This window comes from Alkalihalobacillus sp. NPDC127517, from assembly GCF_050276055.1.
GTDB lineage: Bacteria > Bacillota > Bacilli > Bacillales > Bacillaceae_D > Alkalicoccobacillus.
The window spans coordinates 1-45,982 of the sequence record NZ_JBNNQX010000019.1 but is presented as its reverse complement, the minus strand read 5'-3'; the positions used below and the strand labels follow the sequence as shown (position 1 = coordinate 45,982).

Here is a 45,982-nt window from a genome sequence, read left to right as displayed (position 1 = left end):
GGCACGCCGCCAGCGTTCGTCCTGAGCCAGGATCAAACTCTCCATAAAAGTGGTGAGTTGATTGCTCAACTGCTGGCGTTGATGTCTCCATCAACATTCCAATTGCGTAGTTTACACTACGACTTTTTATACTTATGAGATATCGTGTATCTCTTCGTACGCTTGGCTTTTGTTCAGTTTTCAAAGAACTTGTTTGTCGTTATCAGCGACTTTTAAATAATAACATTTCGTTATCAGGAAGTCAATAACTTTTTTAAAAAGTTTTTCTTGTCCGCTGCAAGATTCCTCCGCAGCGACAAGTAATAATTTATCATGCCACAAGAAATGAGTCAACACTTTTCTCAAAGAAAATCATTTATTTTATATTTTGTTTGAAATATAGCTTTCGCAGGTGTTTCTTTCTTTACTATTGTAACAAATTCTTTCTCTATTAAAACATTTAAAATCAGTTCTAGATCAATTCGATATTCTTGAACCTCTGGAATAGCTAAAAGTTCAGAGATCGAAACTTCTCCTTCAATAGAGCGCAGAACATCCAAAAAATGATTTGATCCGAGTTCCAGTTTAGAAATGATAGCTACCTCTAGTGCTAAGATCAACAATTCAATTCTTTTGTTAAGCGGTTCTTCACTATTTAAAGCCTCTTGATACAGCTTATGAATTTCAGGTTCAATTTTTTTTACTTGCTCCCAAACCGTCACTTCTGGATAAAAACCATCTTTAATGACCGCGATTCTAGCTAAATGATGAAGCGCGTGAAATAGATTACTGAATCCATCTAGAATATACCCACGACTAAAAAGTGCCTTGCCCTCTTCAAACCTACGGAGTAGTTTCGCAAACTGAATCGTTAATTTTTTGGTACGGTCTCCTGGTGGAAATGTATCAATGCGCTGCTTTACTTCCTGCATAAACTCATTACGATCATAAACAATCTTTCCATTCACAAGCCAATCAATTAACCGGCGTTGATTTCCTGTTATTAATGAATGGTGCATCATATCTTGACTCATTGTATGAAAGGCAATTCTTTTACCTGATGCTTCATAATGTTTGCTAACCCAATCTATGACGCCATCAGAGATCAGCAAAATAATCGCATCAAATCCGTCTGTACTTAAAAAGGATGAATCGTCCTTCTTTAAAACGAGAATGGCACATGTGTGCTCTTTACTCGCTTGATCCTGATAGAGTTGTCTTAATAAAATATCCATGATGTTCCTCCCCGTAGAAAAACTGCTCTCAAAGTTCAACGTCTATTTCTTTCAATTCAACAAAAATGATAAACTTCCTTCTTTACCTTTATAGAAATGACTGTTTGGATGCGCTTTCTATGTTATACTTTTGCTAAGGAGGCGGAGAATGGCTATTAAATATTCAAACAAGATTAATAAGATAAGAACCTTTGCTCTTTCCTTAGTCTTTATCGGAATCCTCATTATGTACATAGGCATCTTCTTTAAGGGCAATGCGATTATTATGACGATTGCCATGTTAATTGGCTTTCTCGCTGTTATATCAAGTACAGTTGTCTACTTTTTTATTGGCATGCTTTCAACGAGAGCTGTTCCTGTACAATGTCCTAACTGCGAAGGACACACTAAGGTCTTAGGTAGAGTTGATGCATGTATGCACTGTAATCAGCCACTGACTGTAGACAAAACGCTTGAAGGCCTAGATTTTGATGAAAACTATAACCGAAAATCAAGTAAATCATAACAACCTAAAAAAATAAAGCCCATCGGTCTAAGCTGATGGGCTTTGTATTTGTTCTGTTTAATGTTCAACCTTGCCTTTACAATCTGCACAAGTACCATGAATCTCCATTCGATGGCCACTTACGTCAAAACCAGTAACATGCTCTGCCAACGACTCCACTTCATTTAGTCCAGGATAATGGAAATCAACGATCTTGCCACACACATTACAAATAGCATGATAATGATCTGTTGTCACACTGTCGAATCGACTGGACGAATCTCCATACGTCAATTCTTTTACAATCCCTACTTCTTTAAATACACGTAGGTTATTATACACAGTTGCAACACTCATATTAGGAAATCTACCTTCAAGCGCTTTATAAATATCATCTGCAGTAGGATGAATCAATGATTCATATAGATACTCCAAAATGGCGTGGCGTTGAGGAGTCATACGGACACGAGTGCTTTTAAGAGCCTCAACTGCTTCATGCAGGCGATGATTTGTTGACATCGTCACGCACCTCGCTTTCGAAACCTATTCTTACTTTATAATAATTATAAGGCAAGAATAAACTCCCTGTCAATTAGACGAATTACTGATTGGCGAGCAGAGCAGACAAATCGCCTGACTTCATTAGAAATGACGTGTAACGATGAGGTCGTTTGTCCTTGCGTTGTTTTTTCTTTTCTACATTTAAGCATGCCTCTTTTAATGAGTCACGTAATCCAGGTAAGTCATCTTCGTTTGCTCCAAATAAAAACGTAGTACTTCCTTTACGCAAGAAACCTCCTGAGCTCGCAAGCTCCGTCATCCGGTACCCTTTTTCTCTTAATTCTTTTTCCACTTGTTCCTTATAAAAGTCATCTAAAATACAGACAAGTAATTTCATAAGAGCCTCCCTTTTTTAAAAGCCTACTCTTCATTTAATTCTTTTAGAAAAGCGAGCACTTCATTGGCATGTTCTTTTACACTTACTTTACGCCATTCTTTCACTAAGTTAAAGTCTTTATCAATGATAAAGGTTGAGCGAACAATCCCCATATATTCTTTCCCAAAGTTCTTCTTTAACTGCCATACTCCATAGGCTTCTGCTGCTTTTGCTTCTTCATCAGAGAAAAGTGGAAATGGCAGTGAAAATTTTTCGGTAAAGTTCTGATGTTTCTTAATCGAGTCTGGACTAACACCAAGTACAACTGCACCTTGATCTTTTAAAGGTGTTGTTAAATCTCTAAAGTCACACGCTTCGGTTGTACATCCAGGTGTATTATCTTTCGGATAAAAGTAAAGAACGATGTACTGTCCTTTGTAATCTGAAAGAGATTTCGTTTCCCCTGTTGTAATTGGTAGTGTAAAGTCTGGTGCCTGTTTGCCAACTTCTGCGGTCATCTAATCATTCCTTTTCTTCATATTATAATAAATCGTAATCGATTCTTTCTTCATTATCAATGTTTTAGGTCTTTCCATGTATTTTTACCCTATCCTATGTTTCTTTAATCACCTTGCTCCCTCAAAAAAACTTGCCTACCCCTTACCTGTATGGTTGAATGGCTAAGAGAGACTTAGATTGCTGGAGGGTATTTTTTTATGGAAAGAGTTAGATCAGAACATTTATATACTGAAGCGAAAGAACATATTTTAGGTGGAGTGAATAGTCCTTCACGTGCGTTCAAGGGAGTTGGCGGAGGTACGCCTGTTTTTATGAAACGTGGCTCCGGTGCATACTTCTGGGATGAAGATGATAACAAATACATTGATTTCTTAGGCGCATACGGTCCTATTATTGCCGGGCACGCCCATCCGACGATTACAAAAGCCATTCAAACAGCTGCTGAGAACGGCGTATTGTATGGTACACCAACAAAGCTTGAGAATGAGTTTGCTGCCAAATTAAAAGGTGCGATTCCATCACTCGAAAAGGTACGCTTTGTTAACTCAGGAACTGAGGCTGTCATGACAACTATTCGTGTTGCTCGTGCCTATACAGGGCGAGATAAGATTGTTAAGTTTGCGGGATGTTACCACGGACACTCTGACTTAGTTCTTGTTGCAGCGGGATCTGGACCAGCTACACTCGGTACACCGGATTCTGCAGGGGTAACTAAAAACATTGCAAAAGAAGTTATTACCGTTCCGTTTAATGACATTGATGCATATCGCGAGACATTAGAAAAATGGGGTGCGGAAATTGCCGCTGTTTTAGTCGAACCGATTGTTGGGAACTTTGGAATGGTTGAGCCTGCTCCTGGGTTTCTGCAGCAAGTGAACGAGTTAACCCATCAGCATGGCGGACTCGTTATATACGATGAGGTTATCACTGCATTCCGCTTTATGTACGGCGGGGCGCAAGACTATTTAGATGTCTACCCTGATATGACGGCTCTTGGCAAAATCATTGGTGGCGGACTGCCAATCGGAGCTTACGGTGGTCGCGCAGACATTATGGAGAAGGTTGCTCCACTTGGACCTGCTTATCAAGCTGGAACTATGGCAGGAAACCCTGCTTCTATGTCCGCTGGGATTGCTTGTCTAGATGTGTTAGCCGAAGAAGGAGTATACGAACACCTAAACCAATTAGGAGAGCGCCTTGAGACAGGATTATTACAGCTTGCGCGGAAACATCATGTTAAATGTACGGTGAATCGCGTAAAAGGAGCATTAACACTGTATTTCGGAACTGAGACGATTACGAACTATGATCAAGCTGATGCTACCAACAGTGATCAATTCGCTATATTCTTTAAAGCAATGCTTGATCAAGGAATTAACCTAGCTCCTTCTAAATTTGAGGCTTGGTTCTTAACGATTGCACATACAGAAGCAGACATTGATCAAACGCTTAAGGCGGCCGACGTTGCCTTTGCAGAGGTTGCTGCCACGTTCGAATAATCATTGTTTCATTTATTAACCTGGAAAGGATTCATCCAAGATGAAATTAGGAGCTAGGATATTTAAAACGGGGCTTGCGATTATTCTTGCTTTGTATCTTGCTGAATGGGTTGGGTTAGAACCCCCAACCTTTGCAGCGATCGCGGCTGCATTTGCTATTCAGCCATCGATTTATCGAACATTTAAAACCTTACTTGACCAGTCCCAAGCAAACGTAATTGGAGCCGTCCTCGGTGTAGTGTTTGTCATTACATTCGGGAATGAGCCCTTTGTTGTTGGTGTGGTGGTTGCCTTATCCATTGCCATCATTTTAAAGCTAAATCTTCAAGCTGCAACGATTCCAATCTCAATCGTAACCATTATCATTATTATGGAAACACCTAGTGATAACTTCCTTCAATTCGCTGCAGGCAGGTTCTTTTTAATCATACTAGGGATTTTAGCAGCATTTATCGTGAATTTGATTTTCATTCCACCTCGATATGAATTGAAGTTATATGAACGAATGACTAAAGCGGTGAACGAAACGATTCAGTGGCTCATGCTATTTGTTCACAGAGATGCCGATTTGAAAATGTTAAAGCAGGATATCGATCGTCTTTACTCTGAGATGGAAAAGCTTGATACATTGTTTGATCTCTTTAAGGAAGAACGAACGTATTTCTTAAAACGAAGCTTTGGAAAGGCTAGACGTGTAGTCGTGTTTAGACAGATGGTGCATACATCTAAAAAAGCTCTTGATGTGCTAAGTAGCTTTGATAAACGTTTAAACGAAATAGACGAACTGCCACCGCGAGTGAGAGAGATTATTCAAAGTCAGCTTGAACATTTAACAACGTATCATAACCGAATTATGATGAGATACGCTGGTAAGGTGAGTAGCAACCCTTCCGATGAATTAGTCAGTGATATTGATAAAGGTCAAGCGAAGTTAACGAATTTGTTTGTTACACTTTATGAAGAGCCTGAATTTGATTTGGCACAATGGCATCACTTTTTGCCCGCCATTTCAGAGGTCATTGAATATCATGAAGAACTAGAGTATCTGGATCAACTAGTTGAAAACGTAACTTCTCATAATGAATCATCATAGGAAAAGCCGTGAACTGTTAGAGTTCACGGCTTTTTATTAATTTAGTTGCTGGACTTGAAACAGTTTGTGATAACTGCCTTCCTTCTTCATCAGTTCATCATGAGAACCAACTTCACTGATTTGTCCATTTTTAATCACAACAATCCGATCAGCTGATGTGATTGTTGACAAGCGGTGAGCTACAATGAAGGTTGTGCGATCTTTAGCCAGTGTACCAAGCGCCTCTTGAATATAATGCTCACTTTCAAGATCCAAGGCTGATGTTGCTTCGTCAAATATGAGGATTGGTGGATTCTTTAAGAAAACTCGTGCGATCGCAATTCTCTGTTTCTGTCCACCTGATAGTTTCACACCTCGCTCCCCCACCTGTGTATCATATCCGTGGGCGAGTCCAAGAATAAATTCGTGTGCGTTTGCGAGTTTCGCTGCCTGAATGACATCCTCATCTGTCGCATCAGGATTCCCCATCTTAATATTCATCTTAATGGAATCGCTAAATAAAATATTGTCCTGCAGAACCATTCCAATCTTGTCTCGGAGCGTCCGCACCCGAAAGGAGCGAATGTCATGATTATCAACAAGAATGCGTCCTTCTGTCACGTCATAAAACCTTGGAATAAGACTAATGAGGGTACTCTTTCCGCCACCACTCATGCCTACAAACGCAATGGTTTCGCCGCTTGTAACATCTAGATTAATGTCCATTAACACGGGTTCACTTTCTGGTTCATACGAAAAAGATACGTGCTGGAATGATACATCCCCGTTCACTTTGTCTAGATCAGATGCCTGATCGGAATCCTTAATATCATACTTCTCATCAACAAATTCAAACACCCTATCCATTGATGCAATCGATTGAGTAAGCGTTGTTGATGAGTTAATTAGCCTTCTAAGCGGACTATACAATCTCTCCATATAAAGAACAAAGGCCGTCATTGCCCCTATCTCAAGGCTGTCTGTAATAACAAAATAACCTGAAACCAATAACACCAGTAATGGTGCAAAGTCCGTAATGGTATTCACCACTGCAAATGTTTTAGCATTCCAGCTTGTATGATCAAGAGCCTTATCTAAGAAATGATTATTCCGTTTGGCAAATGCCTTCTGCTCATGATCCTCAAGAGCGAAGCTTCGGATAATGTTCATTCCTTGCACTCGTTCATGCAGGTGCCCCTGAACTTCAGCTAATGCTTGAGACCGGTCTCTCGTTAAACCTCGGAGCCTTGCATAGAAATATTTAATGGATAGCCCGTACAAAGGAAACATGGATATGGCTACAATCGTTAGCCAAAAATGTAGATTCATCATAATGACAATAGCAATAACGATCGTAAAAAGGTCGAGCCAAATGTTCATTAATCCTGTAATCACAAAGTTCTTTGTCTGTTCCACATCATGAATGACTCGAGAGATGATCTCTCCTACTTTACGATTGGAGTAAAAACGTAAACTCAGCTTTTGAATATGTCCAAACAGCTGATCTCTTATATCAAACAATACCTTGTTCCCAATCCATTGTGCGAAATACTGCCTGTAATATTCAACCGGTGGCCGAATAACGACAAAAAGAAAAAACATTCCTCCCATCATCCAAAACAGGGTGGAAAGCTTATCTGCTTGACTCAAGGCATCATTTAGAATGAGATCATCAATGATGTACATCATCACGAGTGGAAGGAGCAACGGTATGCCGAATTTTAAAATACCAATTACAATTGTAGCTGCGATTTGTTTCCAGTATGGCTTAACAAACACCATATACCTACGGATACTACTCAAATTACGTACACCTTCTTCTGAATAAAGAAAGCCTGGAATCCAGGCTTCTTAGCTTATCGATATTGCAGATACCGCTCGTACCAGCTTTCTACAAATTGCGGAGCGAATGGACCTTTTCGTTGGTGAATCCATGAGATTAATTCATCTACACTTCTTCTTAAAATGCCATCAAGCTCCGGAGGATAATTCATCGCTTTACTGTGAAGCTCATATTCATCTTCATCCAAAAGCTTAAAGGTCATGTCCGGAAACACCTTTATGTCGAGATCGTAATCGATATACTTTACTGCCTCGTCATCCCATGTAAAGGGTGTGCCAAGGTTACAGTAATAGTAAATACCGTCAGAACGAATCATACCGATTGTGTTAAACCACGTCTCTGAATCAAAATAACAGATTGCCGGCTCTCGTGTCCGCCAATTTCGACCATCTGATTCTTTCACGATAATTCGATCATTCCCACCAATTACGACTTTTGACGTCCCTTTAAGCACGATTGTATCTTCCCAAATGCGATGAAGTGATCCATTGTGTTTATAACTATGGATTTGAATGTTGCTTCCTACTTTGGGAAAGTTCATAAATGGCTCCTTTCTATTGATTCGGACGCCATAAACAGGCTAAATCCTGTTTACTGCAAAAATTAACGTACTAACCATCTTTTTATCCACTTTCATTATACAGTTTTCCATATCGTTTTGAAACGGTAAGCGCCTGAAATGATAAAACAAGCATAAGATTTAATATGTATACATGTAAAAACGCCCTCTAAACCGATTGGTCAGAGGACGTTTGCTCTGTCATAAAAACAGAGTGTTACTGTTGTGTTTTTTTAGACTGAGACTGAGCGTTTTGTTTCTTCACTTGTTGTACATCTGTTTCAGATGCAAATTCAGTGTTGTAGCTCCCTTGTTTAGAAGCTTGGTTTTGCTTTTGAACAGTCTTAGCGTTTGTATTTGTTTTGTTTTCCATGGTTTATCACCTCCACAACAATTAAGATGTCCTGGAGGCGCAAAACTTATGCAAACATTTTTAAGTTAATAACGATATCCCGCCATCAACGATTAATGTTTGTCCGCGAACCATATTTGCTTCATCAGATAATAAGAAAATGGCTGCATTCGCCAAATCAGACGGCTCTACCACACGTCCAGCCGGAGTCCGTTTGGCTGCATCTGCAAGTAGTTCTTCACGGTTTGGAAAATGAGTAAGAGCATCTGTATCAACCGCTCCACCAGATACAGCATTTACAGCAATATTCATTGGTGCAAGCTCAACAGCCAAGTAGCGAGTTAAGGCTTCAACTGCCGCTTTTGATACTCCAACTGTCGTATAGTTAGGTAAGTATCGAATGGAACCAAGTGAACTTAAGCTAACCATTCGTCCCCCACCGCTTTTAGCCATAAGCTTTGCTGCTTCTTGAGCACCAAAGAGAAGCGCCTTTGCATTAATGTCCATTGTCCAATCCCAATGATTCTCTTCTAACTCCATTAAAGGGCGAAGAACACCTGAGGCTGCATTGTTTACAAATACATCAAGGCGACCATATTCTTCTTCTACAGTCTGGAACAATTCTTTTAATTTCTCTGGCTTCCCAACGTTTGCTTTAACGACAATCGCCTTTTGACCCATTGCTTCTATTTCAGCAGCTGTATCAAGTGCCGGCTGCTTACTTCTTGCATAGTTGATAACCAAGTCATATCCAAGACCAGCTAAACGTAAGGCAATTTGCTTACCAATTCCTCTACTGCTTCCTGTTACAACTGCTACTTTTTGACTCATTTTTATTTCCTCCATTCAAATCTGCCCACTTATTATAGCGCATAGCCATCAACCATGAAAGCCACACTAAACGTAAATAAACAAATGAGGAGGACTGTAAATGTATGTAGGACGTGATATGACGGAGCTTTCAATGATGGGCAAGGACAAATGGACAGATAAAGAACTTGCTTATTTCCACCATAGCTTAGGACAAATTGCTCCTTATTTAAATCAGGAAGGTGCATCCATTCATACTCAGATTATAAAAGAAATTGAATCAAGAGGTGGCATGCATCATAGTGCAACCTATACACAAGGGACGGAAATTCATTATGACTAACGAGGAAGACAAGCAGCTTTATTATGTGAACCTCAATCCAATCAGCATGGATACAATCAGTCCCGTTCGTGTCAATGATGGCCAGCTTATTGAGTATGAAATAGAAGCGACGCTAAGTGAACGTGAGGATCTTGAACACTTACTGCACGAGGTTCAAGCCCATGATGTTGAGCTTGGTAATCTCATTAGCTTTAGGCATTTTGATGACATGGAAGGCGATGCAGATAAAAACGAGTATCAGCGAGGGTTAAATGACATTTTCGATGAGTTGTATAAGTTAGGTACAGAAGAAACTAAGGCTAAGATTAAAGAGATTCATTTGATTAATAATGAGATGTGAGTAAGCATTCGCGTCAAAAACGAGAGACTGAAACAAAATTAAAGTAGATCTTAAAACATGAATATAGCATGATATCCGCTGCAGGAGAATCCCCCACCCGCGTAGTACGGCCTCAGCCTACCCGCTGTAAACCCACAGCTACAGAGTCTTCACCGCTTATTTATCCACAGGAGATTCGGGTTCTCCTTTCGCTCGATTCATAATAAAAAATGCGAATGGCGAATGATTTGATTGATGAACCATTCGCCATTTTCATATTAATCTTTAGTCGAGTCCACACGTCTTTTTATTGCAATATCTACACTCCCATCACTGCGAAATAGTTCTCTTCGTAATCTGAAAAGTTAAATACTCTTCCTGCTCTCATATCAACGATCTCTCCAACTATAATGCCTTTGTCCTTCATCGATTGATACAGTTCATCCAATTGACTAGCGTAAAACATTAAGGACGGCGTTCCCAATGATAATTCCGGTGACATTTCAGCAATTTTGGTTTTGTTATGCAACACGATATGGCTGCCTTCACCATTTTTCGGAGCCAGTTCAATCCAACGCATTCCATGTCCAGTTTGATCTGATATCACCTGAAATTCTAATACCTCTGTCCAGAATGCGACTGATTGATCTTGATTCTCTACATAAAGCATGACTTGTCCTAGTTTTTGAATCATAGAAACCCCTCCCAAATGTTAAAATATCAGATTATTTCCCTAAAATGAAATCTACAATGTATTCAATGATATTTTAACACAAAGGATTCTAGTTAAAGCAGCTACATTAAAATAAAAGCCTGGGTCCACATACAGTTGAACACCAGGCAGGCATTGTTTAAAAATTTGATTTTGATTGTCCCCCATCAACGTTTAAGGTTGCCCCAATAACCCAGCTTGCTTTTTGCGAGGCTAAAAACACAACAGTGTGAGCGACCTCTTCAGCCGAACCAAATCGTCCAGCCGGAATTTCCGCTTCGACAAATGCCCTCATCTTCTCAGGGTTTTCATCCACTCTTTTTTGCCAGTTACCGGACGGGTGTAAAATAGATCCTGGAGCAACACCATTTACACGAACTCCATATTGAATTGCTTCATCCGCAAAGGCTTTAGTGAAGCTAATTAAGGCAGCCTTAGCACCATTGTAAGTCGGCTTCCCCCCTGATTCACGACCAAACACAGATGAGATATTAACAATTGCTCCATTTTGGTTTTGCTTCATCTGTTGAAACGCTAATTTACTAAAATGAACCGCTGAGAAGTAATTTAAATCAAAGGCTTCTTGAAATGTATTCATTTCTGTTTCATCCACTGTAGAACCATTACTTCCACCTACATTATTGATCAGGATATCTACGGTACCTAGTGTTTCTGTTACCTCTTGGAAAGCACGTTCGCGTTCACTCTCAACCGAAAGATCAGCTTGTACTGTAAAGACCTTCAGTTCCTTTGCACATAGCTGTAATTCATTTTTACCTCGAGCTGCAATGGCAACTGTCGCTCCTTCTTCTAAAAAAGCTTCGGCAATGGCCCGTCCAATGCCTTTTGAACCACCTGTAACAAAAACTACCTTACCGTTTAATTGCAAGTCCATGCTTATTCACCTCGAATGGATTGAGTAATGATCTTTTGATGAGACACCGGAAAAGCAAATGATTCCAATTCAGCTTCCGTTACCCAACGTAAGGACGTTTCTTTTGTTGAGATTGCTTCTTCTGCCTCTGCTTCAAATACAGAAATGTTCCATATGATGTGCGAAAACACATGCTCAATGGTCTGAACAGGCTCTGAATACGTATACGCGTGAATTCCATATTCCGTTTTTAGTCCTTCCTCTAATTCCTGATTAAAACCAGATTGAATGACTTCAAAATTAGGGAACTGCCATAAGCCTGCAAGTAACCCCTTCTCAGAACGTTTTTCAATGAGTAACTGCCCTTTTTTATTTCGCACAATAAATGCAGCCATTTGCTTAGGAACAGCCTTCTTCTTTTTTGATTTCACCGGAAGCTCATTTTGTAAACCTTGTTTGTATGCCCCACACTCACTTTGCACTGGACATAACAGGCAACCAGGTGAGGTAGGTGTACAGACAAGTGCACCAAGCTCCATTAAACCTTGATTAAAGGCGGAGGGATCGTCCGGATCAATTAGTTCGTAAAGTTCTTGTTCAAAGGTTTTTCTTGTTTTTGCTTTTGCAATATCTTCATCTATAAGTAGTACCCTTGATAGCACTCTCATTACATTTCCATCTACAGCGGGTTCAGCTTTGTTATAAGCAATACTTAAAATAGCTCCTGCGGTATAAGGTCCTACCCCTTTTAATGTAGAAATTTCTTCCCTTGTATTTGGAACAATTCCACTGTATTCTGCAACAACTTCACGGACTGCCGTTTGTAAATTTCGTACGCGGGAATAATAACCTAAGCCTTCCCACGCTTTTAAAATCTCATCTTCTGTCGCATCAGCTAATGCAGTAAGTGTTGGAAACTGGCGCATGAAATTTAAGTAAAAAGGAATAACGGTATCTACTCTTGTTTGTTGGAGCATAATCTCCGAAACCCAAACACGATATGGGTCCCTATTTTCGCGCCACGGAAGGTCGCGTTGGTTATGGTAAAACCAGCTTATAAGCTGGGATCTAAAAGCCTTAATATCTATTTTTTCTGTACAGCGTAATTCCAAACATGCTCACTCCTTACGTCTTTTTAGCAAAGGCCCAGCAATGCATCTTAATAAGGCCACCATCAATTGAATGATCTAGTTCTCCAAAAACGGTATGGGTTTTGATTTGACGAAGCTCTTTTAAACGCTGATAATGGGATAACGATGATGCGTCAAACATTTCAACGTACAACAAAGGTTGATCACATGCCTCAAACCATTCAATGTTTGTTGCTCCTTCTTGAGCCAACTCGCTTAAGATGGTAGGCATATGTGTTTCATAGGAAACCTTCGCATCAGCTTGAATTTTATATTCAATAAACACACGTATTGATTGATTCATAAACCACTCATCCTTATCACCTGATTTGGGTTGGAACCATTAAAGGAGGCTCCCCTGTTTCATGGATACAACAACACATATTGTGATGGGTATTAGCCTTGGCGGACTAGCAACGATAGACCCTGCAGTCGCATCTAATCCTGTGATGCCTGGTGCTGTTATGGCTTGCGCAATTATTGGTTCACAGGCACCCGATTTTGACACCGTTCTAAAATTAAGAAATAACGCCGTATATATTCGAAACCATCGCGGCCTCACACATTCCATTCCGGCAGTATTAATCTGGACACTTCTTATTTCTGGAGTTGTATCTCTTTTAGTTAGTGGATCAGATTGGCTACATTTACTGCTGTGGACATTTATTGCTGTTTTCCTACATGTATTTGTAGATATCTTTAATGCTTATGGAACTCAAGCACTCCGTCCCTTTTCAAATAGGTGGATTGCCCTTGGAGTCATAAATATCTTTGACCCATTCATTTTCACAGCACACTTAGTTGCCATTCTTTTATGGTGGAGTAATTTACTATCAGCTGGACCTGTGTTCTTAACTCTATACGGACTTTTATTTGTGTATTATGGTTGGAGAATCCTTGAGAAAAAACAAGTAGTCCAAAATGCAAGACAGCTGCACCCTGATGCCACACATATTTTTGTTTCACCGTCCATTCGTTGGAATCAATGGCATCTTGTCATTCGAACACCTACTATGCTTCATGTAGCAGAATCAAGACAGCGTGAAATCAACTTTTTTGAACGATATAAGTTCGTACCCATTCCAGAGACAGATATTATTAATGCAGCAAGAAAAGATCCAAACTTGTCCGCATTTCTATCCTTCTCGCCAACATATCGATGGGAAGTTGATGAGAGTAAGGAAGGCATGCAAGAGGTTCGTTTTTACGATTTGCGCTACCGAAGTAAAGGACATTATCCCTTTGTAGCCATTGTTCAAATGGACCAAGATTATACCATTGTTTCTTCCTATACAGGCTGGGTATTTAGTGAAGAAACACTTCAAAAGAAATTAAAGGTTGTTACGTAATGAAAAAGGAGGGTGACCAAAGGGTCTCCTCCTTTTTGTCTAACTTATTCGTTCAAGTGACTGAATTTCTTTTGACCTGGCTCATATCGATGTAGGTATGGACCATACTGCTCAATCCATTTAATTACAATCGCTTCAGTTGTTTCAGGTCCTCTATACGGACGACCTGCCTTTGCCCGAGTTGCTTCAAAGTCCTCCCATAGACTCTCCACCCAAGTTCGTGCTTGGTCACGAGTCATCTCAGCGTTCTTTTCAAGAAGTCGTTCAGCTAGCTCTTCAAATCGTTTTTCCATTTATCATTCTCCTTTACAATAATTACGTCTTATAGTTCTTCGCTTCTAACACACAATAGAAGTAGGCCACCAGGAGAGGAGGCTGCAGCATGAGAAACAAAGCATCTCATTTTCCAGGTAGGATCTCCTTATCGGGAGAGCCTAAAGCAAAACCTGAATTCTCTTCAAAACGTGCTGATGGTACGATTGCGGATCGACCTCAAGAGCGGATGTTTCGCTCAAACACCAATCATTCAAGCAAATGACGGAGGTGCAGATGTAATGAGTCATAAACAACGTTTTAGCTCTCACTACAAAGATCCCTTTCAATCGCCACGGGCTAATGCTAAAAAGTCCTTTAACCAAGTGAATGGCGAAACCGAACAAAGTCAGCACAACATTATTTTAGAGAAACAAATGAGAACCCGTACGTAATGTTCACCTGAAGCAGGGAATTCACTTCCCTGCTTTTTTTCATTGTTCAATTAGTGAAATCGGAATTCCCTCTAGATTCGTTTCATTATTACGATAACCCCAAGCAAAATGCCCATTCATATAGGAAACCGAGAAAGTGGACTCTCCATCTTTTAACGGATACGTTTGTCCAGGCTTAATATCTTCTGGATTTAGTAAATACGCTTTCGCTAACAGAACACGACGCTCATACACCGCAAATTCGTTAACCATTCCCATCTGCTCTGCTTTTTTCGCTTTTTCATTTAACGCAACAATCTCTTGTCTTAATTCAGGTGCCGTCATTTCACTAAAACGCTTTTCACTCATCCCCGTCATCCCCTCTTTCTGTTTTCTCTAGATAGGATTCAATCATCCCAATTGAAAACCCCTTTTGATACAAGGCTTGTTTCATTTTAAAACGTAATTCATTTCCTGTAACCTTTTTTGCAAGTTTTCTTTCAAGCTTTTCAGCCTGGTACGTTAATGCATCCAGCTCGTCTGTGTCTTCTTGCGGCTCTAAGTGTTCAAGTACTTCTTGAATCGAGCCTGAGCGGAACCCTTTGCCACGCAGCTGCTGAAACAGCTTCTGTTTTTGGGCACTAGTTGATTCCTTTGCTGACTTTCTCTTTTGCTTCTCAACCCACTTTTCAATAAGTGCTCGCTCATCATCTGCATTGAACTGATCAAGCGCTTCTTCGGTCACAGTCTGATGAACTCCTTTTTGCTTAAGCTCTTGACTGAGCTTCATCGGTCCCTTTATTTGAGAAACGGATTTTGACCGAATATAGGATGTGGCAAAGGTTTTATCATCTAAGTATCCATGTTGTTCAAATGTAGCAATAGCCGCTTTAATATGTTCAGGTTGTCGTTCTTTTTTCTCCAGATAATCAATCATTTCTTGAACCGTTCGCATGCGGTAAGACAAATAATGAAGCCCGAGATTAATGGTCTTTTTCTTTTCATCTTCATCAATTAACTCTTTTATAGCTTCTTCGTCAATCTCTAACCCTTTACGTAAGTTATATTTTACAAAAACATTCTGGTCAACAGCAAAACCAAATGTTTCCTTCCCCTCCGTTGTAAGGTATATATTCAATCGTTCCTTATTGCGCTTTTGCATTGTAACTCGACTAATCACAGCCATACGTATCCTCCTTCTTAGCAAAAGAAGTCTTGAACCTGCAGACATTCGGGTATACTCACTGTAACATCATACACTTTAGGAGGCTAAATATGAAGATCGCAATCACAGGAGGCAGTGGATTTATTGGACAAAAGCTAACTTCAAAGCTAACTTCTGCCGGACATGAAGTCCTCATTCTTACACGTAATTTAGAAGGCAAACAATCAAAGGACCATGTTTCCTATGTGAAATGGATGAGCCAGGATGCCAAGCCTGAAGTCGAGCTTGAAGAAATCGATGCAATCGTTAACTTAGCTGGTGAATCCATTATGGGACGCTGGACAAAAGAAAAAAAGGAAAAGATTTTAAACAGTCGTATGGAGGCTACCCAAGCTGTGCTCTCCATCATTCAAAAGCTCAAACAAAAACCAACCGTTTTACTTAATGCTTCAGCCATCGGCTATTATGGTGTATCTGATTCAAAAGACTTTGTCGAAGGCTCTAAGCCAGATAAACAGAACTTTCTCTCAGAGGTCACTCAGAAATGGGAAGCTTGCGCAAAGAAAGCTGAAGATCTTGGGCTAAGAGTAGTCTTTGGACGAATCGGCATTGTATTGGATTCAAAAGAAGGTGCCCTTCCTATGATGGTTTTACCTTATAAGCTTTTTGCTGGGGGCACGCTCGGGACAGGAAAACAGTGGATGTCTTGGATTCATATCGATGATCTAGTGTCACTTTATCAGTTTGCCATTGAAAACGACGAAGTTCACGGACCATTAAACATTACAGCTCCAAACCCGATGCAGATGATTGAATTTGGTAAAACCATATCAAAGGTCATTGGAAAACCTCACTGGTTACCTGCACCTAGAATCGCTATGACAACCCTTTTAGGAGAAATGAGTACACTGATCGTTGATGGTCAAAAGGTATTCCCAAGGAAAGCAAAGGAACTTGGATATACATTCAACTACAGTGAGCTGAAGCCCGCTCTTACTGATCTAATCGGTTAAATAACCAAATAAGCTAACATTTAAAAAGTTCAAATAATTGTGGTTTAAGCTTCGGTTCATGGGGTACCTATATACAGGAAACAAATAGATGATGGGGGCTACGTCTGCTCAGTCGTAGTTAGGGAGTTTCATGCGGACTTATGGCTTCATAGGTCGTTTGCCTCTCCCCCTGCTTATCGTTAACATGGTGAGTGGAGTTTGTTTCCAATTAAAAAATATAGCAGTTTAAAAAGGGGTGAAGACAATGAGCAAACAAACAGCAACAATCGTTCCAGTTACATTCGAAAAAGCAAAAAAAGAAGACAGTAAAGCAATGTGGGAACTCGTAAACAATACGACTCTCGATCAGAATTCACCTTACAAGTATATGATGATGGCTGATTTCTTTACCGATACATGTGTCGTAGCTAAGCAAGATGATGCACTAGTTGGGTTCGTGACGGCTTTTATTCAACCAGACCGCCCTGACACTCTATTTGTTTGGCAGGTTGGTGTTGATTCCTCTCAAAGAGGGAAAGGACTCGCTTCCAGAATGATTAAGGAATTAGCGCAATGGAATGCGGATCAAGTCCACTTTATTGAAGCCACAGTTACTCCTTCTAATGAAGCATCAAGAGCGTTATTCCACAAGCTTGGAAGAGAGTTCAACACACAATGTGAAGTAACAGATCACTTTTCAGCTTCCCTTTTCCCAGATAACAGCCATGAAAAAGAACAACTATTTAGAATTGGTCCATTCCATGTATAAACAAGATACAGGTATATATCTAAAGGAGGAGTACTTTAAAACATGACTCAAAAAACGGATATGAACATATTTGCTCAGTTGGAATCAGAGGTTAGAAGTTACTGCCGCAGTTTCCCCACCGTTTTTACAAAGGCAAAAGGATCAAAAATGTGGGATGAAGATGGAAAGGAATACATTGACTTCTTCTCAGGTGCAGGTGCACTTAACTACGGTCACAACGACCCTGTGATGAAGGAAAAACTCGTAGACTATATTATGAATGATGGAATCACTCATTCGCTTGATATGGGGACAACGGAGAAAGCGACTTTCCTTAAAGAATTCAACGACACAATCTTAAAACCACGCGATTTGAATTACAAGGTTATGTTTCCTGGCCCAACAGGTACTAATACAGTAGAAAGTGCACTAAAGCTTGCTAGAAAGGTAACGGGTCGAACAGACGTCATCAGTTTTACAAACGGTTTTCATGGTATGACGATTGGGGCTCTTTCAGTCACAGGAAACTCTTTTAAACGAAAAGGTGCTGGCATTCCACTTACACACACTGTAACAATGCCCTATGACAACTTTGTCAGCGATGAGCTCGACACTCTGGAGTATCTCGAGCGCTTCCTAGAAGATGGAGGCAGCGGTGTTGCCATACCGGCAGCCATTATTCTCGAGACAGTCCAAGGTGAAGGCGGTATTAACGCCGCACGATACGAGTGGCTTAAAAAAGTGGAGGAAATATGCAGGCGCTGGGACATTCTTTTAATTGTTGATGATGTACAAGCGGGAATCGGAAGAACAGGTACGTTCTTTAGCTTTGAGAAAGCTGGAATTAAGCCTGACATTGTTTGTCTTTCCAAGTCAATTAGTGGTTATGGTCTACCACTCGCTTTGACGTTAATTAAACCGGAACTCGACATCTGGGAGCCAGGTGAGCACAATGGTACGTTCCGTGGAAATAATCATGCCTTTGTCACTGCAACGGCAGCGCTTACGTATTGGAAGGATGACCAATTTGAGCAGAAGATTGCGAAACAATCTGAACGCCTGTATTCATTCTTAGAAGATCTTGTAGCAAGTTATCCAGAACTAGAAGGTCAAGTAAGAGGACGAGGGTTTATGGTTGGTGTGTGCTCTGCGAAAGAAGGTCTTTCTGAGAAAATCGCCGCCGAAGCGTTTGAAAGAGGTCTAATTATGGAAACGGCAGGACCAAAAGATGAGGTCTTTAAGCTCTTCCCTGCTCTAACAATCTCTGATGAAGAGCTTGAAAAAGGACTTCACATGATTAAAGAATCAGTAGAAGCAACAGTGAATCCAAAAGAATTAGTGACAAATGGGTAAGTCATTTTGAACTGGAGGAATATGAGATGAAAGTAGTATCACTGAACGATGTAATTGGAACAGATCGAGAAGTTGAAGCAGAAAACGGAAACTGGGTAAGTCGACGCTTGCTTTTTAAAAAAGACGGTATGGGCTACTCTGTAAATGATACCATTATCCGAGCTGGCACAGAAACTCACATCTGGTATCAAAATCACTTGGAGGCAGTGTACTGCATTGAAGGCTCTGGTGAAGTAGAAACCATTAAGGATGGTAAAGTCTGGCCAATCAAGGCTGGTGACATTTATGCATTAGATGAGCACGATGAGCACCTGTTGCGTGCCCATGAAGGCGGAGATATGCGTATGGTATGTGTATTCAATCCACCACTCACGGGTAGAGAGCATCATGATGAAAATGGTGTGTATCCAGTTGATAACGAAGAATAAATAAAAAGATGCGAGTATCCAATTGGATACTCGCATCTTTTCATTCCCGCTCACAATTTAATGAACAATCACCTGTTCAAACTCAATCTCCTTTGGATCAATGCCTATCTTGCTTAGAAATTCAATAACCTCTTCCATTGTATCTAATGGGTATTGTGTATGGCATAGGTGACTCGTGCGCTTTAAACTCTCTTGGAATGATTCGTTTTGCGCCAAGTCACTTTTCACCAAATAAATAGCTTTTAAGACCTTCTCATCTCGTTCAAAACTAACGAATCCATCACTTTGATTAAAGTAAACAATTAACGGGACATGTGTATGTGGATGTATAATATGTGCTTTAAATAAATTCACGTTGTCCTCCTTCCCATTAAGGTGATGACTCACTGATCTCTTTTCCTGTTAGCATAGAAACAGTTTAGTTTACTTTTGGGATTATGTGCATCGATTTAGCTTAATCAACCAAAAACCCTTAAAGACCTAATACCTTCTAACCATGCGATATAAACATGTTCTACTATAATAGATAGCTTATTGGGATAGCAACTATCTGCCTCTATCTTAATTAGAAAGAGCCCGAACGAATCCAGACGCATTCATTCGGGCTCTACCATCTTTATGAAAAGAAGAAACTAAGTCCAAAAACAGTCGCAAATCCGACAAGTCCAATAATCGTTTCCATCACAGTCCATGATTTTAAAGTGTCCTTCTCAGTCATATCTAAAAATTGTTTAACAAGCCAAAATCCAGTGTCATTTACGTGAGATAATACTGTGGCTCCACAAGCGATTGAGATGGCAATAAGCGCCAAGGACGGCTGAGATAAGTCTGCCATATCCAATATTGGTGAAACAAGCCCTGCTGCTGTGATCATCGCCACAGTCGCTGAGCCTTGTGCTACACGGACAAAGGTTGAGATTAAGAAAGCTAACAATACAAGTGGAAAACCTGAAGCTGAAAGCAAGTCTCCCATCGCATCACCGACTCCACTCTGAATGAGCACTTCCTTGAACACTCCTCCTGCTCCAGTTATTAAAATAACAATACCTGCAGGCTCGAGTGCTTTTGTCGCCATGTTCTGCAGTTCTTGCTTAGAAACCCCTCTACGAGTTCCCAAGAGATACATAGCTAAAAGAGTAGCTATGATTAAAGCAACAAACGGATGTCCAACAAAGGTGACTACAGCCTTAATTTGCCCTTCAGGTAACCAAATATCTCCACCCGTGTTTAGCAAAATTAAAAATAATGGGATTAAAATAATAAAACAGATTAACCCAAAACTAGGTAGCTTTTTATTTGATGTACTAGCTTCTTCGGCCGCACGTACCACGTGATCAGGTACACCTACAAACACCTTATTCCCAATATACCGGCCAAAAATTGGTCCAGCAACGATTAAGGCGGGGATCCCTGCAATCACTCCAAACAGCATCATCCACCCTAGATCAACACCCAACACTTGAGCAACCGCAATGGGTCCCGGTGTCGGAGGAATAAAGCTGTGCGCAACAGCCAGGCCAGCAAGCAGTGGGATCGCATAATACAGCAATGACTTTCCGGTACGTAATGCTAAGCTATATACAATAGGTAACAAGATGACAAGCGCAACATCCAAAAACACTGGTATAGCAATTAGAAACCCTGTTAATCCTAAGGCCCATTGAGCTCGGTTTTCCCCGAATTTGTCTACTAGCGTAAAGGCTAACCTCTCCGCTCCCCCTGAGCTTCTTAATACTTCACCGAACATCGCACCAAGTCCAACGACAATGGCAATAAAACCAAGTGCTCCTCCCATTCCGTCTTCTATCGTTTCAAGAAGCGATCCAGGACTCATTCCTGTAGCAAGTCCAATTAAGATACTCACGATTAGTAATGCGAGAAAGGCCTGCATTTTTGAGTACATGATTAAAAATAATAAAACAGCTACACCAATTACGGTGATTAAAATTAAACCTGTTGTGGACATCTTACACACTCCTTACCATTCAGCTACACTTTGATCCTTATGTCTCCAGATTGGATTGCGCCAATTGTGACTCGTTTCAGCCATTTTGCGGACATGCTCTTCATTAACTTCAATACCAAGTCCAGGCTTATCCGGGATATCTACATATCCGTCTTTATATTTGAACACGCTACCATCCGTTAAATAATCAAGTAAGTCAGAGCCTTCATTGTAGTGAATACCAAGACTTTGTTCTTGAATAAACGCATTGTGGCATGTGGCATCTACTTGAAGACATGCTGCTAATGCAATGGGGCCGAGTGGACAATGGGGAGCAGCCGCTACATCAAATGCTTCTGCCATTGAAAGGATTTTTTTGTTTTCTGTGATACCACCTGCGTGAGATAAATCAGGCTGGATAATGTCTACATAGCCATCTTTTAATAAATTCTTAAAGTCCCACTTTGAATACATACGTTCACCTGTTGCAATAGGAATTACTGTATGACTTGCTATCTCTCGTAGGGCCTCATTGTTCTCCGGTAATACAGGTTCTTCAATAAACATTGGTCTAAATGGCTCAAGCTCTTTGGCGAGTATTTTGGCCATTGGTTTATGAACACGCCCATGAAAGTCTATTCCAATTCCGACATAAGGACCGACAGCTTCTCGAATAGCCGACACATTTGCAAGTACCCGGTCAATCTTCTCATATGAATCGATGTATTGGAGCTCGTCCGTGGCATTCATCTTAATGGCTTGGAATCCTTTATCAACTACCGCTTTTGCCTGTGCAGCCACATCAGACGGTCGATCTCCACCAACCCATGAATACACCTTGATGGATTCCCTTGCCTTTCCACCTAATAGCTGATGAATTGGCGTGTTATAGTACTTCCCTTTTATATCCCACAGTGCTTGATCAATGCCTGAAATAGCGCTCATGAGAATGGGACCTCCCCGGTAAAATCCTCCGCGATACATGACATTCCAATGATCCTCAATCTGAAGTGGGTCTTTTCCAATTAAATATTCCATCAGTTCGTCAACGGCTGCTTTAACAGTTGAAGCTCGCCCTTCAATAACTGGCTCTCCCCAACCGATTAACCCTTCATCCGTCTCAATTTTCAGAAACAACCATCTAGGCTGTACTTGAAACAATTCGTAAGCTGTAATTTTCATCTTTACGCACCCTTTCTCTCTTCACATTGTTAAAGTGATTGTGTGTATAATAGGCTAAATTACGATCACATCTACAAACAAAGAGAACGGTTACATTTCTAACTGTAAACGACTCATTTGCAATAGACAGGTTACGGGTTGAAGTCTATCATTCATTCTAGTAAAAAACAACAGATTCACTCTTAATGTGATAACGTTCTCATGCAAATGAAAGAAGAGCCCGGACATAACTAAAATACAATTGGAAAATGGCGAATGAATCAACAATTGAATCATTCGCCATTCGTATTTTAAATTATAGAACAAGCGAAAGCAGAACCCTAGGCTCCTATGGAATAGTACGTGGTGAAGACTCTGTAGCGGTGGTTTTCCGCAAAAGAGGCTGAGGCCGTCCCTCGCGGGTGCGAGGGATTCTCCTGTAGCGGATTTTTTGCTATGTTCGTGTTTTCATTAGTGTTTTACTGTTATGTCCCAGCTTCTTTAAGATTTACTTTTCTCTGACCAATTCTGTCACACACTCAACCTGCGCCGTCCACGGGAACATATCGACTGGCTGGATGTTCGCTACCTTGTAACCCGCCGCTCTTAACTGTTCAACATCCTTTGCAAGAGTAGATGGATTACAGGATACATACACAATACGTGATGGCTTTGTTTGTTTTAAGGTGGTGAGTAGCTTTTGATCACAGCCCGTTCGAGGCGGATCGACAACGACGACATCCGGTGTCCAGCCCTGTTTCACCCATTTGGGCAGCCATTCTTCTGCCTTTCCAACCTCATACTCGTATGCTTGGACATGGTTGTTTGTAGCATTCGCGCGGGCATTATCAATTGCATCAGGGATGACATCCATACCTCTTACTTCTGCAGCTTGATCAGCAAGCCACAATCCAATGGTTCCCACTCCACAATACGCATCAACAAGCTTTTCTTTCCCTGTCAGTTTAGCTGCTTTCTTAGCTTCATCATATAAAACAACCGTTTGCTCAGGATTTAATTGAAAGAATGCTCTCGCAGAAAGTGAAAATGATACATCTCCAAGTGTTTCTTCAAGAGTCTCTTCCCCAGATACAAGCGTTGTACGTTCTCCAAAAATGATAGAGGTTTTTTGATCATTAATATTTTGCATAAATGATGTCACTTCAGGCAGTCGCTTCTTCACTTCTTCCATCATTTGCTTTCTCTTTGGAAGGGTTTCTTCTGCCGTCACAAGGACAAGCTGAACATCACCCGTTTTAAAGCTTACACGAGTGACAATTGTGCGGACTGCTCCACGATGTTTTCGCTCATTGTAGATCGAAATATCTAAGTCTTGTAGAATCTGCTTCATCACCTGAGTCACATGATTCGAGCGCTTATGTTGGACCATACAGGCAGACAGGTCAATCAATTTATGCGATTTCTCAGCATACAATCCTGCTTGTACAACGCCTTTTGTCTTATTAACCTGCATCTGGCTTTTGTTACGATAATACCAAGGATCCTTCATACCCTTTGTCTGTTGAATGGTCAATGACTCGTGTTTAATCGTAGTATACCGCTCAAAGGCTTGTCTCACGATGTCTGCCTTCTCACGTAAGGTTGCGGCGTACTCCATATGCTGAAGCTGGCAGCCTCCACACTGATCATAGATCGGACACGGCGGTGTAATCCGTTCAGGCGATGACTTACGAATCTTCTTAATGCTTGCTTCTGAGAAGCGTTCGCCTGCTTGAGTAACCTTAGCTACAACCTCTTCTCCAGGGAGAGCACCAGGTACGAAGACCACATGACGCTTATAGTAGCCTACTCCCTCTCCGTTAATGCCAAGCCTTTTTATTGTAAGCGGAAATTGCTGTCCAACCTCCACCTTTGTTTTGTTTGTGGGACTTGCTTGTTTAGCTGATTTCATTTTTGACACTCCTATAAATACATCACTAAATGAAGTATACCATGTTCACTGATCTTCCTAAACTTACTAAACACGTATCGCTTTTTCTCTGATAGAATAGAACCGTAATGGCCAGTAGAGGAGTGAAACAATTTGTCTATCCCCACAGACGTAGCGTCTCTAAAAATTATGGCGCATGTCTATAAACGAAAAAGCGCTCAATCTACATTTGAAAAGACAGTAGAAAGCCTTGTGAGTTCTGTACCGTATATTGATTGGGTTGGAATTTACCTTTATGAAGACTTAAATCATAAGCTTGTTGCTGCTTCCTGTTTTGAAAATGACATGCAATGGACGTGTAATGGTGAACTTAAATTTCCAATTCATGACTCTGCTGAAAAGGAAATTGGTCTCATGATTGTACGTAGCAAACATTCCATTGCCTTTGATGTAACGGACGTCTCTACATTAAAAACAATTGCCGCAGCAATCGGACAAGAAACGCTTGTGAATTAAACGTTTATGACAAAAAAGACCCCGGATCATTACGATCGAGGTCTTTTTTTGTTGATCAGAAAGAAGGAATCTGCTTTTGTACTGTTAGATCGTCTAAGCTCTCAAATGTATAGCCTTGCTTTTTCGCTTCATCAATTACTCGTGGAAGAGCTTCTGCGTTATCACTTGAGACTGAATGCAAAAGCATGATGGCTCCCGGATGAATTCGCTCCATAATTTTATTATAGGCATAATCCCCGCCCTTTTGCTTGTTCACATCCCAATCTGCATAAGCAAGTGACCAAAATACATTTATATAACCCTCTTCTTCTGTTTTATGAAGGCTATGCTCACTAAATTCCCCTCTTGGCGGACGTAGATAATTCATATACTCAATACCAGTTAACTCAGCAAACCTTTTCTTCACCTTAATTAATTCACTCGCTAGTCGTTCATCATCAATAGCGGGCAAGCTAGGATGATGCCAAGAGTGATTTCCAACAATGTGGCCTTCGTTCACCATACGTTTAATGAGATCAGGAGCAGAATCTAGATAATGACCTGTCACAAAAAAAGCAGCGGGTACTTTTTTATCTCGTAGCACATCAAGTACCTTTTCTGTGTAGCCATTCTCGTATCCATTATCAAACGTTAAATAAAGGACTTTCCTCTCTGTATCTCCCGTAAAATAGCCACCTGACTCATCAAGCATTCGAATAAACTCAGGCTCCGTTGTTGCAATCTCTTCATTCTTAGCTGGCTTAAAGCCCCAATGTAGGACATTTCGGTTGTAGGCAAATGCTTGTTCACTTTGAATACCTGTAATCATGCTTATTAAAAGCATCATCGCTACTATTCGCTTAACCTGCTTGTTCATAAACTCACCTCAATTAACAGCTGTTTACTCATAGCATGCATCAAGTGCTTGTTTTTACTTGCTCCATTTTTTGGGACAAAAAAGCCAATTCATTTTCACGAATTGGCTTTTTGCATTATTCAACAATTAAGGTTGCGAGCATTTCTGCATGACCCGCGCCACAAGGAATCGTACAACGAATTGTGTACTCACCTGGTTCAAGCGTTGTATTATAAGAACCTTCTCCTGAGATTGCAACATCTGTACCGTCTACTTCGATGCCATGGTGGCCTTCAACATTTTCAAGGGCAATGTTAATATCTCCAGCAGGTACGGTATAGCTTTCCTGATCAAACGCCCAGTTTGTTGCTTTTAATACGACTTGTTCACCGATCACTTCTTCTGGTTCGTTCTCTTCTGCTTGGTCATTACCAGCCGCACCACATGCTGTAATGGCTATGAGAAGAAAAAGAGCGACTAATATAAATAACATCTGCTTTAACTTCATCTGACTACCTCCAACCTTGTCCTTTTCCCCTTAACAGTATACGCCCAAAAGACCTCTTCGTATATCTGTTTTCACTACTTTTTTTTGAGCGTTTTGTTACTGTTTCTTGTAAATTGACCGCTTGCCCTTTTTTAGCTTGTATGGTTTGATTAGAAAAGGATTGAATGCAAAGATGGAGGTATTTGGGATTGTTTGAATTTAAAAATATATTCAGAGGTCTAGCCATGGGTATAACTGACCTCGTTCCAGGTGTAAGTGGAAGTACAGTATTAATGGTACTAGGCGTCTATGAGCGCTTTATTGCTTCCTTACATGGACTGACTACTAAAGATTGGAAACAAAGTTTACGCTTTTTAATTCCGCTCGGAGTTGGAGTAGGAAGTGCATTATTAATTTTCAGTAGAATAATTAGTTGGCTTTTAGAAAATCACCAACCATTAACCATGTTTTTGTTTCTCGGATTAATTCTAGGAATTGTCCCTATCCTCGTAAAAGAAGTGGATATTAAGCGGACATTCAAGCCAACTCATTACATATTCTTATTCACAGCCTTTGTTCTTATTGCCTTGACCTCATTATTACCACATGAAGATACGTTAATGACGGATTTAAGTATTTGGAATTACTTCTTCTTATTTATAGCAGGTTGGCTAGCAAGTGCTGCACTCATTCTTCCAGGAATAAGTGGTTCACTCATTTTTCTCTTGTTAGGTGTTTATACCACAATTACCAACGCTATCTCTACATTACAAATTCCCGTTATTCTTGCGGTAGGTGCCGGAATTGCGATTGGACTATTACTAACAAGTAAGCTGGTTCGATATTTGTTTAAAGCGTATATGACGCATACATATGCTGTGATGATCGGACTTGTTGCGGGATCAATTATTGTTTTATTTTCTCAAATCGATTCCGGTGGATCTATTTTAGGTTGTGGCATTACGTTCGTAGCAGGATTACTTATTGCTTATCTACTTGGAAGCACTCAAAAATAAATGTTGTTCTTAAGAAAAACAGCAGAACATTCGATATGTTTGCTGTTTTTTTGGGTTCATAAAGCATAGATTAAGGATACGTAAACGTTGACGGCATGATTTAGTTAAAATAAAATATATATACATTAACTAGCTAAAGGGGTGATTCGATGGGGCAGTGAATAGAAAAGACAAACTTGCGGCATCACATACAGTATCGGCGCAATATGATCAGTTAGCTTTTGCCACACAGTTTTTGTTTCAAACACAGCGCAACCGAGTCACATATAACCTTAACGGAGCGATCTATTCGTATTTTTAACACATTTATTTTTTATACAAAATAGGAGGTGACCCCTCTATTTTAGAGGGATCTTTTTGGACAATTTATACTTAAATTTGTTTTTCGTGGCTTTATTAATTGCTCTCACAGCTTTTTTTGTAGCCTCTGAGTTTGCAATCGTCAAAATCAGAAGTACAAAGATTGACCAGCTTGTACAGGAGGGTCATCAGAGTGCTGTTCTGGCAAAAAAAGTTACTTCAAACCTAGACGAGTACTTATCTGCTTGCCAACTAGGGATTACGATTACCGCACTAGGAATTGGACGTTTGGGTGAACCAACGTTTGAAAAAATGCTTCACCCGGTGGTTGAGGCGTTACCAATTAGCAGTAGTGCCGTTATTACAACTGTAAGCTTTGTTGTTTCATTTGCGATCATGACGTTTTTACACGTTGTGGTTGGAGAGCTTGCTCCAAAAACATTGGCGATTCAAAAAGCAGAACGAATTACATTGCTTGTTTCCAGACCATTACGTGCTTTTTATTTAATTATGTACCCACTTATTTGGTTCTTAAATGGAGCAGCTCGTTTATTAACTCGTTCAGTAGGTTTGAAACCTATGTCAGAGCACGACGTAACTCACTCTGAAGAAGAGTTACGTTTAATTCTGTCTGACAGCTACAAAGGTGGAGAAATTAATCAGTCTGAATTCAAATATGTAAGTAAAATCTTTGATTTTGATAATCGAGTAGCCAAGGAAATCATGGTTCCTCGAACTGAAATTTCAGCGGTTTCCATCGCTGATCCAATCAGTAAAAACTTAGAATTTATGCGTAAAGAACGCTTTACACGTTTCCCAGTAGTAGATGGAGACAAAGACCATATTCTTGGAGTAATTAATGTCAGAGAAGTGTTAACTGATATTGTATCACCCGATGTCACGAGAGAAATTTTCTTGAATGACTACATTCGTCCAGTTATTTCAGTGATTGAGTCCATACCAGTTAACGATCTACTCGTTGAAATGCAAAAACAACAAATTCATATGGCCATTCTTTTTGATGAGTATGGTGGTACAGCAGGTCTTATTACGGCTGAAGATATTATTGAAGAAATCGTCGGCGAAATTAACGATGAATTCGACATTGAAGAGGATCCTTTAATCCGCAAGATTAATGAAGATCATTATATTATCGATGGGAAGACGTTAATTGGTGACGTAAATAAATTGTTGAACATCGAGCTTGATGAAACTGATGTGGATACGATTGGTGGCTGGTTGCTCACTGAAAAATACGATCTTGCTGTAAATGAAGCAATCGAGCATGAGAACTTTACTTTTACAGTGAAGGAATTTGATAACCATCAAGTAAAACAAGTGGAAATCATTCGGATACAAGAAGATCATCAAGTAGCTGAACAACAGCTTGCTTCTACGTAATATAAAAGCCTCAGAGATAAATCTCTGAGGCTTTTTACTATCCTTTATTTATAACACACCTTTTTTTGCATGTTGTTCTGCTTCAAGTGTATCTAGGTGAGCAGTACGATTAGTGTAATGTAAGTAAGGCAGTTCCTTCTCATCCATCCATTCAAGAAGCGTGACACTCGTATTGCCGATCACAAATGGCCGATGAAAATCTGGCCACTTCTCTCCAACTAAGACATACATCAGAAAAATACTAATAAAGCCACCATGTGAAACAAGTGCAACGGAATCAGAAGAATGCTGCTTTTGCAGTTGCAAAAGAACTCTCTTGCATCTTTTCGTCAGTTCATCAACCGTTTCCGTACCATCAATACCAGATGTAATAATGGAGTTTGCAACTGTTTCAGGGTACTGTTCTCGAATTTCGGCTCTTGATAATCCTTGAAGTGGTCCTAGGTGTACCTCACGAATCTGTTCCCACGATTGAACAGGAAGACCTGTGGACTCGCCAATTGCCTTAGCAGTCTCGTGGGCCCGCTCCAAATCACTACTGTACAGAAAGTCCAGATTGATCTTCTCACAGTAAGAGCTAATTAAATCAACTTGTTGTTTCCCTAAATCTGATAACGGAAAATCCATCGTTCCTTGAATTTTCCCCTGCAAATTCCCAAGCGATTCACCATGTCGTATTAAGTATAATTTCATTTGAATGTCATCCCCGTTCCCATTCCTTCTTAAACGTTGTCGCCTTCATCTCAATCTGTTCAAGCATGTCTATAATGCGTTGCATTTCGGAAGCTTCAGCATCCTCAGGATCCATTGAATCAAGTGATGTGAGTAATAAACTCAATCGATTTCTTAAGTAATCGATCTGCTGTTTCTTATCATGGATTGATCCACCCATTTTCTTCTCTCCCTCTTCCAATCTCTTGCTACTTCTAAAGAGCTTAACAGAATCATACATATAGCTCAAATCATTAAGGAACTTTTAACTTCCTATTAATTGCGATATGATAGACTATGAAATCTTGTGATATGCCTTTTTGACTAAGGCAACCAAAGGAGACCTACAAGTGTTAAAGACTTCAAAACCACTCATCACCCCAGAGTATGATCCATGGGAAGCTTATTTAGATATTACAGAACATGGACGCCTGGGACTAACAAATATAGAATTTACAACAACCACACTATGTAATATGCGATGTGAGCATTGTGCAGTTGGCTATACATTAAGCCATAAAGATGCCGACCCATTACCACTTGATCTATTTATTCGTCGCCTAGAAGAGTTACCTCAACTGCGCGCGCTAAGTATTACAGGTGGAGAGCCTATGCTATCTATGAAATCAGTAAAAGAATATGTTGTGCCTTTACTGAAGTACGCACATGACCGAGGCATTCGTACACAAATCAATTCAAATCTTACGTTGCCACTTGAACGATACGAAGCGATCTTACCTTATCTTGATGTTCTCCATATCTCACATAATTATGGAAGTGTAGAAGATTTTACAGAGATCGGTTTTGCGATGATGGAAAAAAAACCAAGCCTTAAGCAACGGGAGGCTTATTTTTATCGCATGGTCGAGAACGCACGCGAACTAACTCGCCGCGGTGTCCTTGTCTCTGCGGAAACAATGATTAACAAGCGGACAATCCCGCATCTAAAAGAAATTCACCAACAAATTGTTGAGATGGGATGTCAGCGACATGAAGTCCACCCCATGTACCCCGCTGACTTTGCTAGCGCGCTTGAAGCGGCTTCTTTAAAAGATATACGAAAAGGCATTCATACTTTACTTGATCATCGCGATCCTAATGTATGGATGTTATTTGGTACACTTCCTTTTTACCCGTGCAGTGATCTTAAAGAAGATCTAGAGCTTCAGGAACGATTATATCAAGCCAAAAACGTCACAGTTCGTAATGATCCGGACGGTCGTTCAAGGCTTAATATTAATATCTTTGATGGCTCGATTATTGTCACTGACTTTGGAGATACTCCGGAGCTCGGAAATGTTCAAGATACACCATTACAGCAGGCCTATGACACTTGGATGAACTCCGACATCGGTCGTTCTGTACAATGCCACTGTCCCGCTGTGAAATGTTTGGGTCCGAATATTTTAGTAAAAGATGCATATTACTCAGATGTTCATTTCTTAGAACGAAGCTCTAATCTCAAGCTTTGATTAACCCGGTTGATTTTTAGCCATATACGTAAAGGATAAGTAATCCTGTACTGGAATCCAAGCACCGATGCCTTGTTGAGTGATGTTTTTCACTTCAAGGCGCTTTTTACCACCCTTTACAACAACATATACCTCGCCATAGGTGACATTGCCTTTTTCATGGATCGCTGGAGCGTAGCTATGCAAATACCCGACCTGCTGTGTGGAGACATTATAGGTCTGGTTTTTGCGTGTGCCTTGACCAATAATCGTTTCAAAAGACAGAGGCAGTCCCGTCTTTTCGCCAGCATGGATCATCATCATTTTGCGAACAGCTTCTTCATTAGGAATGGCAGCCGTCAGTCCGCCTGTAATCTTTTTTTGTTGATCTTGAGTATACGTCAATTGGGCCTGGGCATTTGCGCCTCGGTTATCCAAATAATTTGTATTCACCTTTTGATACTGCCAATTGACTTCAGTCCCTGCCGATTCATAAGCAAGTGGCCACTCTCCAAGGTATACAGAAACACGTAAACCGAGTCCTAGCAACGGATTACCCACTTGAGACTCATTTAGTAATCGAATCAAATCAGGGTTTGTAATTTCCTCATCCGTTGATTCTAGAAATTCTTGGGCGAGATCACTTGGATGAAGGTATGGAAGATCCTGTGTTCCATTTTTATAAGTGTTCTCTTTTGAAATCGACAACGCAGATTCTGGAACTTTATATGGGTTTTCTGTTTTATCCTTAGCATGAGTATGTGAATATGGCGTGAGCAAAAATGCACAAAGTAGCAAAACAATACACAGTTTTCGTTTCATTTAAGTCTACCTCCTGGTTTATATGGAGGTAGTTTTAACGAAGTTGTCCTGAATTATGTAGATGACTTCTTCTTAGTAAGTGGAGGGTTATATGATGAAAGTGAATCATCCGGGATATCGATTTAGTATGTTGATTGCAATGGTAGCTATCGCAGGCTTTGCACAAGGAATGCTCCTACCATTACTATCCATCCTACTTGAAGAGGCTGGCGTATCTTCCTCTTTAAACGGATTAAATGCAACAGCACTATACATAGGTGTGCTCTTAGCGTCGCCTTTTATTGAACGACCTGTACGCACGTTTGGTTATAAACCAGTCATTACAGTTGGTTTACTTGTCATGACCATCAGCTTATTGCTGCTTCCAGTTTGGGCCTTCTTTTGGTTCTGGTTTGTCTTACGAATGGTGATTGGTATTGCAGACAATATGGTTCACTATGCCACACAAGTGTGGATTACCTCCACAAGTACTGCTAAAAACCGTGGTCGCAATATTTCTATTTACGGTTTAGCCTTTGGACTTGGATTTGGTGCTGGTCCTTTAATGATTCATTTATTAAAAGTGGCTGAATGGTTACCATTCGTCATTGCCGCTGTTCTTACCTTCATAACCTGGTTATTTGTATCAAGACTTGCCAATGAATTTCCTTCTGAGGATATTGATACTGGTGCCCCTCAAACAACCTGGGCAAGATATCGTTCTGTTGTAAAAATAGCTTGGTTCTCATTACTTCCTGGATTTGCTTATGGCTATCTTGAAGCATCTCTTCACGGAAACTACCCTGTCTATGCACTTAGATCCGGCTTAAGCATTGATCAGGTTTCACTTTTATTACCTGCCTTTGTCGTTGGAGGGCTATTAACTCAGCTTCCTCTCGGACTGGCTAGTGATAAGTTCGGACGCAAAATTATCCTGCTGACAATCGCCACACTTGGGAGCGCGTGCTTCTTTCTAATGATTGCCGTTGAGCACTCACCTACTGTGTTGTTCTTGCTTTTCCTGGCGGGTGGTGGATGTGTTGGATCCCTGTATTCATTGGGGGTTGCGTTTATGGCTGATTTAGTACCAATCTACCTTCTTCCCACTGCAAACGTCATGATGGCTGTTAGCTTTGGATTAGGCAGTATTAGTGGACCCCTCATTGGAGGGTGGCTTATTGAAATTGTTGAGCAAGGAAGTGTGTATTACTCCATTGGAGGGATGTTGGTTTTGGTTGTTGTTGCTGGCTTATTATTTAAGCAACAAAGTAATGAAGCAGAAACTCATCCATTATAAAAAAAACGGCAGCGGAATGCTGCCGTTTTTCTTCCTGATAAAAACGTACGAAGATTTATTCAAATAACAATCTGGGGTCGAATCGATTATTTTCCTTCACACTGACACCTCACTTCTAAATTGCTTATTAAAAACAATCTCGAAACGTACGATCTCTGTGCATGCGTATCACCTCATCAGAAGTATACAAAAACAAAGCGTTTCTAGCCTATTGCTTGTTGAACATCAACTTACATCGTATCAGGAAAGGAAAAGCAGTTGAACTGCCTTCCGTAAACCTAGTATGAGCAGATCTTAAAATCTTATTCCTCGTCTTGATGAATTTTTAAATATTTTACCTCAGATGCTGCATCCTTCGCTGATTCAATCGCTTCTTTAGATGTTAACTTAATATGATTTGCTGTCTCAGAGAGCTTTCTAAAATCGGCAGAAAGATCAGAAATAATGGTCGATACTTCATTCGCTGTCACTCTCACTTGATCAATAATCTCTTCACGATTATCTCGAATAAAACCGAATGTTTCTGTTGATACATCCTTGAAATTCTTCGCTTCACGACAAAGCTGATCACGCCATTCTTTCTTAGATAAAACAGCAGCCACCCCAATCACGGCTACTCCACCAATAATTAGTGATTTACACAATCCAGACTTCTTCTTCAACAACAATTCCTCCCTTAGACACATGGTTGTCCTTATCATATCAGTAAGTTCAATTAAAATAAAAGCGAAACACATGGATAGTAGGATGAAGTTTGGATTTGTGGGTTGGCATTTGGTGGTGCGGTTCTTAGTAAGGGGTGTATTTTTCTTGGTTAAACATTGCTCTTTCTTATTAAAAGGAGTCGTTTCTTGGTACAAGATGCTTCTTTCATAGAGATGATGAATTAGTTCTTGGTATCGAGGTCTCGGTCTTGGTGAAATGTGCTCTGAGCTTACTTATTGTTGAATTTCTCGTAATAATGTAGTTGCGGCCTTGGTTCTTCTAATTTCCCTCTTGGTATTCTGTTCTTTTCAACACAAAAAAAGCAGCTACTCCGTAAGTAAATAGCTGCTGTATCGTATCAATTATAGGCTTCAACTAAAAGTTCGTCGGTTTCTAACGATTCAAATCCATTGTTAGATTTTTTCTTTAGCTCTGTTAGCTCTGTTTTCATTTGTTCAATCTGTCGTTCGATGAGCTCAATTCGCTTTTTCTCTGATATTGTCATTAAGATCCCCTCCACATCAGTCTGACTGAACACTCGCTCAGATAATAGATATAAAAAAAGGTCTTTCCTGTATGATTGTATTGTTATAGTACCAATTTTCAATTAATTTGTAAAGCATCAAGGTTCTTTTTCATTCGTCTTTTTTCGACTTTGTGTGTTAATTTTAAAAATTGTCATAATTTTATGTTTGAAAGATAATCTAACGTGCTATACTGGTGATAATACTAGAAATGGTTAGGTGATTATGTGAGAAAACAATTTATTCGCTTTGAAGATTTGATGGACCAAAATCGTTCGGAATTATTAAAAGATGAAGATGCGTTGGACCGTCTGGATGATCGTATAGATGCCCGCGCGGCTGAAAAAGAATTAAAGCATTTAAAAAAAGTTGAACAAAAGTAACTTGAACACGCCTCTGACATTAGGCGTGTTTTTCTTTTGTCCATCAAAAACTTCCTGTACAAGTGCATATTTCCTCTTCTTTTACACAAGGTAGATGTAACATCACTGGAGAGGATTGAAAACATTGGATAGTGTCTTATTGTCAAGAATGCTGTTCGGGTCATCTATGGCCTTTCATATTATTTTTGCAACGTTAACAGTTGGGATCACTCTTATGATTCTTCTTGCAGAAATTATGCGTTTAGTTAAGAAGGATGATGATTATGCGTTACTTGCCAAACGATGGACAAAAGGAGCGGCTGTTCTACTTGGAGTTGCGATTCCTTCAGGCACCATTGTCGCCGTTATGCTCTCACTATTATGGCCAAAGTTTATGGAAATTGTAGGAGAAGTGATTGCCCTTCCCTTTCAAATTGAGATCTTTGCTTTTTTCTTAGAGGCTTTGTTTCTATCTATTTATGTGTATGCAGCGGATCGTTTAGGACCCGTGACGCGTTTAATTGCTGTCTTTTTTGTTGCCTTTGGAGCTTCTGCCTCTGCCATTCTGATTACAAATGCACATGCATGGATGAATACGCCGCGTGGATTTGATCTTGTAGATGGACAAGTGGTCAATGTTGATCCTCTTGCTGCGATTAAGGCGCCTAGTTTTTTTGTCACAGCGAATCATGTGGTTGGCACGGCCTTTATGACAGGTGCCTTTGTGTTGGTTGCCGTTGCTGCTTATAAGTTATTACATACCCATTTATCTAAAAGGGAAATTGCTTATCATCGCAAAGGATTATTTCTTTCCTTAGTGGTTGCATTCATTATGTCTTCCTACACTGCTCTGTCGGGTCACGAAACGGCTGTTATGTTGTATGAAGAGCTTCCAATCAAGCTTGCTGCCTCGGAAGGATTGTTTAACACGACTGATAATGCCGCCCTTACCATTTTTGGGACACCTAGTGTGGAAACAGAAAGCGTCATTGGTGGAATTGAGATACCTGGCCTACTTAGTTGGATTGCCACTGGATCAACAGACGGTGTGATTCAAGGGTTAAATGAATTTCCTCAGGATGAGTGGCCACCTTTGTTCATTCATACATTATTTAATGTCATGGTTGGCATTGGCTTTACTTTATTAGGGCTTGCTGCACTTGGTCTATTATTCTGGTTCCTCCGACGCAAACAAGATGGAGTGATTTATCCTAAATGGCTTCTTGCAGCATATGTCGCTTGTGGACCTCTTGCGATTATTGGAATCGAAACGGGCTGGATCTATAGCTGTACTGGACGACAGCCATGGACCATTTATGGGATACAACGAACTGTGGAGGCTGCTACAAATTCGGGTAACCTCGGTATCCTGTTCTTTTTGTTTTCCGTTCTGTACATTGTTTTGCTCGTGATCACCGGACTTGTCATGTATTACTACTTTAAACGAAATCCGGTATCTGATGAATTTCAATCAACAAATGATCAACTCAATGTGTAGAAAGGAATGAGTTTATGGAGTCTATTCATATTGCCTTACTGATTATTTGGGCATTCTTATTTATTTATGCGATTGCTGGTTCGATCGACTTTGGTGCTGGGTTTTGGGCGATGTATTACCAAAATCATTCTGACACTGAATCATCAAGCATCGCCAATCGATACTTATCTCCCTCATGGGAAGTAACCAATGTGTTCCTAGTACTACTTGTGGTAGCATTTGTTGGATTTTTCCCGGGTGGCGCTGCAACGCTTGGCACGTTAATGATTGTGCCGTTTTGCCTAGTATTAATTCTGTTAACCATTCGTAGTGCCTTTATGGTCTATTCTCACAGTGTGAAACGCTATACAAGGCTGTTCACTATCTTCTCTGGGTTAACAGGACTCTTGATTCCCGCTCTACTCATCACCATCTTACCAGCAGCCATTGGCGGCTATGTGATGAATGATGGGGTGAATCAATACATTCTCGTCGATAAATTGTTTTCAAGTTCAACCTTCTATACGCATATCGGCTTCGGGTTAGCAACTGAGCTATTCCTTTCTTCACTTTTGCTAAGTGACTATGCCAGAGAAGCAAATTCAATGGAAACTTACCATACGTATCGACGCAATGCGATGACGCTTGGCCCAATTACACTCGCTTTTGCAGTTGCGGCCATTTATACCTTGATTCCACATGCACCTTGGATGTTTGAAAACATTACTGATAGCTTCCGTTTAATATTGCTTGGGTTATCATTCCTTGCTTTTGTCATTGGGTATAGTGCCCTGTGGTGGCCTGCCAAAACAAGACGCAAAATCGGACAGCCTAGGTTCGCTGTCATTTTTATCATTATTCAATTTGGATTAGCAAGCTTTGCTTATAGCTCCGCTCAACTACCTTACTTACTTTATCCGGATATTACAGTCCAGGATGCGTTTACGAATGAGACGATGTTCAGATTACTTCTCTTTGGATACGCAGGTGGGATGGCCGTCTTAATTCCAGTGTTTATTTGGTTCTGGCGCCTATTTATGAAGGATAAGAGATATCTGTTGAAATAAAAGAAAGAGCGTAAGACATAACATTCATGTGGATAGCAAAACACGAACGTAGCACAATATTCGCTACAGGAGAATCCCTCCGCTCGTTTCGTTACAAATATGAATGGCGAATGATTCTATAATCGAATCATTCGCCAATTTTTCATACATTTTTAGTTTTGTCTCAGGCTCTTTTTCCTACCTCATCACAGATGTTTCAAGCTCTACCATTTCTCGCTTCATCCGATTTGATACGATTTTACCAAATAGGGCTGCGAGGATTTGTTGAAATAATGTACCCATAATGACAGGAAGCGTAACGGCCGGGGGGAAATACACAACGGCTATTGCGGCGCCTACACCGATGTTTCGCATTCCACAGTTATACATCATACTAATCGTCGTGGCATTGGAGAATCCAAGCCATTTAGCAAAGGCGAGCCCAAGTACATAACCTGCAATCGCTAATCCAAGAACAACTAGAAAGACACTGATAACAAATCCATCGATTTGAGACAAATAAGGAGCTGCAACGGATGCATTAAGTGCAATAACCGTTAACAGACAGAGTTTAGCAAACGGAGCCATTGATTTACTGAGCGTTGTGACGTTGCCTTTTCGTAGATAGTTAACAAAAATTCCTAATGCAGAAGGTAGAATGACCATTAGAATTAAGCCACTCATTACACCCCATGTATCAAGGGAAATTTGATTTCCTATGAAGATCGTTAACGTCAATGGGACGACAAATGGGGAGATAATCGTATTGATTAAGATGATCGCAAGCGTCAGCGATCGACTCCCGCCATATATTGAAACCCACATCAGTGTGACCACTCCAGTTGGAATCGAAAATGCTAAAAGCAGTCCTGTCGTTGTTTCGATGTTCCCCGGAAAAAAAAGGTTTCCTACACCAAAAGCAATGACCGGCATAATAATTTGTAAGATAAGCATGCTGATTAGTATAGGGACGGGATACCGAACGACATTCCGCACATCCTTTGGACTAATAGCAACGCTGCTCGCGAATGTAATGTATGAAAACAGAAATGGAACCATAAAAACGATTGTTGAAGCAAATGAACTGAGTACTACACCAACAACAACTGCTACTGGTGTTAAAAAAGGCAGAGCCCGCTCAAGCATTCGATTTGTGATTTCTAGCATAGAACCTCTCCTACAACCTTCTCTTTTTAAGATAAGTGTATCACAATTACCATTTATATTTTTTCATGTGCAGAAAAAGGCCGGGATATAACACAAAACCAACTAGAAAATGGCGAATGATTCAAAGGTAGAATCATTCGCCATCCGTTTATTTAATAGAACGAGCGAAGGGAGAACCCGAGACTCCTGTGGATAAGTGCGCGGTGAAGACACAGGAGCGACGGTTTTTCGCGGATGGGGCTGAGGCCGTACCCGGCGGGTGCGAGGGATTCTCCCGTAGCGGGTTTGTTGCTATGTTCTTGTTTTCATTAGTTATTACTAATTTGTCTCAGGCTTCTCTTTTTTTATTGTTCAGACAACCGAATAAATTCTTCTACATCATCAAGTACCACATCAATGGCCTGCTGCCAGAAAGAAGAATCTGTTAGGTCAGCCTGCAGGTGCTTCTGAGCCAGCTCTTCTACTGTCATGCTTGCTGTATCTTCAAGCAATGAGATATAAGCTTGCTCAAACGAACCTTCTGACTCAGCAGCTTGCTTGTAGATCCCCAGACTAAACAAGTATCCAAATGTATATGGGAAGTTATAAAACGGAACGCCTGTAATATGGAAGTGAAGCTTAGAAGCCCAGAAGGTTGGAGAGTATGCAGAAAGCTGTTCTCCGTAAGCTTCGCGCTGTGCTTCTTCCATCAACGCGTTCAGTTCATTAACAGATAAGCTCTTCATCTTACGTGCCTCATAGAATCTTGTTTCAAATAAGAAACGAGCGTGGATATTCATAAAGAAAGCAAGTGCACGAGAAATCTTGTTCTCAAGTAAAGAAAGCTTTAACCGCTTATCCGTTGCTTCTTCAACCAGAGCATCTGCTACAATCGTCTCAGCAAATGTCGAAGCTGTTTCAGCTACATTCATGGCATACTGACGAGCAAATGGCTGTTTTTCTTTTAAGCAGTATGTATGATAAGCATGTCCTAATTCATGTGCAAGTGTTGCCACATTTGCCATGGATCCATCATAAGTCATGAAAATACGTGATTGCTTCTTTAATGGGAAGCCCGTACAGAACCCACCAGGTCTTTTCCCAGGGCGGTCCTCTGCTTCAATCCATCCATCACGAAGGGCACCTTCCGTGAAGTCAGCAAGCTCTGGGCTGAATGTACGGAAATGCTTGATAATTAATTCACACGCTTCTTGATAACTGATCTTTTGATCGTTCTCCACAGGAAGGGGCGCCGTTACATCATGGAAGGACAGCTTGTCTACTCCGATGAGCTCTGCTTTTTTCTCCATAAATTTATAAAGCGCTGGCTTATTTGCAGTAATCGTATCCCACATCGCGTTTAGCGTTTGTTCCTGCATCCGGTTGTAGGAAAGCGGCTCTTTTAATACATTTGTCCATCCGCGTGCCTCGTAAAGCTTTAAGCGGAATCCGGCAAGATGATTAAGTGTTTGTGAGAACACATCCGCTTCCTTCTGCCATGCTTCTTCATTCACCTTAAATGCTTTTTCACGAACAGAACGATCACTGCTATTCATTCGGTTTTGAAGCTGACCTGCTGATAGAATCTTTGTTTCTCCATCTTCTTCAAACGGAATTTCCATTCGTCCAACTGCTTGATTATAGAAGTTCCCCCATGCATGATAGCCATCAATTGCAAGACCTGAAGCTAGCTTTTCTTCTTCTGGAGAAAGCTTGTCCTTTGCTTTTTGACGCTTTTCATTTAAGTTAAACGTCACATCCTTTAATTCAGGACGAGCAATTAATTGCGCAAAAGCCTCTTCATCGAGTTCAGCTAACATTTGGTCAAGAGATGCAACCAGATTTTGCAGTTTTGCACTTAGCTCAAGAAGTTGTCCCTGAAGCAAAAGAGCTTGCTTGTCTTTCACATCTTGTGCAGTTAGACAGCTTACAAAGCCACCTGCATGCTGAGCTCTTACAGCAATGTCTTGTACACGAACAAGTCCATTTACAAGCTCGTCTTCTGTTAGCGTTCCTTGTAAGTCTGATTCAAGCTGACTCTGCTCTTTACCTGTTTCATTTAAAAAATCCTGGAATTCACTAGATTCACTTCCGCCTTTAAAAAACGTTTCCAAGTCCCAATTTTTTGGATAATACATAGTATCTCCTCCTAAGTATTTCGGATTACGTAATACTTAGTTTATCAAATTTTTCAGAAGATAGCATCATTTTTATGATAGAAAAATAGCTCCATATATAAGAGACCCTAAGATAACAAAAGCTGGATGCACTTTAAACTTCTCGAGTAAGAAGAGACTCGCTACAATTAAAATAATCGTTTGAACCGATCCTGCCCCATCCCACGATGTGACAAAGAACTCAAATGCTAGGATTCCGAGTAGAATCGCAATCGTTGGTTTGATTAATTTGGTTAGTAGTTTAATCTTCGGTGAATCTTTAAACTTCAATAGGATGTTTAATAGAATAATCATTAAAAAGACCGTTGGAGCGACCGTTGCGAATAAGGCGACTGCTGCTCCTGGAATACCTGCCACCTCATATCCTATTTGACCCGCAAGCTTGGTCGCAATTGGACCCGGTAAAGCATTAGCTAGGGCAACTAGTTCCCCAAAGTCCTGGTTTGTCATCCAGCCATAACGATTCACTACTTCATTTTGAACAAGAGGAATGGAAGGAGGTCCTCCACCATATCCAACAATGCCGGGAATGAAAAATGCGATAAATAAATGTATATAAACCATTCGTTTCTCCTTTTAGCTTGTTTGATTTTCTTTTTGCTTTTGTGTCGGCTTAAATAAGGCATAACAAATTAAAATAACAATAATAATAGCGGGATGAATGCCCAAAAACTGCATGCCAACCAAACTAACAACAGCTAAAATACTCGTCCAAACCCATCCCAAACCTTTTCCAGATTGCTTAGTGAAATTGTATGTCATCACTAAAAGCATGACGCCAACAACAGGTGTAACTGCTTGAGTCATTCCTTCTACAATCGATGATTCACTGAATGATGCTAAGATACTTAGTAGAACGATCAAAATCACAACGGTTGGAATGACTGTGGCAAATAAAGCATTCAGCATGCCGGTCCATCCACCTAAACGATAGCCAATATAGCCAGCCATCTTTGTTGCAATCGGTCCAGGAAGCGTATTTCCGATCGCCAGTACATCTGCGAATTCCTCATCATCCATCCATTTGTAGCGCTTCACCACTTCATCGTGAACAAGTGGAATCGCGGACGGTCCCCCACCATACCCAAGCATGGTTGACCTGAAAAACGCGATAAATAAATCTTTCTGTAGTGACAAATTCATTCTACTCCTCCTACCCATCAGGCATAATCTCCTTAATACTAATCGAATTATGACCATCTGACAATCAAAAAACGCCTCTCCCCTATCAAAAGGTAAGAAGCGTCTTTCTCTTTATTACTTATAGAAACTTATTGATCTTAGGGAACACTCTTGTTGCCGTATGATAAAAGAAATCCTCATGAAAGGCTTCTGGAATCATATCAGCTAGCCATTCCATGTACGGTTTAACTTGCACAAGCGGCCAGTCTGTTCCAAAGAGTAGACGATCATAGCTATCACTATACACCAATGCTTGGCGTAAATGATCAAAGTATCGATTATCTCGATCAAAATGACGACCTACTCTTTCATGTGTTCCAACAATTAACCCCGACAAGTCAGCATAGACATTACGATTTTTATAAATCACTTCTGCTGCTGTTAAGCACCATGGATCACCAAAATGCGCCATCATAAACCGTACGTCTCGATGCTCGACTGCGACCTCATCAATGGTTAATGGATGAGAGTATTTTAATAAACCTTTTTCTGCATATGTATCACCAGTATGATACACAATGGGTACGTCATAATGCTTAGCCAATCGGTAAATCGGCTGGTACACATCATCGTACGCATAGTAAGGATAGTAACCTAAATAAATTTTAATTCCAACAATCCAATCCTTTTGTAATTCCTCTTCTAACTCGACTAAAGAAGCCTCGGTAAATAGAAATGGATTAATCCCAATACAGCACATGATTTCTTTTGGACGATGTTCCAGATCCAACCCCATCAAGCTTGAGGTTGTTCGATCGGGAAACTCTCCTGGCACACGTTCGGTCACACCCATACCGATTCCAAGTACCACATTCGCTTCTTTATATTCTCTCATTAATCCTGCTGCATCATACGAGATCTCAGACAAATCCGTTGCTGTATCTTTGAATGATTGAATGTTTGAGAAATGCAGGTGTGCATCAATTACCTTCATACATTGACCTCCGTAAATCTAAGTTGTTTTAGCCATTCCCATCCTGACGTAGAAGAATGCTCATCTGTCACGCAATAAAAGATTGGCTTAGAACGGATACTGGAATCAGATAATAAAGCCGTGTATTCTTTACTTACATCATACACAAGTGCTTCAGCATTTGAATACACAGATCGTTGATTTTCTGCATCAGTTGAGATAATAGCCAACCCTTCTTGAACTCTCTCATCCCAGACTCTAGTGACATGACTCATTGAGGAAACAGAGACCTCGAGCTCTTCTGATCCGGATTTGTTTATTGAATCGTCTGAATCGAACGGATAGAAGTGTAACGAAGCTTCTTTCTTCTCCAGAAAGGCGATTGATTTTATAGCATCCGCATGAAGCAATTGATTTGGGTAATCAATGTCATAGAATGTTGCAATAATAGGGCTCTCTGGCAGCGTAACATAATACTGCTTTAGCTTTAAGCCTTTCCACCGTTCATGATCTGTAAACTCTACAGAAAGCTTAATCCCTTGCCACTGATGTCCCCATTGATCTGTTTGATTTACGAAAGTCGTACTTATTTTCTGCTTTAGGATCGTATATAAGTTCACGTTGTTAGGGATTGAGTGAATGCCACCACCCCAAGGGTTCCACCAAGACTTCGGTCCAGGTTTTGGAAAGCTATGATCCAACCACTCTTTCGTTTGTGTTTGCAGCGAATACATCGTTGGAAAATAATCAGGTGCCACTTTAAAGGTTAGCTTGCCATTCGTGATGGTCCATACATCCATCCCATGCTCATGATCAACACTCTCAGTAACCTCACCTTCCCCAAAAGGAATACCCTTTAACGAATAGCTGGATTTACTTGAATCCGTTTCAAGCTCGACATTAAGATTGGTAACTGATTCCGAGTGGAATGCCTCATTTAATGAATATCGATCCAAGCCTTCAAGATAGACCTCTTCTTCATTCTCATGATTCAGACGTAACCTGCCACTTGTGATCTCTTGAGAGAATTGTTCTAGAATAAGCTTTTGTTTTGTTCCAGGCTTATAAAAACCATGACCATCAGCAAACGTCAGATTCATCAGTGGTTTGATTGGTAGGCTTGTAGCATTCGGCTGAAACGTCTCCCAATCTTTATAGACATCGATTCCAATTTTTAATGGTTCGAATGTGTGAGGTTCATTAGCAGTGATGTCGCGTGCATGCTGTTCAAATACAGCTTGCCAGCTTGGCGTGTATAATTTGGCATCATTTGCCCATTCAAATGCAAAGGTATGGGAGCCTCCATTAATAAACATCCACGGCTCACTAATCTGCTCCAGAGGTAACAGATCAAGTGCAGCATCATCTGCAGCAAGTAATGAATCATTCATTTGAAAGACTACTTGCTCCTCTTCTGCGTAAAAGAGCTGACCGACATAAACATCCTTTAGATGTTGTTTATGATTAGATAGCTCGAGTGCCATCGTTAACTCTCCAGCAGTTGACCAATGAATGATTCGTGTAATCGTGCACTCAGGCTCTCTGAGCGCATATTCAAGCCTTAGCTCAATTCCTGCAGTTTGTTTTTCCCAGCTATAACGAGTCCAGGTTTGTTTAGCTAACACATGCGTTGCAGGCTTACCAATGATTGGGTGGGTAAAAACAAGCGGGATTTTCTTAGAAGTAAAGGCATCCTCTAACGTTGCCACATGATCTTCTTTACTCCATTTCATAACATATGCCCCGTTGTACAAATAGAGAAATGCGGGAGTCTCCATGACAAAGGCTTCATTTCTGGATGGAATCGCCACATGTACGGTTTCCTCATAGCTTGAGACAAGCCAATTAAGTGTCGATTGGATCTGGATGTTGATCTTCATTTCACCTGCTTCTTTTTGAAAAAGAGGAGCCGTAATTACTTGTTTCTCAGATGGATTAAGGCTTAGCTCAACAGGTTCCTGAAACCCCCTTACATCCATCGTCAACTTCTGTACCTCGTCTAATTGATTTTTCACCTGTAAGCAATAAAGTCCCTGGTCTTTTAGCAGATACGGCTCGATGGTAACAGGCTTTTGAATGTTCGTACCTACCTCAAGCTGGAATTCCTCCCCATTTATTAAAACAGTCAAGGTGAGCTTAGGATGTGTTTTCCATTTGGATTGTTGGAGCTCAGGCGCCTGCTCAACACGAAAAGGAATCGAAAATAATTGGGTACCAGATACTTGTTCATCAATATGAGCCTTAGCTGAAATGTATGGATGATCCTCTACCGCTGCTTTAAGCTGGATGGAATCGTTTTTAGCACGAATACGTAACGTGCCCTCATATTCACCTGAAAGCAATAATAGGTGAGTGGATAATGTAAATTCAACTTCATAGTCTTTAGTTGAGAAGCTGGATATCCCTCTTCCACTCTGCTCAATCTTGGCCGAAACAGGTCCGTTCTTCGTTTCAAACTGATATGTATAATACACAAATCCATTTTCTCTCTCGCCATCTGGCTTGATCTCAATCTCTCGCTTAAGATCTGCGTACCACGTGGACGCTTGAATATATTGTCCTAACACAGGATGACTTAAAATTTTTGGAATGAAGTTTAATAAATGAACGCGATCATCTCGCTCTTCCCAGAAGAATCCACACCGCTTATATAGAGGAACTGCTTTTGTGTTACCTGGCCAGGTGTACAAATCCAGTCTCGGCCAGCCTTGTTCGGTGGTACGTTTGACTGCTTCAAGAACCAGGCGTTTTCCCACACCTTTTCCGTGGTGCGCCGGATGTACATTTAATAAGGGAATATAAAGTGCGCCCTCGTCTCCTTTATATTCAGAGAATCCGCAGTAGCCAATCACAGACTCTCCATCAAATGCGAGTAACGTAAGAATATTTCCGTTTGTTTGTTCAGCCGTTCTGCGATCTTCTTCCGTCTCAACTTCGGAATCTCCACCCCAGCCTTCTCTACTTTCATTCCACATCTTTGCAACAGCCGCTGCAAAGCTTTCATCATACTCAATAATGTCATACGTTAACACGTGTCACACCCCTTTTTACATCTCTTGTCATTGTATGAATATTTCCTCGATTTGTAAATCAGAAAGTAAAAAGGCTGAACGGTAGCATAGTATCGAGGATAAAAAAGAAGAAATCGGGACAGTACTAAAATTCAATTAGAAAATGGCGAATGATTCGAGTGCAGAATCATTCGCCATTCGAGGTTTTATTTGAACAAGCGGAGGGAGAACCCGAGACTCCCTCCGAAAAAGTTAATGTATCAATGGTTTTAAGGTTTTTAAAGAGATAAAAATATTTT

At 40.6% G+C, this 45,982-nt stretch carries 53 protein-coding genes; 21 read left to right on the top strand and 32 right to left on the bottom strand.

From position 1 onward, the window contains the following. Nucleotides 1–341: 341 nt before the first annotated feature. Nucleotides 342–1,214 (bottom strand): nucleotidyltransferase-like protein, encoded by an 873-nt coding sequence (locus ACQKKO_RS19430; RefSeq protein ID WP_498650128.1) that lies wholly within the window; start codon nucleotides 1,212–1,214, stop codon nucleotides 342–344. Between the two features lie 148 nt (nucleotides 1,215–1,362). Between ACQKKO_RS19430 and ACQKKO_RS19425 the strand changes: the two genes are divergently transcribed. Continuing rightward, entirely contained in the window at nucleotides 1,363–1,719 is a 357-nt protein-coding gene (locus tag ACQKKO_RS19425) for a YgzB family protein (RefSeq protein ID WP_203090286.1), read from the top strand. A gap of 57 nt (nucleotides 1,720–1,776) precedes the next feature. Here ACQKKO_RS19425 and perR read toward each other — a convergent pair whose 3' ends face one another. The 3 genes from perR to bcp all read right to left on the bottom strand — a co-directional run bounded on the left by perR (nucleotide 1,777) and on the right by bcp (nucleotide 3,093). Next, nucleotides 1,777–2,217 (bottom strand): Fur family transcriptional regulator, encoded by a 441-nt coding sequence (gene perR / locus ACQKKO_RS19420; RefSeq protein WP_203090296.1) that lies wholly within the window; start codon nucleotides 2,215–2,217, stop codon nucleotides 1,777–1,779. An 82-nt stretch (nucleotides 2,218–2,299) separates the two neighbouring features. Beyond that, the gene (locus ACQKKO_RS19415; RefSeq protein ID WP_203090298.1) at nucleotides 2,300–2,596 is read right to left on the bottom strand and encodes a cyclic-di-AMP receptor; all 297 of its coding nucleotides are present in this window, start codon (nucleotides 2,594–2,596) and stop codon (nucleotides 2,300–2,302) included. A gap of 23 nt (nucleotides 2,597–2,619) precedes the next feature. Beyond that, nucleotides 2,620–3,093, bottom strand: coding sequence for a thioredoxin-dependent thiol peroxidase (gene bcp / locus ACQKKO_RS19410; RefSeq protein ID WP_498650125.1), 474 nt, complete (start codon nucleotides 3,091–3,093; stop codon nucleotides 2,620–2,622). Nucleotides 3,094–3,291: 198 nt separating this feature from the next. Between bcp and ACQKKO_RS19405 the strand changes: the two genes are divergently transcribed. Further along, nucleotides 3,292–4,593, top strand: a complete 1,302-nt coding sequence (locus ACQKKO_RS19405) for a glutamate-1-semialdehyde 2,1-aminomutase (RefSeq protein WP_498650123.1) — start codon at nucleotides 3,292–3,294, stop codon at nucleotides 4,591–4,593. A 40-nt stretch (nucleotides 4,594–4,633) separates the two neighbouring features. Further along, entirely contained in the window at nucleotides 4,634–5,686 is a 1,053-nt protein-coding gene (locus ACQKKO_RS19400; protein ID WP_498650121.1) for an FUSC family protein, read from the top strand. A 36-nt stretch (nucleotides 5,687–5,722) separates the two neighbouring features. Here ACQKKO_RS19400 and ACQKKO_RS19395 read toward each other — a convergent pair whose 3' ends face one another. From ACQKKO_RS19395 to fabL, 4 genes are all read right to left on the bottom strand, one after another. After that, nucleotides 5,723–7,468 carry an ABC transporter ATP-binding protein gene (locus tag ACQKKO_RS19395; protein WP_498650119.1) on the bottom strand — a complete coding sequence of 582 codons (1,746 nt, stop codon included), beginning with the start codon at nucleotides 7,466–7,468 and terminating at the stop codon, nucleotides 5,723–5,725. Between the two features lie 53 nt (nucleotides 7,469–7,521). Then, the gene (gene ntdP / locus ACQKKO_RS19390) at nucleotides 7,522–8,049 is read right to left on the bottom strand and encodes a nucleoside tri-diphosphate phosphatase (protein WP_203090303.1); all 528 of its coding nucleotides are present in this window, start codon (nucleotides 8,047–8,049) and stop codon (nucleotides 7,522–7,524) included. A 235-nt stretch (nucleotides 8,050–8,284) separates the two neighbouring features. Continuing rightward, entirely contained in the window at nucleotides 8,285–8,440 is a 156-nt protein-coding gene (locus ACQKKO_RS19385; protein ID WP_203090304.1) for a gamma-type small acid-soluble spore protein, read from the bottom strand. Nucleotides 8,441–8,500: 60 nt separating this feature from the next. Beyond that, nucleotides 8,501–9,250: an enoyl-[acyl-carrier-protein] reductase FabL gene (gene fabL, locus ACQKKO_RS19380; protein ID WP_498650115.1), complete on the bottom strand. Its 750-nt coding sequence runs from the start codon at nucleotides 9,248–9,250 to the stop codon at nucleotides 8,501–8,503. Between the two features lie 100 nt (nucleotides 9,251–9,350). Here fabL and yfhS point away from each other — a divergent pair, with 100 nt between their 5' ends. Together yfhS and ACQKKO_RS19370 are read left to right on the top strand one after the other, a co-directional pair. Further along, nucleotides 9,351–9,572: a mother cell protein YfhS gene (yfhS, locus tag ACQKKO_RS19375; RefSeq protein WP_479828087.1), complete on the top strand. Its 222-nt coding sequence runs from the start codon at nucleotides 9,351–9,353 to the stop codon at nucleotides 9,570–9,572. Further along, entirely contained in the window at nucleotides 9,565–9,912 is a 348-nt protein-coding gene (locus tag ACQKKO_RS19370) for a hypothetical protein (protein WP_498650112.1), read from the top strand. Before yfhS ends, ACQKKO_RS19370 begins: the two co-directional genes overlap by 8 nt. 298 nt (nucleotides 9,913–10,210) lie before the next feature. Here the strand turns inward: ACQKKO_RS19370 and ACQKKO_RS19365 are convergent, their stop codons facing one another. The 4 genes from ACQKKO_RS19365 to ACQKKO_RS19350 form a co-directional block, all read right to left on the bottom strand. Then, nucleotides 10,211–10,585: a VOC family protein gene (locus ACQKKO_RS19365; protein WP_498650111.1), complete on the bottom strand. Its 375-nt coding sequence runs from the start codon at nucleotides 10,583–10,585 to the stop codon at nucleotides 10,211–10,213. Nucleotides 10,586–10,742: 157 nt separating this feature from the next. Beyond that, a complete protein-coding gene (locus ACQKKO_RS19360; RefSeq protein ID WP_498650109.1) occupies nucleotides 10,743–11,498 on the bottom strand; it encodes an SDR family NAD(P)-dependent oxidoreductase in 756 nt (251 codons plus the stop codon). 2 nt (nucleotides 11,499–11,500) lie between these two features. Further along, entirely contained in the window at nucleotides 11,501–12,589 is a 1,089-nt protein-coding gene (gene mutY, locus ACQKKO_RS19355; protein ID WP_498650106.1) for an A/G-specific adenine glycosylase, read from the bottom strand. A gap of 13 nt (nucleotides 12,590–12,602) precedes the next feature. Continuing rightward, nucleotides 12,603–12,911 carry a hypothetical protein gene (locus ACQKKO_RS19350; RefSeq protein WP_498650104.1) on the bottom strand — a complete coding sequence of 103 codons (309 nt, stop codon included), beginning with the start codon at nucleotides 12,909–12,911 and terminating at the stop codon, nucleotides 12,603–12,605. A gap of 61 nt (nucleotides 12,912–12,972) precedes the next feature. On the opposite strand from ACQKKO_RS19350, the gene ACQKKO_RS19345 reads away from it, so the two are divergent. Continuing rightward, nucleotides 12,973–13,956 carry a metal-dependent hydrolase gene (locus ACQKKO_RS19345; RefSeq protein WP_498650102.1) on the top strand — a complete coding sequence of 328 codons (984 nt, stop codon included), beginning with the start codon at nucleotides 12,973–12,975 and terminating at the stop codon, nucleotides 13,954–13,956. Nucleotides 13,957–14,000: 44 nt separating this feature from the next. Here ACQKKO_RS19345 and ACQKKO_RS19340 read toward each other — a convergent pair whose 3' ends face one another. Further along, nucleotides 14,001–14,249 carry a YfhJ family protein gene (locus tag ACQKKO_RS19340; protein ID WP_498650099.1) on the bottom strand — a complete coding sequence of 83 codons (249 nt, stop codon included), beginning with the start codon at nucleotides 14,247–14,249 and terminating at the stop codon, nucleotides 14,001–14,003. A gap of 89 nt (nucleotides 14,250–14,338) precedes the next feature. Here ACQKKO_RS19340 and sspK point away from each other — a divergent pair, with 89 nt between their 5' ends. Further along, on the top strand, nucleotides 14,339–14,494 hold the full coding sequence (gene sspK / locus ACQKKO_RS19335) for a small acid-soluble spore protein K (protein WP_343129856.1): 156 nt from the start codon (nucleotides 14,339–14,341) through the stop codon (nucleotides 14,492–14,494). Between the two features lie 16 nt (nucleotides 14,495–14,510). Then, the gene (locus ACQKKO_RS19330; RefSeq protein ID WP_203090320.1) at nucleotides 14,511–14,663 is read left to right on the top strand and encodes a YpzG family protein; all 153 of its coding nucleotides are present in this window, start codon (nucleotides 14,511–14,513) and stop codon (nucleotides 14,661–14,663) included. A gap of 39 nt (nucleotides 14,664–14,702) precedes the next feature. Here ACQKKO_RS19330 and ACQKKO_RS19325 read toward each other — a convergent pair whose 3' ends face one another. Both ACQKKO_RS19325 and recX read right to left on the bottom strand, forming a co-directional pair. Next, nucleotides 14,703–15,011: a YfhH family protein gene (locus tag ACQKKO_RS19325; protein ID WP_498650095.1), complete on the bottom strand. Its 309-nt coding sequence runs from the start codon at nucleotides 15,009–15,011 to the stop codon at nucleotides 14,703–14,705. After that, a complete protein-coding gene (gene recX, locus ACQKKO_RS19320) occupies nucleotides 15,004–15,828 on the bottom strand; it encodes a recombination regulator RecX (protein WP_498650094.1) in 825 nt (274 codons plus the stop codon). The genes ACQKKO_RS19325 and recX overlap by 8 nt, the downstream gene beginning before the upstream one ends. Nucleotides 15,829–15,917: 89 nt before the next feature. Here recX and ACQKKO_RS19315 point away from each other — a divergent pair, with 89 nt between their 5' ends. From ACQKKO_RS19315 to ACQKKO_RS19300, 4 genes are all read left to right on the top strand, one after another. Beyond that, nucleotides 15,918–16,820: a TIGR01777 family oxidoreductase gene (locus tag ACQKKO_RS19315; RefSeq protein ID WP_498650092.1), complete on the top strand. Its 903-nt coding sequence runs from the start codon at nucleotides 15,918–15,920 to the stop codon at nucleotides 16,818–16,820. A gap of 244 nt (nucleotides 16,821–17,064) precedes the next feature. Then, complete coding sequence (ectA, locus tag ACQKKO_RS19310; RefSeq protein ID WP_498650090.1) at nucleotides 17,065–17,568, top strand: diaminobutyrate acetyltransferase; 504 nt, start codon at nucleotides 17,065–17,067, stop codon at nucleotides 17,566–17,568. 42 nt (nucleotides 17,569–17,610) lie between these two features. Continuing rightward, on the top strand, nucleotides 17,611–18,900 hold the full coding sequence (ectB, locus tag ACQKKO_RS19305; RefSeq protein ID WP_498650088.1) for a diaminobutyrate--2-oxoglutarate transaminase: 1,290 nt from the start codon (nucleotides 17,611–17,613) through the stop codon (nucleotides 18,898–18,900). A gap of 26 nt (nucleotides 18,901–18,926) precedes the next feature. Next, complete coding sequence (locus ACQKKO_RS19300) at nucleotides 18,927–19,328, top strand: ectoine synthase (protein WP_203090330.1); 402 nt, start codon at nucleotides 18,927–18,929, stop codon at nucleotides 19,326–19,328. Nucleotides 19,329–19,385: 57 nt separating this feature from the next. On the opposite strand, the gene ACQKKO_RS19295 is transcribed toward ACQKKO_RS19300, so the two are convergent. The 4 genes from ACQKKO_RS19295 to rlmD all read right to left on the bottom strand — a co-directional run bounded on the left by ACQKKO_RS19295 (nucleotide 19,386) and on the right by rlmD (nucleotide 24,346). Then, nucleotides 19,386–19,682, bottom strand: coding sequence for a hypothetical protein (locus ACQKKO_RS19295; RefSeq protein ID WP_498650087.1), 297 nt, complete (start codon nucleotides 19,680–19,682; stop codon nucleotides 19,386–19,388). Nucleotides 19,683–19,944: 262 nt separating this feature from the next. Beyond that, nucleotides 19,945–21,294, bottom strand: coding sequence for a GntP family permease (locus ACQKKO_RS19290; RefSeq protein WP_498650085.1), 1,350 nt, complete (start codon nucleotides 21,292–21,294; stop codon nucleotides 19,945–19,947). 12 nt (nucleotides 21,295–21,306) lie between these two features. Next, nucleotides 21,307–22,455: a galactonate dehydratase gene (dgoD, locus tag ACQKKO_RS19285; RefSeq protein WP_498650083.1), complete on the bottom strand. Its 1,149-nt coding sequence runs from the start codon at nucleotides 22,453–22,455 to the stop codon at nucleotides 21,307–21,309. A 487-nt stretch (nucleotides 22,456–22,942) separates the two neighbouring features. Next, nucleotides 22,943–24,346 carry a 23S rRNA (uracil(1939)-C(5))-methyltransferase RlmD gene (rlmD, locus tag ACQKKO_RS19280; protein WP_498650082.1) on the bottom strand — a complete coding sequence of 468 codons (1,404 nt, stop codon included), beginning with the start codon at nucleotides 24,344–24,346 and terminating at the stop codon, nucleotides 22,943–22,945. Between the two features lie 132 nt (nucleotides 24,347–24,478). Between rlmD and ACQKKO_RS19275 the strand changes: the two genes are divergently transcribed. Further along, complete coding sequence (locus ACQKKO_RS19275; protein WP_203090340.1) at nucleotides 24,479–24,841, top strand: GAF domain-containing protein; 363 nt, start codon at nucleotides 24,479–24,481, stop codon at nucleotides 24,839–24,841. Between the two features lie 55 nt (nucleotides 24,842–24,896). Here the strand turns inward: ACQKKO_RS19275 and pdaA are convergent, their stop codons facing one another. Both pdaA and ACQKKO_RS19265 read right to left on the bottom strand, forming a co-directional pair. Beyond that, nucleotides 24,897–25,697 carry a delta-lactam-biosynthetic de-N-acetylase gene (gene pdaA, locus ACQKKO_RS19270; protein ID WP_498650079.1) on the bottom strand — a complete coding sequence of 267 codons (801 nt, stop codon included), beginning with the start codon at nucleotides 25,695–25,697 and terminating at the stop codon, nucleotides 24,897–24,899. A gap of 115 nt (nucleotides 25,698–25,812) precedes the next feature. Further along, nucleotides 25,813–26,184, bottom strand: a complete 372-nt coding sequence (locus tag ACQKKO_RS19265; RefSeq protein WP_498650078.1) for a cupredoxin domain-containing protein — start codon at nucleotides 26,182–26,184, stop codon at nucleotides 25,813–25,815. 188 nt (nucleotides 26,185–26,372) lie between these two features. Between ACQKKO_RS19265 and ACQKKO_RS19260 the strand changes: the two genes are divergently transcribed. From ACQKKO_RS19260 to ACQKKO_RS19250, 3 genes are all read left to right on the top strand, one after another. Next, a complete protein-coding gene (locus tag ACQKKO_RS19260; RefSeq protein WP_498650076.1) occupies nucleotides 26,373–27,179 on the top strand; it encodes a DUF368 domain-containing protein in 807 nt (268 codons plus the stop codon). Nucleotides 27,180–27,336: 157 nt separating this feature from the next. After that, the gene (locus tag ACQKKO_RS19255) at nucleotides 27,337–27,480 is read left to right on the top strand and encodes a hypothetical protein (protein WP_498650074.1); all 144 of its coding nucleotides are present in this window, start codon (nucleotides 27,337–27,339) and stop codon (nucleotides 27,478–27,480) included. Between the two features lie 56 nt (nucleotides 27,481–27,536). Continuing rightward, nucleotides 27,537–28,880, top strand: a complete 1,344-nt coding sequence (locus ACQKKO_RS19250; protein WP_498650073.1) for a hemolysin family protein — start codon at nucleotides 27,537–27,539, stop codon at nucleotides 28,878–28,880. A 48-nt stretch (nucleotides 28,881–28,928) separates the two neighbouring features. On the opposite strand, the gene ACQKKO_RS19245 is transcribed toward ACQKKO_RS19250, so the two are convergent. Next, nucleotides 28,929–29,573: a histidine phosphatase family protein gene (locus ACQKKO_RS19245; RefSeq protein ID WP_498650071.1), complete on the bottom strand. Its 645-nt coding sequence runs from the start codon at nucleotides 29,571–29,573 to the stop codon at nucleotides 28,929–28,931. Nucleotides 29,574–29,580: 7 nt separating this feature from the next. Continuing rightward, a complete protein-coding gene (locus tag ACQKKO_RS19240) occupies nucleotides 29,581–29,772 on the bottom strand; it encodes an SE1561 family protein (protein ID WP_498650070.1) in 192 nt (63 codons plus the stop codon). 169 nt (nucleotides 29,773–29,941) lie between these two features. Between ACQKKO_RS19240 and yfkAB the strand changes: the two genes are divergently transcribed. Continuing rightward, on the top strand, nucleotides 29,942–31,063 hold the full coding sequence (gene yfkAB, locus ACQKKO_RS19235; protein ID WP_498650068.1) for a radical SAM/CxCxxxxC motif protein YfkAB: 1,122 nt from the start codon (nucleotides 29,942–29,944) through the stop codon (nucleotides 31,061–31,063). On the opposite strand, the gene ACQKKO_RS19230 is transcribed toward yfkAB, so the two are convergent. Then, nucleotides 31,064–31,864 (bottom strand): YfkD family protein, encoded by an 801-nt coding sequence (locus ACQKKO_RS19230; RefSeq protein ID WP_498650066.1) that lies wholly within the window; start codon nucleotides 31,862–31,864, stop codon nucleotides 31,064–31,066. Between the two features lie 91 nt (nucleotides 31,865–31,955). On the opposite strand from ACQKKO_RS19230, the gene ACQKKO_RS19225 reads away from it, so the two are divergent. Further along, on the top strand, nucleotides 31,956–33,140 hold the full coding sequence (locus ACQKKO_RS19225) for an MFS transporter (RefSeq protein ID WP_498650064.1): 1,185 nt from the start codon (nucleotides 31,956–31,958) through the stop codon (nucleotides 33,138–33,140). Nucleotides 33,141–33,442: 302 nt separating this feature from the next. On the opposite strand, the gene ACQKKO_RS19220 is transcribed toward ACQKKO_RS19225, so the two are convergent. Together ACQKKO_RS19220 and ACQKKO_RS19215 are read right to left on the bottom strand one after the other, a co-directional pair. After that, nucleotides 33,443–33,802: a hypothetical protein gene (locus tag ACQKKO_RS19220; protein WP_498650062.1), complete on the bottom strand. Its 360-nt coding sequence runs from the start codon at nucleotides 33,800–33,802 to the stop codon at nucleotides 33,443–33,445. A 401-nt stretch (nucleotides 33,803–34,203) separates the two neighbouring features. Continuing rightward, entirely contained in the window at nucleotides 34,204–34,350 is a 147-nt protein-coding gene (locus ACQKKO_RS19215; protein ID WP_498650060.1) for a hypothetical protein, read from the bottom strand. A 246-nt stretch (nucleotides 34,351–34,596) separates the two neighbouring features. On the opposite strand from ACQKKO_RS19215, the gene ACQKKO_RS19210 reads away from it, so the two are divergent. The 3 genes from ACQKKO_RS19210 (at nucleotide 34,597) to ACQKKO_RS19200 (ending at nucleotide 37,275) form a co-directional block, all read left to right on the top strand. Continuing rightward, nucleotides 34,597–34,752, top strand: coding sequence for an FbpB family small basic protein (locus ACQKKO_RS19210; protein ID WP_498650058.1), 156 nt, complete (start codon nucleotides 34,597–34,599; stop codon nucleotides 34,750–34,752). A 124-nt stretch (nucleotides 34,753–34,876) separates the two neighbouring features. Beyond that, nucleotides 34,877–36,229 carry a cytochrome ubiquinol oxidase subunit I gene (locus ACQKKO_RS19205; protein ID WP_498650056.1) on the top strand — a complete coding sequence of 451 codons (1,353 nt, stop codon included), beginning with the start codon at nucleotides 34,877–34,879 and terminating at the stop codon, nucleotides 36,227–36,229. A gap of 14 nt (nucleotides 36,230–36,243) precedes the next feature. Next, nucleotides 36,244–37,275 carry a cytochrome d ubiquinol oxidase subunit II gene (locus tag ACQKKO_RS19200; RefSeq protein WP_498650054.1) on the top strand — a complete coding sequence of 344 codons (1,032 nt, stop codon included), beginning with the start codon at nucleotides 36,244–36,246 and terminating at the stop codon, nucleotides 37,273–37,275. 177 nt (nucleotides 37,276–37,452) lie between these two features. On the opposite strand, the gene ACQKKO_RS19195 is transcribed toward ACQKKO_RS19200, so the two are convergent. The 6 genes from ACQKKO_RS19195 to ACQKKO_RS19170 form a co-directional block, all read right to left on the bottom strand. Continuing rightward, nucleotides 37,453–38,421, bottom strand: a complete 969-nt coding sequence (locus ACQKKO_RS19195; protein WP_498650053.1) for a bile acid:sodium symporter family protein — start codon at nucleotides 38,419–38,421, stop codon at nucleotides 37,453–37,455. 344 nt (nucleotides 38,422–38,765) lie between these two features. Beyond that, nucleotides 38,766–40,538, bottom strand: coding sequence for a M3 family oligoendopeptidase (locus ACQKKO_RS19190; RefSeq protein ID WP_498650051.1), 1,773 nt, complete (start codon nucleotides 40,536–40,538; stop codon nucleotides 38,766–38,768). A gap of 72 nt (nucleotides 40,539–40,610) precedes the next feature. Continuing rightward, nucleotides 40,611–41,141: a chromate transporter gene (locus tag ACQKKO_RS19185; RefSeq protein ID WP_498650050.1), complete on the bottom strand. Its 531-nt coding sequence runs from the start codon at nucleotides 41,139–41,141 to the stop codon at nucleotides 40,611–40,613. A 12-nt stretch (nucleotides 41,142–41,153) separates the two neighbouring features. Beyond that, nucleotides 41,154–41,720: a chromate transporter gene (locus ACQKKO_RS19180; RefSeq protein ID WP_498650048.1), complete on the bottom strand. Its 567-nt coding sequence runs from the start codon at nucleotides 41,718–41,720 to the stop codon at nucleotides 41,154–41,156. A gap of 118 nt (nucleotides 41,721–41,838) precedes the next feature. Further along, nucleotides 41,839–42,693 carry an amidohydrolase family protein gene (locus tag ACQKKO_RS19175; RefSeq protein WP_498650047.1) on the bottom strand — a complete coding sequence of 285 codons (855 nt, stop codon included), beginning with the start codon at nucleotides 42,691–42,693 and terminating at the stop codon, nucleotides 41,839–41,841. Further along, a complete protein-coding gene (locus ACQKKO_RS19170) occupies nucleotides 42,690–45,704 on the bottom strand; it encodes a GNAT family N-acetyltransferase (RefSeq protein ID WP_498650045.1) in 3,015 nt (1,004 codons plus the stop codon). Before ACQKKO_RS19170 ends, ACQKKO_RS19175 begins: the two co-directional genes overlap by 4 nt. Between the last annotated feature and the right edge of the window lie 278 nt (nucleotides 45,705–45,982).

Bases quoted from the DNA above. Each gene is read 5' to 3' on its own strand.
- ACQKKO_RS19430 (WP_498650128.1), bottom strand. From the start codon at position 1,214: ATGGATATTTTATTAAGACAACTCTATCAGGATCAAGCGAGTAAAGAG.
- ACQKKO_RS19425 (WP_203090286.1), top strand. From the start codon at position 1,363: ATGGCTATTAAATATTCAAACAAGATTAATAAGATAAGAACCTTTGCT.
- perR (WP_203090296.1), bottom strand. From the start codon at position 2,217: ATGTCAACAAATCATCGCCTGCATGAAGCAGTTGAGGCTCTTAAAAGC.
- ACQKKO_RS19415 (WP_203090298.1), bottom strand. From the start codon at position 2,596: ATGAAATTACTTGTCTGTATTTTAGATGACTTTTATAAGGAACAAGTG.
- bcp (WP_498650125.1), bottom strand. From the start codon at position 3,093: ATGACCGCAGAAGTTGGCAAACAGGCACCAGACTTTACACTACCAATT.
- ACQKKO_RS19405 (WP_498650123.1), top strand. From the start codon at position 3,292: ATGGAAAGAGTTAGATCAGAACATTTATATACTGAAGCGAAAGAACAT.
- ACQKKO_RS19400 (WP_498650121.1), top strand. From the start codon at position 4,634: ATGAAATTAGGAGCTAGGATATTTAAAACGGGGCTTGCGATTATTCTT.
- ntdP (WP_203090303.1), bottom strand. From the start codon at position 8,049: ATGAACTTTCCCAAAGTAGGAAGCAACATTCAAATCCATAGTTATAAA.
- ACQKKO_RS19385 (WP_203090304.1), bottom strand. From the start codon at position 8,440: ATGGAAAACAAAACAAATACAAACGCTAAGACTGTTCAAAAGCAAAAC.
- fabL (WP_498650115.1), bottom strand. From the start codon at position 9,250: ATGAGTCAAAAAGTAGCAGTTGTAACAGGAAGCAGTAGAGGAATTGGT.
- yfhS (WP_479828087.1), top strand. From the start codon at position 9,351: ATGTATGTAGGACGTGATATGACGGAGCTTTCAATGATGGGCAAGGAC.
- ACQKKO_RS19370 (WP_498650112.1), top strand. From the start codon at position 9,565: ATGACTAACGAGGAAGACAAGCAGCTTTATTATGTGAACCTCAATCCA.
- ACQKKO_RS19365 (WP_498650111.1), bottom strand. From the start codon at position 10,585: ATGATTCAAAAACTAGGACAAGTCATGCTTTATGTAGAGAATCAAGAT.
- ACQKKO_RS19360 (WP_498650109.1), bottom strand. From the start codon at position 11,498: ATGGACTTGCAATTAAACGGTAAGGTAGTTTTTGTTACAGGTGGTTCA.
- ACQKKO_RS19350 (WP_498650104.1), bottom strand. From the start codon at position 12,911: ATGAATCAATCAATACGTGTGTTTATTGAATATAAAATTCAAGCTGAT.
- ACQKKO_RS19345 (WP_498650102.1), top strand. From the start codon at position 12,973: ATGGATACAACAACACATATTGTGATGGGTATTAGCCTTGGCGGACTA.
- ACQKKO_RS19340 (WP_498650099.1), bottom strand. From the start codon at position 14,249: ATGGAAAAACGATTTGAAGAGCTAGCTGAACGACTTCTTGAAAAGAAC.
- sspK (WP_343129856.1), top strand. From the start codon at position 14,339: ATGAGAAACAAAGCATCTCATTTTCCAGGTAGGATCTCCTTATCGGGA.
- ACQKKO_RS19330 (WP_203090320.1), top strand. From the start codon at position 14,511: ATGAGTCATAAACAACGTTTTAGCTCTCACTACAAAGATCCCTTTCAA.
- ACQKKO_RS19325 (WP_498650095.1), bottom strand. From the start codon at position 15,011: ATGAGTGAAAAGCGTTTTAGTGAAATGACGGCACCTGAATTAAGACAA.
- recX (WP_498650094.1), bottom strand. From the start codon at position 15,828: ATGGCTGTGATTAGTCGAGTTACAATGCAAAAGCGCAATAAGGAACGA.
- ACQKKO_RS19315 (WP_498650092.1), top strand. From the start codon at position 15,918: ATGAAGATCGCAATCACAGGAGGCAGTGGATTTATTGGACAAAAGCTA.
- ectA (WP_498650090.1), top strand. From the start codon at position 17,065: ATGAGCAAACAAACAGCAACAATCGTTCCAGTTACATTCGAAAAAGCA.
- ectB (WP_498650088.1), top strand. From the start codon at position 17,611: ATGACTCAAAAAACGGATATGAACATATTTGCTCAGTTGGAATCAGAG.
- ACQKKO_RS19300 (WP_203090330.1), top strand. From the start codon at position 18,927: ATGAAAGTAGTATCACTGAACGATGTAATTGGAACAGATCGAGAAGTT.
- ACQKKO_RS19290 (WP_498650085.1), bottom strand. From the start codon at position 21,294: ATGTCCACAACAGGTTTAATTTTAATCACCGTAATTGGTGTAGCTGTT.
- dgoD (WP_498650083.1), bottom strand. From the start codon at position 22,455: ATGAAAATTACAGCTTACGAATTGTTTCAAGTACAGCCTAGATGGTTG.
- rlmD (WP_498650082.1), bottom strand. From the start codon at position 24,346: ATGAAATCAGCTAAACAAGCAAGTCCCACAAACAAAACAAAGGTGGAG.
- pdaA (WP_498650079.1), bottom strand. From the start codon at position 25,697: ATGAACAAGCAGGTTAAGCGAATAGTAGCGATGATGCTTTTAATAAGC.
- ACQKKO_RS19265 (WP_498650078.1), bottom strand. From the start codon at position 26,184: ATGAAGTTAAAGCAGATGTTATTTATATTAGTCGCTCTTTTTCTTCTC.
- ACQKKO_RS19245 (WP_498650071.1), bottom strand. From the start codon at position 29,573: ATGAAATTATACTTAATACGACATGGTGAATCGCTTGGGAATTTGCAG.
- ACQKKO_RS19240 (WP_498650070.1), bottom strand. From the start codon at position 29,772: ATGGGTGGATCAATCCATGATAAGAAACAGCAGATCGATTACTTAAGA.
- ACQKKO_RS19230 (WP_498650066.1), bottom strand. From the start codon at position 31,864: ATGAAACGAAAACTGTGTATTGTTTTGCTACTTTGTGCATTTTTGCTC.
- ACQKKO_RS19225 (WP_498650064.1), top strand. From the start codon at position 31,956: ATGATGAAAGTGAATCATCCGGGATATCGATTTAGTATGTTGATTGCA.
- ACQKKO_RS19215 (WP_498650060.1), bottom strand. From the start codon at position 34,350: ATGACAATATCAGAGAAAAAGCGAATTGAGCTCATCGAACGACAGATT.
- ACQKKO_RS19200 (WP_498650054.1), top strand. From the start codon at position 36,244: ATGGAGTCTATTCATATTGCCTTACTGATTATTTGGGCATTCTTATTT.
- ACQKKO_RS19195 (WP_498650053.1), bottom strand. From the start codon at position 38,421: ATGCTAGAAATCACAAATCGAATGCTTGAGCGGGCTCTGCCTTTTTTA.
- ACQKKO_RS19190 (WP_498650051.1), bottom strand. From the start codon at position 40,538: ATGTATTATCCAAAAAATTGGGACTTGGAAACGTTTTTTAAAGGCGGA.
- ACQKKO_RS19185 (WP_498650050.1), bottom strand. From the start codon at position 41,141: ATGGTTTATATACATTTATTTATCGCATTTTTCATTCCCGGCATTGTT.
- ACQKKO_RS19180 (WP_498650048.1), bottom strand. From the start codon at position 41,720: ATGAATTTGTCACTACAGAAAGATTTATTTATCGCGTTTTTCAGGTCA.
- ACQKKO_RS19175 (WP_498650047.1), bottom strand. From the start codon at position 42,693: ATGAAGGTAATTGATGCACACCTGCATTTCTCAAACATTCAATCATTC.